At 75.4% G+C, this 57,671-nt stretch carries 44 protein-coding genes (1 of these 44 running past the window's edge); 26 read left to right on the top strand and 18 right to left on the bottom strand.

Going from position 1 to position 57,671, the window contains the following annotated elements:
• The 5 genes from V6U89_RS22185 to V6U89_RS22165 all read right to left on the bottom strand — a co-directional run.
• Positions 1–479: the start of a long-chain-fatty-acid--CoA ligase gene (locus V6U89_RS22185; protein ID WP_334573273.1), read on the bottom strand. It extends 1,204 nt beyond the left edge of the window; 479 of the gene's 1,683 nt are visible here — the first part of the coding sequence; the start codon lies at positions 477–479; its stop codon lies beyond the left edge, outside the window.
• A gap of 210 nt (positions 480–689) precedes the next feature.
• Complete coding sequence (locus tag V6U89_RS22180; protein WP_334573272.1) at positions 690–1,691, bottom strand: hypothetical protein; 1,002 nt, start codon at positions 1,689–1,691, stop codon at positions 690–692.
• A gap of 132 nt (positions 1,692–1,823) precedes the next feature.
• Positions 1,824–2,003 (bottom strand): hypothetical protein, encoded by a 180-nt coding sequence (locus V6U89_RS22175; RefSeq protein WP_334573271.1) that lies wholly within the window; start codon positions 2,001–2,003, stop codon positions 1,824–1,826.
• Between the two features lie 79 nt (positions 2,004–2,082).
• A complete protein-coding gene (locus V6U89_RS22170; protein ID WP_334573270.1) occupies positions 2,083–2,796 on the bottom strand; it encodes a spermidine synthase in 714 nt (237 codons plus the stop codon).
• A gap of 108 nt (positions 2,797–2,904) precedes the next feature.
• Positions 2,905–3,507: a class I SAM-dependent methyltransferase gene (locus V6U89_RS22165; RefSeq protein WP_334573269.1), complete on the bottom strand. Its 603-nt coding sequence runs from the start codon at positions 3,505–3,507 to the stop codon at positions 2,905–2,907.
• A 145-nt stretch (positions 3,508–3,652) separates the two neighbouring features.
• Here V6U89_RS22165 and eccB point away from each other — a divergent pair, with 145 nt between their 5' ends.
• Complete coding sequence (eccB, locus tag V6U89_RS22160) at positions 3,653–5,044, top strand: type VII secretion protein EccB (protein WP_334573268.1); 1,392 nt, start codon at positions 3,653–3,655, stop codon at positions 5,042–5,044.
• Positions 5,045–5,213: 169 nt separating this feature from the next.
• Here the strand turns inward: eccB and V6U89_RS22155 are convergent, their stop codons facing one another.
• From V6U89_RS22155 to V6U89_RS22135, 5 genes are all read right to left on the bottom strand, one after another.
• Positions 5,214–5,819 (bottom strand): class I SAM-dependent methyltransferase, encoded by a 606-nt coding sequence (locus V6U89_RS22155; RefSeq protein ID WP_334573267.1) that lies wholly within the window; start codon positions 5,817–5,819, stop codon positions 5,214–5,216.
• 40 nt (positions 5,820–5,859) lie between these two features.
• Positions 5,860–6,474, bottom strand: coding sequence for a methyltransferase domain-containing protein (locus tag V6U89_RS22150; protein WP_334573266.1), 615 nt, complete (start codon positions 6,472–6,474; stop codon positions 5,860–5,862).
• Between the two features lie 227 nt (positions 6,475–6,701).
• Positions 6,702–7,568: a carbohydrate ABC transporter permease gene (locus tag V6U89_RS22145; RefSeq protein ID WP_334573265.1), complete on the bottom strand. Its 867-nt coding sequence runs from the start codon at positions 7,566–7,568 to the stop codon at positions 6,702–6,704.
• Positions 7,568–8,527, bottom strand: coding sequence for a carbohydrate ABC transporter permease (locus tag V6U89_RS22140; protein ID WP_334573264.1), 960 nt, complete (start codon positions 8,525–8,527; stop codon positions 7,568–7,570). Before V6U89_RS22140 ends, V6U89_RS22145 begins: the two co-directional genes overlap by 1 nt.
• Positions 8,524–9,918, bottom strand: a complete 1,395-nt coding sequence (locus tag V6U89_RS22135; RefSeq protein ID WP_334573263.1) for an ABC transporter substrate-binding protein — start codon at positions 9,916–9,918, stop codon at positions 8,524–8,526. Before V6U89_RS22135 ends, V6U89_RS22140 begins: the two co-directional genes overlap by 4 nt.
• A gap of 116 nt (positions 9,919–10,034) precedes the next feature.
• Here V6U89_RS22135 and V6U89_RS22130 point away from each other — a divergent pair, with 116 nt between their 5' ends.
• The 3 genes from V6U89_RS22130 (at position 10,035) to V6U89_RS22120 (ending at position 13,290) form a co-directional block, all read left to right on the top strand.
• Positions 10,035–11,072, top strand: coding sequence for a zinc-dependent alcohol dehydrogenase (locus tag V6U89_RS22130; protein WP_334573262.1), 1,038 nt, complete (start codon positions 10,035–10,037; stop codon positions 11,070–11,072).
• Positions 11,072–11,890, top strand: coding sequence for a sugar phosphate isomerase/epimerase family protein (locus V6U89_RS22125; protein ID WP_334573261.1), 819 nt, complete (start codon positions 11,072–11,074; stop codon positions 11,888–11,890). Before V6U89_RS22130 ends, V6U89_RS22125 begins: the two co-directional genes overlap by 1 nt.
• Positions 11,891–12,000: 110 nt before the next feature.
• A complete protein-coding gene (locus V6U89_RS22120; protein ID WP_442933971.1) occupies positions 12,001–13,290 on the top strand; it encodes an MGH1-like glycoside hydrolase domain-containing protein in 1,290 nt (429 codons plus the stop codon).
• Between the two features lie 6 nt (positions 13,291–13,296).
• Here the strand turns inward: V6U89_RS22120 and V6U89_RS22115 are convergent, their stop codons facing one another.
• Entirely contained in the window at positions 13,297–13,686 is a 390-nt protein-coding gene (locus V6U89_RS22115) for a hypothetical protein (RefSeq protein WP_334573259.1), read from the bottom strand.
• 123 nt (positions 13,687–13,809) lie between these two features.
• On the opposite strand from V6U89_RS22115, the gene V6U89_RS22110 reads away from it, so the two are divergent.
• From V6U89_RS22110 to V6U89_RS22060, 11 genes are all read left to right on the top strand, one after another.
• Positions 13,810–14,208: an NUDIX hydrolase gene (locus tag V6U89_RS22110; RefSeq protein ID WP_334573258.1), complete on the top strand. Its 399-nt coding sequence runs from the start codon at positions 13,810–13,812 to the stop codon at positions 14,206–14,208.
• Positions 14,209–14,469: 261 nt separating this feature from the next.
• Complete coding sequence (locus tag V6U89_RS22105) at positions 14,470–14,880, top strand: DUF2267 domain-containing protein (protein ID WP_088962485.1); 411 nt, start codon at positions 14,470–14,472, stop codon at positions 14,878–14,880.
• Positions 14,881–15,223: 343 nt separating this feature from the next.
• Positions 15,224–18,706: an AMP-binding protein gene (locus V6U89_RS22100; RefSeq protein ID WP_334573257.1), complete on the top strand. Its 3,483-nt coding sequence runs from the start codon at positions 15,224–15,226 to the stop codon at positions 18,704–18,706.
• On the top strand, positions 18,703–21,846 hold the full coding sequence (locus tag V6U89_RS22095) for a thioesterase domain-containing protein (RefSeq protein ID WP_334573256.1): 3,144 nt from the start codon (positions 18,703–18,705) through the stop codon (positions 21,844–21,846). Before V6U89_RS22100 ends, V6U89_RS22095 begins: the two co-directional genes overlap by 4 nt.
• Positions 21,843–24,146, top strand: coding sequence for a lantibiotic dehydratase (locus V6U89_RS22090; RefSeq protein ID WP_334573255.1), 2,304 nt, complete (start codon positions 21,843–21,845; stop codon positions 24,144–24,146). The genes V6U89_RS22095 and V6U89_RS22090 overlap by 4 nt, the downstream gene beginning before the upstream one ends.
• Positions 24,143–27,658 (top strand): amino acid adenylation domain-containing protein, encoded by a 3,516-nt coding sequence (locus V6U89_RS22085; protein ID WP_334573254.1) that lies wholly within the window; start codon positions 24,143–24,145, stop codon positions 27,656–27,658. The genes V6U89_RS22090 and V6U89_RS22085 overlap by 4 nt, the downstream gene beginning before the upstream one ends.
• Before the next feature lie 11 nt (positions 27,659–27,669).
• The gene (locus V6U89_RS22080; protein WP_334573253.1) at positions 27,670–33,144 is read left to right on the top strand and encodes a type I polyketide synthase; all 5,475 of its coding nucleotides are present in this window, start codon (positions 27,670–27,672) and stop codon (positions 33,142–33,144) included.
• A gap of 27 nt (positions 33,145–33,171) precedes the next feature.
• Positions 33,172–34,125 (top strand): TauD/TfdA family dioxygenase, encoded by a 954-nt coding sequence (locus tag V6U89_RS22075; protein WP_334573252.1) that lies wholly within the window; start codon positions 33,172–33,174, stop codon positions 34,123–34,125.
• Positions 34,125–34,313: an MbtH family protein gene (locus tag V6U89_RS22070; RefSeq protein WP_334573251.1), complete on the top strand. Its 189-nt coding sequence runs from the start codon at positions 34,125–34,127 to the stop codon at positions 34,311–34,313. Before V6U89_RS22075 ends, V6U89_RS22070 begins: the two co-directional genes overlap by 1 nt.
• Positions 34,310–37,429: a non-ribosomal peptide synthetase gene (locus V6U89_RS22065; RefSeq protein ID WP_334573250.1), complete on the top strand. Its 3,120-nt coding sequence runs from the start codon at positions 34,310–34,312 to the stop codon at positions 37,427–37,429. Before V6U89_RS22070 ends, V6U89_RS22065 begins: the two co-directional genes overlap by 4 nt.
• Positions 37,426–43,038 (top strand): non-ribosomal peptide synthetase/MFS transporter, encoded by a 5,613-nt coding sequence (locus tag V6U89_RS22060; RefSeq protein WP_334573249.1) that lies wholly within the window; start codon positions 37,426–37,428, stop codon positions 43,036–43,038. The genes V6U89_RS22065 and V6U89_RS22060 overlap by 4 nt, the downstream gene beginning before the upstream one ends.
• A gap of 60 nt (positions 43,039–43,098) precedes the next feature.
• Here the strand turns inward: V6U89_RS22060 and V6U89_RS22055 are convergent, their stop codons facing one another.
• Together V6U89_RS22055 and V6U89_RS22050 are read right to left on the bottom strand one after the other, a co-directional pair.
• A complete protein-coding gene (locus V6U89_RS22055) occupies positions 43,099–44,331 on the bottom strand; it encodes a hypothetical protein (protein WP_334573248.1) in 1,233 nt (410 codons plus the stop codon).
• Positions 44,332–44,372: 41 nt separating this feature from the next.
• A complete protein-coding gene (locus V6U89_RS22050; RefSeq protein ID WP_334573247.1) occupies positions 44,373–44,888 on the bottom strand; it encodes an NUDIX hydrolase in 516 nt (171 codons plus the stop codon).
• 42 nt (positions 44,889–44,930) lie between these two features.
• Here V6U89_RS22050 and V6U89_RS22045 point away from each other — a divergent pair, with 42 nt between their 5' ends.
• Entirely contained in the window at positions 44,931–45,668 is a 738-nt protein-coding gene (locus V6U89_RS22045; protein ID WP_334573246.1) for a class I SAM-dependent methyltransferase, read from the top strand.
• A gap of 82 nt (positions 45,669–45,750) precedes the next feature.
• Here the strand turns inward: V6U89_RS22045 and V6U89_RS22040 are convergent, their stop codons facing one another.
• Positions 45,751–46,353, bottom strand: a complete 603-nt coding sequence (locus V6U89_RS22040; protein WP_334573245.1) for a DUF4291 domain-containing protein — start codon at positions 46,351–46,353, stop codon at positions 45,751–45,753.
• Positions 46,354–46,448: 95 nt separating this feature from the next.
• Here V6U89_RS22040 and V6U89_RS22035 point away from each other — a divergent pair, with 95 nt between their 5' ends.
• The 3 genes from V6U89_RS22035 to V6U89_RS22025 all read left to right on the top strand — a co-directional run bounded on the left by V6U89_RS22035 (position 46,449) and on the right by V6U89_RS22025 (position 47,850).
• Entirely contained in the window at positions 46,449–46,943 is a 495-nt protein-coding gene (locus V6U89_RS22035) for a type II toxin-antitoxin system PemK/MazF family toxin (RefSeq protein ID WP_334573244.1), read from the top strand.
• Positions 46,944–47,045: 102 nt separating this feature from the next.
• The gene (locus V6U89_RS22030) at positions 47,046–47,393 is read left to right on the top strand and encodes an ArsR/SmtB family transcription factor (RefSeq protein WP_179804495.1); all 348 of its coding nucleotides are present in this window, start codon (positions 47,046–47,048) and stop codon (positions 47,391–47,393) included.
• Positions 47,377–47,850, top strand: coding sequence for an SRPBCC family protein (locus V6U89_RS22025; protein WP_334573243.1), 474 nt, complete (start codon positions 47,377–47,379; stop codon positions 47,848–47,850). Before V6U89_RS22030 ends, V6U89_RS22025 begins: the two co-directional genes overlap by 17 nt.
• Before the next feature lie 27 nt (positions 47,851–47,877).
• Here V6U89_RS22025 and V6U89_RS22020 read toward each other — a convergent pair whose 3' ends face one another.
• A complete protein-coding gene (locus tag V6U89_RS22020; RefSeq protein WP_334573242.1) occupies positions 47,878–48,528 on the bottom strand; it encodes a GGDEF domain-containing protein in 651 nt (216 codons plus the stop codon).
• 270 nt (positions 48,529–48,798) lie between these two features.
• On the opposite strand from V6U89_RS22020, the gene V6U89_RS22015 reads away from it, so the two are divergent.
• The 6 genes from V6U89_RS22015 to V6U89_RS21990 all read left to right on the top strand — a co-directional run bounded on the left by V6U89_RS22015 (position 48,799) and on the right by V6U89_RS21990 (position 53,978).
• Entirely contained in the window at positions 48,799–49,041 is a 243-nt protein-coding gene (locus tag V6U89_RS22015; protein WP_334573241.1) for a DUF397 domain-containing protein, read from the top strand.
• Between the two features lie 129 nt (positions 49,042–49,170).
• Positions 49,171–50,058 carry a helix-turn-helix domain-containing protein gene (locus tag V6U89_RS22010; RefSeq protein WP_334573240.1) on the top strand — a complete coding sequence of 296 codons (888 nt, stop codon included), beginning with the start codon at positions 49,171–49,173 and terminating at the stop codon, positions 50,056–50,058.
• A gap of 110 nt (positions 50,059–50,168) precedes the next feature.
• Positions 50,169–51,017 (top strand): SAM-dependent methyltransferase, encoded by an 849-nt coding sequence (locus V6U89_RS22005; protein WP_334573239.1) that lies wholly within the window; start codon positions 50,169–50,171, stop codon positions 51,015–51,017.
• A 138-nt stretch (positions 51,018–51,155) separates the two neighbouring features.
• Positions 51,156–52,211: a LacI family DNA-binding transcriptional regulator gene (locus tag V6U89_RS22000; RefSeq protein ID WP_334573238.1), complete on the top strand. Its 1,056-nt coding sequence runs from the start codon at positions 51,156–51,158 to the stop codon at positions 52,209–52,211.
• A 2-nt stretch (positions 52,212–52,213) separates the two neighbouring features.
• Positions 52,214–52,417, top strand: coding sequence for a hypothetical protein (locus V6U89_RS21995; protein WP_154937752.1), 204 nt, complete (start codon positions 52,214–52,216; stop codon positions 52,415–52,417).
• A 121-nt stretch (positions 52,418–52,538) separates the two neighbouring features.
• Positions 52,539–53,978: a serine/threonine-protein kinase gene (locus V6U89_RS21990; RefSeq protein ID WP_334573237.1), complete on the top strand. Its 1,440-nt coding sequence runs from the start codon at positions 52,539–52,541 to the stop codon at positions 53,976–53,978.
• Positions 53,979–53,984: 6 nt separating this feature from the next.
• Here V6U89_RS21990 and V6U89_RS21985 read toward each other — a convergent pair whose 3' ends face one another.
• From V6U89_RS21985 to V6U89_RS21975, 3 genes are all read right to left on the bottom strand, one after another.
• A complete protein-coding gene (locus V6U89_RS21985; RefSeq protein WP_334573236.1) occupies positions 53,985–54,794 on the bottom strand; it encodes an MOSC domain-containing protein in 810 nt (269 codons plus the stop codon).
• Positions 54,791–55,435 carry a phosphotransferase gene (locus tag V6U89_RS21980; RefSeq protein WP_334573235.1) on the bottom strand — a complete coding sequence of 215 codons (645 nt, stop codon included), beginning with the start codon at positions 55,433–55,435 and terminating at the stop codon, positions 54,791–54,793. The genes V6U89_RS21985 and V6U89_RS21980 overlap by 4 nt, the downstream gene beginning before the upstream one ends.
• Before the next feature lie 102 nt (positions 55,436–55,537).
• Positions 55,538–56,242 (bottom strand): carbon-nitrogen hydrolase family protein, encoded by a 705-nt coding sequence (locus tag V6U89_RS21975; RefSeq protein ID WP_334573234.1) that lies wholly within the window; start codon positions 56,240–56,242, stop codon positions 55,538–55,540.
• Positions 56,243–56,322: 80 nt separating this feature from the next.
• Here V6U89_RS21975 and V6U89_RS21970 point away from each other — a divergent pair, with 80 nt between their 5' ends.
• Positions 56,323–57,114, top strand: a complete 792-nt coding sequence (locus tag V6U89_RS21970) for a DedA family protein (protein ID WP_334573233.1) — start codon at positions 56,323–56,325, stop codon at positions 57,112–57,114.
• Positions 57,115–57,671: the final 557 nt, after the last annotated feature.

The raw sequence follows: 57,671 nt of genomic DNA, 5'->3' as shown, positions 1-57,671 counted from the left end.
CGCTTCGCCCGGGGCAGCGCGCGGGTGAGGTCCACCGCGACCACCGTCTCCACCGCGCCCGCACCCCGCACCTGCGGCGCCGCCTTGTCCCAGACCACGGCGACCCGGGCGCCGTGGTCGGCGAGCTGGTGGGCCAGCTCCTGCGGGGTGTAGAGCGGGTTGTGCTCGACCACCACCGCGCCGAGGCGCAGCGCGGCGTAGAAGGCGATGACGTGCTGCGGACAGTTCGGCAGCACCAGGGCCACCCGGTCACCCGCGCCGACGCCGAGCCGGCGCAGCGCCTCCGCCGCCCGGGCCACCTGCGCGTCGAGCTCGGCGTAGGTGGTGGTGGACCCGAAGAAGTCCAGCGCGACCCGGGAACCGAACCGGCCGGCCGCCGCGCGCAGCAGGTCGACCAGGGACTCCTCCGACGGCGCGATGGTCGCCGGCACGTCGGGGGCGTAGCTGCGCAGCCAGGGCCGCTCGGTGGTCAGGTCCATCGGGTCTCCCCTCGCTGGGCACGACGGTCCGCCCGGTCGATCACGACGGGGCGCATCCGTGTTCAGCCTAACCTACCTACCAGTAACCTACGCCCCCGTAGGTATGGTTCCTCGGCGCTCGGCTCGGTTGCGGGTCCCGGTCGGGCCGCCGCCGACGGCGCGGGCGGGACACCCGCGCCGCCGACGGTCCGACCGGCGCCCGCCGGTCGGTCAGCAGCCGGTCCAGCGCACCGGCGTCACCCGGCCGTCGTTGCGGAAGCCGACCACCGTGCCGGTGTCCGAGATGGCCTGCGCGCCGACGCCGACCCCTGCTCCGCCCCCGGGCAGCAGGCGGGAGCCGCCGCCGCGGGCGATCCGGTCGCCGCCGACCACCGTCCCGCGCTTGTTGACGTCGGTCACCAACGGCAGCTCGTCGGCGAGTCGCGACCAGGAGCCGTCGCGCAGGTCCCAGCGCACCTTCACCTGGTTGCCGTCCCCGAGGTTGGCCCGACCGATCGCCCAGTGGCCCTGCGCCGCGTAGACGATGGTGGTGCGGGCCCCCGGCACGGTGAGGGTCCGGACGCGTCCGTCCGGGTATCGCACCCAGCCGGTCCACGCCGCGAAGTCGCCGGCGGTGCCGACGATGGTGCCGTCCTCGGTGATGCCCTGCGGCACGGCGTTGGCCGGAAGGTCGAGCACCTCGAACGTGCCGGGCCGGGCGGCCGGCCAGCGCAGCGGGAAGGGGTCGAAGGTGTCCGGGTCCACCCCCACACCGACGATGTCTCCCGTCCCGTTGATCGCCGTCGGCTCCGCGCCGCCGGGCGGCGACGGGAGGAGTGCGACGGCGCCGTCGCGCAGAATCCACGGCCGGATCTTGGCGTCGACCCAGCCGCTGCCGACCACCGTGCCGGCGGTGTTGACGTCCGCCACGTTCTCGGCGAGCGATGACTCGATGGTGGTGAGCCGCCCGCGGTCCCACACCAGCAGGAGGGCCTGGTTGCTCTCCTCGCCGACCCGCAGGGCGGTGCCGGCGATGAACCGGCCGGTCCGGTCGATGGCCCGCGCGTCGGCGCGGTAGACATCGGCGGGGTAGGGCAGGGTGGACAGCTTGCAGGCGCTGGCGCTGGCCGTCCGTGGCGCGGCGGCCGCCGGCGCGGTGGCGACGCCGATCGCGGCGGACAGCAGCCCGGCGGTGGCCGCCGCCAGCATCCTGCGTCGAGCGAGGTGGGTCATCGGTATCTCCCCGTGGTCGGTCCGGGTGCCCCGGACGATGTGACGGGGAAACCGTCGACGACCACATCGGGTTGCGATCTGTCCGATACCTGACAACCCGTTCGCGTTCCCGCCCGCGCCCGCGGCCGTCGCTTATCGGCGACCGGGGGAGTGCTGCCGCATCAGCTGCCGGCCCCGCACGAACGCCAGCACGATCACCACCACCAGCGCGATCGCCCCGATGATCACCAACCAGCGGACGGCCTCGAGGAGCAGCCCCAGCAGCACGAGCGCGCCGCCGACGATGCCGACGATCCAGAGCACGGTCCGCATCTTCGCCTCCCTGATCGACTGTCCGGACGCCTTCCCCCTGACCGGCCGGACATGCCGGAGCCGGATCCGGAAACGTCGGTCAGCGTCGGGCCACGTAGACGGTGTTGGCGCTCTCGCCGCCGGTGAGCGGGTTGGCGAAGCGGACGACGTGCGCCTGCGAGGTCGGGAACACCTCGGCCAGCACCCGGCCGAACTCCTCGTCCGGCGGGTCGTCCGACCAGAGGGCGAACACCCCGTCCGGGTGCAGCAGGTCCGCCAGCCGGTGCAGCCCGTCCGCCCGGTAGAAAGGGGCGTGGCTGGGGTGCAGGACGTGCCGCGGCGAGTGGTCCACGTCCAGCAGCACGGCGTGGAACCGGCGGTCCGGATCCGCCGGGTCGAGGCCGGTGCCGCCGGCGACGGCGGCGAAGAAGTCGGCCCGCACGAACCGGGTACGCGGGTCGGGCGCCAGCCCGGCGGCGAACGGGAACAGCTGCCGGCGGTGCCAGTCGATGACGTCCTCGATCGCCTCGACCACCACCAGCGAGCGCACCCGGGGGTCCTCCAACGCGGTCCGCGCGGTGTACCCGAGGCCGAGGCCGCCGACGACCACGTCCAGGGCGTCCCCGGTCAGCGGGGCCAGGCCCAACCGGGCCAGCTCGATCTCCGCCACCGGGAAGAGGCTGGACATCAGGAAGTCGTCGTCGAGCTTCACCTCGTACACGTCGACGTCGAGCGCCGGGTCACGACGCCGGCGCAGGCTGATCTCGCCGATCGGGGTCTCCCGCCAGGCCAGTTCCTCGAATCGCGCGCCCACCCGGCCTCCTCGCCGCCACCGTCCGTGCGGGATGCTACCGGTCGGGTCCGGCTCATCCCGCGACCCTGACCGGCCGGCGTGCTCTGCGGTGACCCCCCACCCCGGCGGTCACGCCGCCCGGGTCGCCACCACCACCGTGTCGAGCGCGTCCACGGTGTCGCCGTCGACGGTCACCGGACGGCGGGCCGTCTCCGCGCGCCGCACCCGCAGCCCGTCGAGATCGGCGGTCACCTCCTCGGGGGTGAGCAGGATCGCCGGGTCGCGCGGGCCGCCCACCCCGCCCTCCAGGTTGGCCCGGTCGTGCCCGACCACCACGACCGTGCCGCCGGGCCGCAGCGCGTCGCGCGCCCCGGCCAGCACCGTCGCCCGCGCGGCCGGGGGCAGGTGCAGGTAGGCGACCAGCACCAGGTCGTACCGGCCGGGCTCGGGCGCGTCGGCGGTGACGTCCGCGACCCGCCAGTCCACCGGTACGCCCCGGCGCGCGGCCAGCTCCCGGCCGCGCGCGACCGCCACCGGTGAGAAGTCGACCGCGGTCACCCGCCAGCCCCGCCCGGCCAGCCAGACCGCGTTGCGCCCCTCCCCGGCGGCGAGGTCGAGCGCGTCACCCGGGGGCAGGTCGGCGGTCGCCTCCACCACGAAACGGTTCGGCTCGGCGGTCCACACCAGCTCCGTCGAGGCGGCGTACCGCGCGTCCCATTCACTGCTGTCCACCGTCCGGTTATACGCGACGCGGCAAGCGGGGGTGCGACATCCGGGCTGGCCGGCACGGCGCCCCTGGAGCCGTGACGACGCAGGGTCGCCGGGACATCGACGCAGCGCATATCCTGTCCGCCGACGACTCGCCGGAAGGGACGCCATGCCGTCGCGGCAGGACCAGCTCCACTCGTACCAGTTCACCGTGCAGCGGGCGGTCGCCGCGCTGGTGATGCGGGAGACCGACCCGGCGCGGTCGCCGTTCCGGCGGCTCGCCGGCGCCGGTCTGGCGAGCGTGCTGGTGGCCGCGATCGGGCTCGGCGGCTTCGCCCTGTACGGCCTCTTCGCCGGCGGTGGCAGCAAGTGGCGCGACCCGGGCGCGGTGATCGTCGAGAAGGAGTCCGGCGCCCGGTTCGTCTACCGGGACGGCAAGCTGCACCCGGTGCTCAACTACGCCTCCGCGCTGCTGATCATCGGGGCCGAGCGGTCCAGCACGGTGCTGGTCTCCCGCCGGTCCATCGAGGGGGTGCCCCGGGGCCTGCCGCTGGGCATCGCCGACGCGCCGGACTCGCTGCCCGCCCCGGGGCGGCTCTCGACCGCCGCGTGGACGGTCTGCTCGGTCGTGCCGGCCGAGACCGGGCGTCCGACGCCCCGCTCGGCGCTGCTGATCGGTCGGGAGGCGACCGGCGGGCGGCCGACCGGCGAGGAGGGGGTGCTGGTCCGGCACCCGGACGGCACCCTGCATCTCGTCTGGCGGCAGCGACGCTTCCTGCTGCGCGACACCAGCCGGGTGCTGGCGGCCCTGGCCGCCACCCGGGAGCGGGCGGTGCCGGTGGCGCCCGCCCTGCTCAACACGCTGCCCGCGGGCGCCGACCTGGCCCCGCCGGCCCTGCCCGAGCTGGGCCGGCCCGCCGCCCGGGTCTCCGGCGCCGCGGTCGGCGACGTCTACCTGGTCCGCAACTCCGGCGGCGGCCGGCAGTACGCGGTCGCCGAGTCCGAGGGTCTCGCCGGCATCACCGAGTTGCAGGCGGCCCTGCTGATGGCCCGCACCGGTCAGGGCGACCCGAAGCCGATCACCCTCGGCCGGTTCGCCGCCCTGCCCAAGCTGCCGGACCTGGTGCCCAGCGGCCCCACCGCCCCGCCCGCGTCGCCGCCCCGCCTGGCCGGCGTGGACGGTGGCGGGCTCTGCGCGCGCGTCGGCGACGACGGTGAGGTCCGCGACGTCCGCGTCGGCGCCACCCTGCCCGACCTGACCGCCGTGGCCCGCACCGTCGCCGCCACCGGGCGGGGCGCGGTGCTCGCCGACCACGTGGTGGTCGAGCCCGGCCGGGGCGCGGTGGTGGAGTCCGTCGCCGCGCCCGGAGCGACCGGCGGGGCGGTCTCCGTCGTCACCGACCTGGGCCGGCGGTACGTGCTGGCCGGCACCGAGGTGCTGGGCATGCTCGGCTACCGCGACGTGCGGCCGATCCGGCTGCCGGCCGGCCTGGTCAGCCTGGTGCCCGCCGGCAGCCCGCTCGACCCGGCCGCCGCGCGGGCGGCGGCCGCCCCCGCCTGACCCGGGCCGCGCCGGCCGCGGCAGCGCGCCGCCCGCAAGGACACCGTCGACCGGGCCGACCCGCGGTCGCCCGCAGTGCCGGGTTGAGGTGTCACGGCGCAGGTCAGGCCGTGAGCGGGCGGCGGTCGCGGTGGCGGCGCCCGCACGGCGCGGGGTGGACGGCGGGCGGTCAGGGCGCGGGGCGGCGGAGCACGCTGACCGCGAAGTCGGCGTCGTCGCGCCACGGACGCAGGTCCCAGGTGGCGAAGCGGTGCTCGGGGCGCAGCCCGGCGGCGACCGCGTCGCCGTCGAAGTCCGCCAGCCGGTAGCCCCGGTCGGTGCCGAAGCCGACCAGCACCACGCCGTCGGGGCGCAGGTGCGCGGCGATCCGGGCCAGCACGTCCCGTTCGGTGCCCGGAGCGACGAAGGCCATCACGTTGCCCGCCACCACGGCCGCGTCGAAGGGCTCCGGCTCGCCGGCCGCGGCCAGGTCCAGTGCGGCCAGGTCGCCGACCAGCCAGCGCGGGCCGGGATGGTCGGCCCGGGCGGCGTCGACCAGCGCCGGGTCGGCGTCCACCCCGACCACCCGGTGACCGCGGGCGGCCAGCGCGGCGCCGACCCGGCCGGTGCCGCAGCCGGCGTCCAGGATCCGCGAGGCGGGCGCGACCATGGCGTCCACCAGGCGCGCCTCGCCGGCGAGGTCGGCGCCCTCGGCGGCGAGCTTGCGGAACCGGTCGATGTACCACTGCGAGTGTCCGGGGCCGGTCTCGGTCGCCCAGCGGGTCGGGTTGGTCATGCCGCCACGGTAACCGGCGCCCGGCGCGGCGGCCCGGCGGTCAGGGCAGCCGGGCGACGGTGACGAACTCGTTGTAGGTGAAGAGCCTGCCGAGCGCCCGGGGGAAGGGGAACGAGTACTGCCGCACCACGGTCATGCCGAGGTCGCGGGCGGCCTCGGCCGCCTCGGCGAACCCGACGAACCGGACGTGGCTGGCGTCGCTGGCGTACCCGCGTTCCTGTGGGGTGATGAAGACGGCGGTGCCGCCGGAGCGGACGAACGGCAGGTACGAGGAGACCACCTCCAGCGCCTGGCCGGCCGGGAGGTGCTCCAGCAGGTGGGCGGCGAGCAGCGAGTCGAAGGCGTCCGGGCGGGCGTGCTCGGAGCGGAAGAACTCCTCGACCGTGTACGCCTCGTGCCCGGCGGCCCGGGCGTGCGCGATCGACGTGGCGTTGTGGTCGACCCCGACCGCGCCGCCGCCGAGGTTGGCGAGGTTGCGGCCGAGCCCGCAGCCCACGTCGAGGGTGCGGCCCAGGCCGAGCCGCCGCAGGTTCCACCGGTACGGCGCCTGCACATCGAGCAGCTGCTTCCAGCGCGCGCCACCCAGGCGTTGCAACCGGCGGGTGTACTCCTCACCCTGGGTGCCCGTTGGAGCGTCCTGCCGTGCTCGACCCATCGCCGGCCCCTTTGCCTGTCGCGGATACGGATTGCGGTGCTCGCGCACCTGCCGGTGGCACGCGCAGGGCGTTCCACCGGCCTCCCCCGTACCCGCCGGGGCGGGCTTTCGAACGATGCTACGGATGACGTGGCCGGTCGGCACGACGATCTGGCAGGTGATTCGAGGCGTGATCGGGGGATCCACGGACGGTGACCGGAGGTCGGCCACCGTCCGTGGGCGGGCGCTCAGCCCTTCTCCGCGCCGGCGGTGAGACCCTCGGTGAGCAGCCGCTCACTGGCGAAGAAGAGGATCACGATGGGCAGGGTGAGGATCACCGACCCGGCCATCAGCACGGTCTTGGGCACCTCGACGCCGTCGGCGAGCAGGGAGAGCCCCAGCGACACCGTCCACCGGTCGGGCTTGTCCACCAGGAAGAGCAGGGCGAAGAGGAACTCGTTCCAGGCGATCATGAAGTCGTAGAGCGCGACCGCCATGATCGACGGGGCGGCCAGGGGCAGGCTGATCCGGCGGATGATGCCGAGCCGGCCGGCACCGTCGATCGCCGCGGACTCCTCCAAGCTGATCGGGATGGTCTCGAAGTAGTTCTTCAGCATGTAGACCGAGACCGGCAGGGTCTGCGAGATGTAGACCAGCACCAGGCCGAACAGGGACCCGCGCAGCCCGGCCCGGGTGAAGACCACGAAGAGCGGGATGGCGATGACGATCGACGGGAAGAGATAGACGGCCAGGAACAGGGCGTTGACCTGGCGGCGGCCGAAGAACCGCAGCCGGGAGACGGCGTACGCGCCGGGGATCGCCACGAGCAGCGTCAGCAGCGTCGCGGCCAGCGCGACCAGGCCGCTGTTGCGGATGAAGGTGAGGAAACCCTGGCCGCCGTCCTCGGCGGCCTTCAACACCTCGGTGTACGTGGCCACGGTGAGCTCGCCCAGCGGCACCCACAGCGAGCCGGGGTCGAGCAGCAGCCGTTCGATGGGGCGCACCGAGAGCACCAGCATGTACCAGAACGGCAGCACGGTGACCAGCAGGAACGCGGTGATCACCAGCCGGCGCAGCCAGCGCAGCGAGACGGTCTCGATCCGGTCGCGGTCCATCACGCCTCCCTGCGTCCGGCGAAGAAGCGCAGGTAGATCGCGACGAAGACGATCAGCACCACGGCCAGCACGACGGCCTGCGCCGCCGCCGCCCCGATGTCGGTCCGCGCGGTGAGGAACTGGTAGACCCGGACGCTGACCACCTCGGTGCCGGCGGAACCGCCGGTGAGCAGGTACACGTCGTCGAACTTGTTGAACGTCATGATGAACCGCAGCACCCCCAACAGGGCGATCACCGGCATCAGCTGGGGCAGCAGGATGTGCCGGAACCGTTGGGTCGGGGTGGCGCCGTCCACCCGGGCGGCCTCCTCCAGCTCGCCGGGGACGGCCTGGAGCCGGGCCAGCAGGAACAGGAACGCGAACGGGAAGTAGCGCCACGCCTCGAACGCGATCACCGTGGCCAGGGCGGTCGAGTCCTGGGACAGGAAGGGGATCGGGGCGTCCCAGCCGAGGAAGCGCTGCCCCCAGTCGTTGACGATGCCGAGCTGGGGGTCGAGCATCACCTGCCAGACGAAGGCCACCGCGACCACCGGCGCCACGTACGGCAGCAGCATCGAGGCCCGGACCAGCGTCCGGCCCCGGAACGGCCGGCGGACCACCAGCGCCGCCGCGAGACCGAGCGCGATCGACCCGAGGGTGCCGCCCAGGCTATAGACGACGGTGGTCCAGAGCGTGTCGGCGAACCCCGGCGTGTTCAGCACCCGGTCGAAGTTGCTCAGCGTCAGCTCACCGACGAGCCCGGTCTTGCGCAGGGTGGCCAGGCGTACCCGCTGAAAGGCCAGCACCACCGTCCAGACGATCGGAATGCCGATCACCGCGACCACGACGAGCAGGGTCGGCGCCACCAGTGCGAGCCCGGCGCGCGACTCCCGGCGACGCAGCGTGAGCGGGCGTCGGCGGCCGGGGCCGGGCCGCTCCCGGGCGGGGGAGCGGCCGGCCTCCGGCGGGGCGGTCGTCAATTGACGCCTGCCTTGATCGCCTCCACGTCCTTCTTCGCCCGGGCGGCCGCCGCACCGGCGTCGCTCTTGCCGCCGACGACGTCCGCGAGGGCCCTGGGTACGGGCAGTTCGCCCAGGATCGCGCCGACCAGCTTGCCCTGGCCCTGGGTCAGGCCCCAGCGCTGGAAGGTGTCCGGGCTGGTGCGCAGGCCGGTCAGCACCTCGTCGCCGTACACCTCGGAGAGTGGCTTCTTCGCGTCCACCCCGGCCTGGCTGGTGTTCCAGGCGGTGAGGAACTTCTCCTTGTCGTCGGCGGTGCCCTTGCGGACCGGGAAGCGCCCCTCGGGGGACATGCCGAACCAGCGCGGGTAGCCGTCGGAGAGCAGGTACTCCACGAAGGACTTCGCCGGTTCGGCGGCGGCCTCGTCCAGCACCGCCCAGGAGCTGATCTCGCCGTACTGGGCCGGCTCGGCGCCGTTCGGGCCCTTGATGGCGGTGACGAAGCCGCTGTTCTTCGCCAGCCAGCTCGGATCCTTCGCGCACTGGGGACAGGTCGGCTTGGCGTCGTTGCGCAGCCCGGCCAGCTCATCGAGGATGAACGGCGACCAGATCAGCATGGCGGCCTTGCCGGCGAAGTAGGTGGCCCGGGTGGTGTCCACGTCCTGCGCACCCTTGACCGAGTGGTTGCGCATCAGGTCGCCGTAGAAGCGGAACGCCTCGACGCATTCGGGGGAGTCCAGCTTGACCGCGCCGGAGTCGTCGGTGAGCTGGCAGTTGTTGGCCAGGGCCAGGTGCTCGAAGGTCTGCTGGGTGAAGACGTCGCCCGGGGCGGTGGCCGCGGTGATGCCGGCGACCCCGCCGGTGTTCAGCTTCGCCGCGGCGGCGGCGATCTTCTCGTACGTGTCGGGGGCGGGCAGCCCGGCGGCGTCGAAGAGGTCCTTGCGGTAGACCAGCAGCTGCCCCCATCCGTCGCTGGGTACCGAGAGCTGCTTCCCGTCGTCGGAGGTCAGTTCCAGGGCCCGTGGCGAGAAGGTGTCCCGCCCCAGCTTGTCGACGATCTCCTTGTTGGCGTCGGGATCCAGCAGCTCGTTGCCGGCGAGGGTGCGGATGCCGGCGAGCGACACCGACCCGACCACGTCGGGCAGCTCCCCGGCGGCGGCGCTGGAGGCGATGAGGGAGGGGAACTGGTCCTCGTTGACGGTGACCAGATTGACCTTCACGCCGGTCTTGGCGGTGTAGTCGGCGATGATCGCCTTGGTGGCGGTGACCCGGTCGGCCACGTCCTCAAGGCTCCAGACGGTTATTTCGGAACTGTCGCTTTTGGACTCGTCGTCGCTGCAGGCCAGCAGGCTCGCCCCGGTTACTGCGAGGATCAGGGTGGCGGCCAGCATCCGCATCGGAGGGGATGACATCTGTGGCACTCCTCTCGAAGGGTACATGAGGGATTCAACGTGCTGGATTGATCAATCACAAGACATATAACGATTTTTTGTTAAGATTGAGCCCGGTACGTCCCGGGAGTGGCACCATGGGCAACTGGGTTGTCTCGCTGGCCGGGCCGCGGCGCGTGAGCCTCGAGCCCTGCCCCACCGATCCGCTCGGCCCGGGCCAGGTCCGGGTCCGCACCTGCTATTCCGGCATCTCCGCCGGCACCGAGCTCACCCTGTTCCGGGGGAGCAACCCCCGGCTCAGCAAGGACTGGGACGACGCCAGCCGGATGTTCGTCCCCCGGCAGACCCCCGTGCCGTACCCGCTGGTCGGGTTCGGCTACGAAGAGGTCGGCGAGATCATCGAGGTCGCCGACGACGTGGCCGACCGACATCCGGGCCAGCTCGTCTGGGGCATCTGGGGACACCGGGCCGAGGCCGTCCTCCCCGCCGGCGCCGTCAACCCGCTCGCCCCCGGGCTGAATCCGCTCGCCGCCGTCTTCGCCCGCCCCGGCGCCATCGCGCTGACCGCCGTGCTCGCCGGGGACCTGCACCTCGGCGACTGGGTCGGGATCTTCGGGCAGGGCGTCATCGGGCTGCTCGCCACCCGGCTGGCCAGCCTCTCCGGGGCCCGGGTGGTCGCCGTCGACCGGGTTCCCGGCCGGTTGGAACGGGCCGCCCGCCTCGGGGCCCGGCGCACCGTCGACGCCGGTGTCGACTCCGCCGCCGCCGTGCTGCGCGAGGCCACCGGCGGCCGGGGCGCGGACGTCTGCCTGGAGCTGTCCGGGGCGTACCCGGCGCTGCACGAGGCGATCCGCGCCACCACCCACGCCGGCCGGGTCGTGGCCGGCGGCTTCTACCAGGGCCAGGCCGACGGGCTCGGCCTCGGCGAGGAGTTCCACCACAACCGGATCCAGCTGGTGGCGGCCCAGGTCTCCGGGCCCGCCCCGGCGCCCGGCCTGGCCGGCCGGTGGTCCGGTGACCGCATCGCCCACACCTTCATGGACCTGGTGGCCGAGGGCAGCGTCGACCCGCTGCCGCTGGTGAGCCACGTCGTGGACGCCCGCGCGGTGGCCGACGCGCTCGCGTTGCTCGACCGCGGTGCCGGTGACGTCCTACAAGTCGTGCTGGAGTTCTGATGTCCATCCCGATCGCCTGCCAGGAGCAACTGCTCCCGGGCACCAGCCTGCCCCAGAAGTTCGCCCTCGCCACCGCCCTCGGCTACCAGGGCATCGAGCTGCGCGGCCGGGGCGACCTCGCCCTCGCCCGCCGGTTGCCGGAGCTGCGCCGGGCCCGCGCCGAGGGGGTGGTCATGCCCACCGTCTGCGTGGAGATGGACCACTTCATCGGCGACTTCGACCCGGCGCGCTCCCGCGACGCGGTCGCCAACCTGCGCTCCCAGCTCACCGTGATCGCCGAACTCGGCGGGATCGGCGCGATGACCCCCGCCGCGTGGGGGATGTTCTCCCGCCGGCTGCCCCCGTTCGAGCCGCCCCGCCCGCCCGGCGGCGACCGGCAGGTCCTCCTCGACGCCCTGGGCGACCTCGGCGAGCACGCCCGCGCCGAGGGCGTCACCCTCTTCCTGGAACCGCTCAACCGGTACGAGGACCACATGGTCAACCGGCTCGACGAGGCGGTCGCGCTCTGCGCCGCCGTCGGCCTGCCCTCGGTGCGGGTGGTCGCCGACACCTTCCACATGAACATCGAGGAGGACGACGTGCACGCCGCCCTCCGAGCCGCCGCGCCGTACCTGGGGCACGTGCAGGTCAGCGACTCCAACCGGTTCCAGCCCGGCGCCGGGCACCTGGACTGGCCGGCGCTGCTGCGCACGCTGCGCGACATCGGCTACCCGGGCTGGCTGGCGCTGGAGTGCCGGCTGCGCGGCGACCCGGTCCGGGCGCTGCAACAGGCGGCGACCGTGCTCCGGCACGCCCAGCCTCGGCAGGCGGCGGCGTGAGCACCGGCGCCACCGGCCCGTCCGGCCTCGGCGCGCCTCCCGTCGACGACCCGGACGGCGGCCCCGCTCCGAGGGCCGGCGCGCCGGCGCCCGCCGGGCACCTCGCCGACCTGCGCCGGCTGGCCGTCGCCACCCTCGACGCCAACTGGGAGCACGACCACACGGTGCCCTCGCGCACCCTCTACCCGCACCAGTGGAGCTGGGACTCGGCGTTCATCGCGATCGGGCTGGCCCACGTCCGCCCGGACCGGGCCTGGCGGGAGCTGCGTACCCTGTTCGCCGCCCAGTGGGCCGACGGGCGGGTGCCGCACATCGTCTTCAACCCGGCGCTGCGGGTCGGCTCGTACTTCCCCGGGCCGGAGTTCTGGGGCTCCGCCGCCGCCGAGGGCGCCCCGGCCGCCGCCACCTCCGGCATCGTCCAGCCGCCGGTGCACGCCCAGGCGGCCTGGCTGGTGCACCGCCGCGCCCCCTCCGAGGCGTCGGCCCGGGCGCTGCGCTGGCTGTACCCGAGGCTGGTCGCCCAGCAGCGCTACCTCACCGGCCGGCGGGACGTCGGCGGGGCCGGGCTGGCGGCCATCGTGCACCCCTGGGAGTCCGGCCTGGACAACAGTCCGGCCTGGGACGCGCCGATGGCGGCGGTACCGGCCGACGCCGCCGTCATGCGGGCGTACCGTCGGCACGACACCGCGCACGCCGACGCCGCGCACCGCCCCACGGACCTGGACTACGCGCGGTACGTCGCGATCGTCGCCTCCTACCGCGGCCGTCGCTACACCGACCAGGCGTTGGCCGGGTGGCATCCGTTCCTGGTGGAGTGCCCGCTGTTCAACGCGGCGCTGGGCGCGGCGGAGCACGCCCTGGCCCGGATCGCCGCCGTGGTCGGGGCCGATCCCGGCCCGCACCGCGACCGCGCGGCCCGGATCACCGAGGCCCTGGTCCGCCGGCTCTACGACCCGGTCACCGGCACCTTCCACCCGCGCGACCTGCGCACCGACCGGCTGGTGCCGGCCCGTACCGTGCTCGGGCTGATGCCGCTGATCCTGCCCGAACTGCCGGGGCGCCAGGTGCGGGCGGTGCTGACCGAGGCGTGCTCGGCGCGGTTCGGCCTGGCCCCGCACATGCCGCGTCCGCTGCCCACCCACGACCGCACCGCGCCGGACTTCGAGCCGCTGCGCTACTGGCGCGGCCCCAGTTGGATGAACACCAACTGGCTGCTCTGGCGGGGACTGCGGGCGCACCACCGGCCGGACCTGGCCGCCGGGCTGCGCGAGTCGATGCTGGCGCTGGTCGCCGCGGGCGGCTGCCACGAGTACTTCCACCCGGACACCGCGGCGGGGCTCGGCTCGGCGGCGTTCAGCTGGACGGCGTCGCTGCTGCTCGACACCCTCGCCGAGGGGTGAGCGCCGTCAGTCCAGTCGCCGCCAGTCGGGGCCGGCCGGAGGTCCGTCCGAGGTGAGCGCCGCCAGCAGCACCGATTCGACCTGCTCGGGCGTGAGGTGCTCGCGGTGGTCCGCGCCGGGGACGTAGGCGGCCCAGGAGCGTCCCTCGGCGTCCGACATCACCACGGCCACCGGATCCCGGCGGTCGCTGACCGCGGCGACCGTCCCCCAGGGCCGGTGCACGAAGACCTGCTGCCCCAGGTCGGGATCGAGCTCGCGCAGCCACCGCCGGACGGTCTCCCGGTCGCCGAGCTCCACCTGTTCGCCGGCGACCCGGAACAGTCCCGTGCTGGTCAGGAGTTCCGCCACGTTCTCCGGCGGCTTCCGCTGCCGCCACCGGTCGCGCCACCAGCCCACTCGCGCCCCTCCTTCCGGGAGCACCCCGTGCGCTCCGATTGCCCCGCCGGGCCCCACCGCCAAACCCGGCGCGTCGGGGGACGCCGTCTACAGTGGGTGCCCGCCCGCACCGGAGGACCGCACATGGACCCCATCGACAAGATCGCCTGGATCCGGATCGCGCACGGCCGGATCCTCAGCACCCGCTCCCGGGGAAAGGACGTCTGGTACCTGCCCGGCGGCAAGCGCGAGCCCGGCGAGACCGACCGGGAGACGCTCACCCGCGAGATCGCCGAGGAACTGGGTGTGGTGATCGACCCGGAGACGGCCGTGCACGTCGGCACGTTCACCGCCCAGGCGCACGGCCACCCGGCGGGCACGCTGGTGCGGATGACCTGCTACATCGCCGAACACCACGGCGACCCCCGGCCGGACCACGAGATCGAGGAGGTGGCCTGGCTCGGGTACGCCGACCGGGACCGGGTCTCCCCGGTCGACCGGATCATCTTCGACGACCTGCGCCGGCGGGCCCTGCTGGCCTGAGTGACCTCGCGGGTGCCGCGCCACGAGATCGACGCCGAGGCGGGCGGTTTCCCACTCGTCCCGAGGGCGCGAGCCGCGCCGGAACGGGCGCGAGCCGCGCCGGAACCGGCCGGGTGAGGCGGCCGTTTGCGCCCCGCCGGGACGGGTAACCGCGGTCGGATTCCCGACTCGGTGGGACGGCCGCCGAGGGTCGGATTTCCGACGGACGACCCGCGACGCCGGTCGGAGGTGCGGCCGATCGGCGGAACGAGAGGAGGAACGGTGCGCTTTCCCCTCTTCGTCGACGCGGTCGCCCGGCGGGCGGAGTTGCCGCCGGAGCGGGCCGCCGCGATCGCCCGCGCCGTGCTGGTGACGGTGGCCGAACGGGTCCAGGCCGGCGAGGTCGACGACCTGAGCGCCCAGCTCCCGGACGAGCTCAGCGCATACCTGGCCGGGCCCCCGCCGGAGACCACGCCGGGCGCGGCGGAGACCTTCGGACCGGTCGAGTTCCTGCGCCGAGTGGCCGACCGGGCCGGCGTCGAGCCGGCCACCGCACAGGTCGGCGTCCGGGCGGTCTTCGCCACCCTCCGCGAGGCGGTCACGGTCGGCGAGTTCCAGGATCTGGTGGCGCAGTTGCCGAAAAGTTTCACCAGGGACGTCGATCCAGCGCCACCGCGGCCGTACGATGAGTGACGTCGCCGCCACTGCTCACCCCGCCTGAGCTGCCATAACGTGAGCCGTCGGGGCGAAAGATCCGCGGCCTGCGACCCCTCTCGCCGGAAATTTACTCGCTGAAATCCTCTTAGGCTGAAACTCCTCTCCGCGCTAGGGGGATGATCGGCCGAATTTCGACGCCCGATCACCGAGGCGTCGTGGCCCCTTCGGGCTGACTCCGATCAATGGCCTGTTCCAGCGGGCATCGAGGCCTATTCTGGCTCCATTGTGAAGTCCTGGGGGGGATCAATGATCACAATTGTCGATGCCTGCGCGCCTGTCCACAGTGGAGCCGAGCCGACTCGCTGAGATGGCGCAACCAATGATCATCCAGCGTTTCGTGGACGTCGCCGCCGCCCATCCCGCCCGGCCGGCGATCCTGGGCGAGACCCACGAGGTCGACTACGCCGAACTGGCCGGCAGCGCCGGTGGCCACGCCGCCGCGCTCGCCGCCGCGGGCCTGCGCACCGGTGACCGGGTCGCCCTGCTCACCGGGCACGGCGCGCCCACCGTCGCCGCCGTCCTCGGCGCCCTCGCCGCCGGCTGCGCGTACGTGCCGCTGGACCCGGGGTTCCCCGAGGCCCGGCTGCGGCACCTGCTCGCCGCCGCCGAGGTGCGCGCCGTCGCCTGCGCCGCCGCCCACCGGGAACTGGCCGAGCGGCTGTGCGCCGACCGGCCCGGCACGCCCGTGATCGTGCTCGACGGGGTCGGGGCCGCCCCGCTGCGTCCCGTGCCGGTCGACGCGGACGCGCCGGCGTACGTGCTGTTCACCTCGGGCTCCACCGGCACGCCCAAGGCCGTCGCGCAAACCCACCGCAACCTGGCGCACGTCGTGGACAACCAGATCCGCGACCTCGCCCTCGGCCCGGACGACCGGGTCAGCCTGCTCGCCTCGTTCAGCTTCGACGCCGCCATCCCCGACCTGTACCCGGCGCTGCTCACCGGCGCCGCCGTCGTCCCGGTGGACCTGCGCCGGCACGGCCTGGCCCACGCCGCCGACCAGCTGGTCCGGCGCCGGGTGACCGTCTACCACTCCACTCCGACCGTCTACCGGTTCCTGCTCGACACCCTCGGTGGGCGCCGGCTCGACTCCGTGCGGGTGGTGCTGCTCGGCGGCGAGCAGGCCACCCACGCCGACGCCGCGCGCGGCCGGGACCGGTTCGCCCCGGGCTGCGTCCTGGTCAACGGCTACGGCGCCACCGAGATGACCTTCGCCGCCCGGCACGCGCTGCCGTTCGCCGAGGCCGACCCGACCGCCACCGGGCCGCTGCCGATCGGCACCCCGCTGCCCGGGTACGAGCTGTCCCTGGACCGGGACACCGGCGAGATCGTGGTGCGCAGCCGGTATGTCGCCCCGGGCTACCTGGGGCAGGACAGCGACCGGTTCAGCCTCGAGGACGACGGCGTCACCCGGGCGTACCGCACCGGGGACCTCGGGGCGCGGCTGCCCGGCGGCGAGCTGGTCTGCCTCGGCCGGCTCGACCGGCAGGTGAAGGTGCGCGGCTTCCGGGTCGAGCTGACCGAGATCGAGGCGGTCCTCGCCGCCCAGCCCGGCGTCGCCACCGTACGGGCCATCGCCCGCGACGGCGAGCTGCTGGCGTACGCGACGCCCGCCGGCGGGCCCCTCGACCCGGCGGCCCTGCGCGCCGCCCTCGCCCGGCGGCTGCCGGAGTACGCCCTGCCCCGCGCGGTGGTCGCGCTCGACGCCTTCCCGCTCACCGTCACCGGCAAGGTCGACGAGCGGGCGCTGCCCGACCCGCCCCGGGACGTCCCGGCCGGGCAGGGCCCGAGCACCGAGACCGAGCGGGCGGTGCACGACATCTGGTGTGCGGTGCTCGGCCGCGACGCGGTCGGCCGGCAGGAGAGCTTCTTCGACGCGGGCGGCCAGTCCCTGCTCCTCGGCCAGGTGCAGCAGCGCCTCGCCGAGCGGTTCGGGGTGGCGCTGCCGATGGTGCGGCTCTTCGCGCACCCCACCGTGGCGGCGCAGGCCCGGCTGCTCGACGCGGCGGCCATCGACGACCAGCCGGCCGCCGCCCCCGCGCCGAGCCTGCCCGCCCCGGCCGCGCCGACCGCCGCCGCCCGCGAGTACACCGGCGACGAGATCGCCGTGGTCGGGCTCGCCGGGCGGTTCCCGGGCGCCCCCGACCTGGCCACCTTCTGGTGGAACCTCTGCGCCGGGGTCGACTCGATCCACGATCACAGCGACGCCGAGCTGGCCGCCCTGGGCATCGGGCCCGGCCTGCGGGCCGACCCCCGGCACGTCCGGGCCGCCGGCCGGCTCGACGGCATCGCCGACTTCGACGCCGAGTTCTTCGCCATGGGCGAGCAGGAGGCCGCCCGCACCGACCCGCAGCACCGGCTCTTCCTGGAGACCGCGTGGGAGGCGCTGGAGGACGCCGGGCACGACCCGACGAGGTTCCCCGGGCTGGTCGGGGTCTACTCGGCCACCTCGGCCAACCGGTACTTCCTGTTCCACCTGCTGGACAACCCCGCGGTGGTGGGCGACGTGGACCCGGACGACTGGGAGGCCCGGCTGATCGGGCGGCAGTTCACCGACCACCTGCCCGGCCAGGTGGCGTACCGGCTGGGGCTGACCGGGCCGGCGGTCGCCGTGCAGAGCGCCTGCTCCAGCTCGCTGGTCGCGGTCTGCCTCGCCGCGCAGAGCCTCGGCGACTACCAGTGCGACCTCGCCCTCGCCGGCGGGGTCAACGTCACCTGGCCCCGCTACCGGCACACCCCCGGCGGGCTGGCCTCGCCGGACGGCCGCTGCCGGGCCTTCGACGAGGCCGCCGACGGGGCGGGCTTCGGCTCCGGGGTCGGGGTCGTCGCGCTGCGCCGCCTCGCCGACGCCCGGGCCGACGGCGACCGGATCTACGCGGTGCTGCCCGGCTGGGCGGTCACCAACGACGGGCCCGACCGGGCCGGCTTCGCCGTGCCCGGCCCCGCCGGGCAGGCCGCCGCCGTCGCGAACGCCCTCGCCGCCGCCGAGGTCGCCCCCGGCGAGGTCCGCTTCATCGAGGCCCACGGCAGCGGTACGCCGCTCGGCGACGCCATCGAGGTCGCCGCGCTGCGCGAGGTGTACGGCGGCGCCGCGCCCGCCGAGTCCTGCGCGCTCGGCTCGGTCAAGACCAACATCGGCCACCTCGACGCCGGCGCCGGCGTGGCCGGGCTGATCAAGACCGTGCTCGCCGTGCAGCACGGGGTGATCCCGCCGAACCTGCACTTCACCCGGCCGCACCCGGAGACAGACCTGGCCGGCGGCCCCTTCTACGTGCCGACCAAGGCGCGCGACTGGCCGCCGGGCCCGCGCCGGGTCGCCGGGGTCAGCTCGTTCGGCCTCGGTGGCACCAACGCGCACGTGGTGGTCGAGCAGCCCCCGCCGGTCGAGCCGGTCGAGGCGCCCGAGCGGGCCGCGCACCTGCTGCCGGTCTCGGCGCGTACCCCCGGGGCGTTGCGCGCGGCGCTCACCCGGCTGCGGGCCCACCTGGCCGGCGCGGCGCCGGCGCTGCCCGAGGTGGCCGCCACCCTGGCGCTGGGCCGGCGGGCCTTCGACTGCCGGGCGGCGGTGGTCGCCACCGACCCGGCCGGCGCGATCGCCGCGCTGGACGAGCTGCTGCACGCCGACACCCGGCTCGCCGGCCCGGCCGGCCGGCTGCGGGACCTCGCCGCCGACTGGGTCGCCGGCCGCGACGTCGACTGGGCCGCGCTGCACCCCGCCGAGGGCGTCCGCCGCACCGGACTGCCCGGCTACCCGTTCCAGCGCCGGCGGTACTGGATCGACCCTGTTCAGAAAGGCGCGCGGTGAACTGGTTCGTCTCGCCCGGAAGCCGACCCCAGGCGCCGGTGCAACTGTTCTGCCTGCCCTACGCCGGGGCCGGCGCGAGCGCCTTCCGACGCTGGCCGGAGGCGATCGGCCCGGACGTCGAGGTGCTCGCGGTGCAGCTGCCCGGCCGGGAGAACCGGATCAGCGAGGACCCCCGGTTCACCGTGCCCGACGTCGCCGCCGCCATCGCCGGTCGGGCCGACCGCCCGTACGCGATCTACGGCCACTCGATGGGCGGCCGGGTCGGCTTCGAGGTGGTCCGCGAGCTGCGCCGTACCGGCCGCCCGCTGCCGCTGCGGCTCTACGTGGGTGGCGCGCGGGCGCCGCACGTCACCGCCCCGAGCCTCTTCGACGGGCTGTCCCGGGTGGACGACGACGAGCTGCTGCGCCGCCTCGGCGCCGGCGGCGGGCTCCCCGCCGAGCTGCTGGAACACCCCGAGCTGGTGCAGCTGCTGCTGCCGCTGCTGCGCGCCGACTTCGGCCGGGTGGACAGCTACCGGTACGTCCCCGGCGAGCCGCTGCCGGTGCCGCTCGTCGCGTTCAGCGGCCGGCACGACCGGGCGGTCAGCCGGGAGCAGAGCGCCGCGTGGGCCGCGCACACCGCCGCCGGGTTCACCCTGCACGAGATCGACGGCGGGCACTTCTTCCTCACCGACCGGCTGCCCGAGCTGCTCGCCGCGATCCGCGCCGACCTGGCCGACGCCGTCCGCCCTCACGCCGCCACCGCCGCGTCTGCCGATGCCGACTCCGGCGGCGTCGGGTCCGGCGCGGTCACGTCCGACCCGGCCGGGTCGACCGGCGCGTCCCCCGCGCACCGGGTGCCGCTGGGGGACACCGGCTGGTCGGTGTGGCGGGACGCCGTGCTGCGCAGCACGGGCTTCCCGGCCGACGGGCTGACCCTCCTCGCCTCGCCGCACGCCGCCGCGGCCGCCGACGAGCTGCTGGCCACCGGCGCCGGCGCCGACCGGTTCGACAAGGAGTTCGACGAGGCCGTCCGGGCGTCGGCGCACCGGATCAGCGAGCTGGCCGGCCAGCCGCTGCTGCGCGAGGCGGTCACCTGGCAGAACCGCGGCGCGCTCTTCGCCCTGGACGGCCTGGCCCGCGGCGGCGGTGACGCGGCCCGCAACGTGCGTCGCCGCGACCGCGAGCGGGCCCTGCTCAAGTACTGGCAGCGCTACGCGGGCAAGAACGAGACGGTCGGCTTCTTCGGGCCGAGCTGCTGGGTCACGCTCGACCCGGAGCAGTCGGAGGTGGCCCGGATCAGCCCGGGGCCGGGGCTGACCCGCCGCCGCTGGGTCTGGTTCGAGTCCTGGGCGCTGTCCGCGTACGCCGACCGGATCGGCACGGACCTGGCGGTGCGCCGCTGGTGGCCGCCGATGCTCTGCCCGCACCTGAGCGTGCGCGAGCGCAGCGTGCTGCGCCCCGGCCGACCGCCGGTGCCGCTGTCCCCGGTGGAGGCGGCGGTGCTCGGCGCCGTCGACGGCCGCCGGCCGGCGTGCCACCTGGTGGCCGACCCGGCGCTCGGGCTGCGCCGGCCGGAGGACGGCTACGCCCTGCTGGACCGGCTGGTGGCCCGGGAGCTGATCACCTGGGACGCCGCCCTGCCGGTCAGCCCGGACGCCGAGCAGGTGCTCACCGCCCGCATCGACGGGATCGGCGACGAGTCGGCTCGGGCCACGGCGCGGGCCGGCTGGGACCGCCTGCGCGCGGCACGCGACGAGGTCGCCGCCGCGGCCGGCGACCCGGACCGGCTCCGGGTCGCCCTCGACGACCTCGACGCCACCTTCACCGCGCTGACCGGGGCCGCGTCCCGGCGACGGGACGGCCAGATGTACGCCGGGCGGACCATCTGCTACGAGGACACCAGCCGCGACCTCGACGTCGTCTTCGGCGCGCCGCTGCTGGCCGACCTCGCCGCCCCGCTCGACGTGCTGCTGCGCGCCGCCCGCTGGATGGTCAACGCCCTGACCGAGGCGTACGGGGCGGTGTTCCGGGGGCTCTACGAGGAGCTGAGCGCCGAGGCGGGGGACTCCCCGGTCGCCCTCTCCGACCTCTGGTTCCTGGTCCAGGGCCTGTTCTGGGGCGGGGGCGAGCGCCCGGTCGACACCGTGGCCGCCGAGTTCGCGGCGCGCTGGGCCGGGCTGTTCGCGCTGGACACACTGCCCGCCGGCACCAACGAGGTCCGGCTGCGGGTCGCCGACCTCGCCGGGCGAATCGACGAGGTCTTCCCCGGCTCCCGGCCGTCCTGGTCCAACGGCGTCGTCCACAGCCCCGACCTGCAGATCTGCGCCTCCGACGCCGATGCGCTGCGCCGGGGCGAGTTCACCGTCGTGCTCGGCGAGCTGCACGCGGCCTGGTCGTCGTTCGACTGCGCCGTGTTCACCCCGTCGCACCCGGACGTGGAGCGGCTGCGCGCGGCGCTCGCCGAGGACCTGGGCGAGCGGCGGATCCGGCTGCTGTTCCCGAGCGAGTGGCCCCGGCGGACCAGCCGTACCGCGGAGTCGCTGACCGGTCCGACCGACCGGCACCTGGCGTTCCAGCCGGCCCCGGGCGCGGACCCGGCCCGGGTGCTGCCCACGGTGGACCTCACGGTGACCGACGAGAACGGCCGGCTGGTCGCCACCGCCCGCGACGGCCAGCGGTGGCCGCTCACCGAGGTCTTCGCCGAGCTGCTCAGCGCGCATGCCGTGGACGGGTTCAAGCTGGTCGCCGCCGCGCCCTACACCCCCCGGATCACCCTGGACAACATGGTGGTGGCCCGGCAGACCTGGCGGACCACGGTCGGGGAGAGCGGGCTCGCCGCGGTGACCGGAGAGCGCGACCGCTACCTCGCGGCACGGGCCTGGCGACGGCGGCTCGGCCTGCCGGAGCAGGTCTACGTCAAGCTCGGGACCGAGGTCAAGCCCTGCTTCGTGGACCTGAGCAGCCCCGCCTTCGTGACCATGTTCTGCGCCATGGTCCGGGCCGCCCGCATGGACGGTGGCGACGGGGTTTCCCTGCTGGTCAGCGAGATGCTGCCGACCCCCGACCAGGCGTGGGTGCCGGACGGCACCGGCCGCCGGTGCTTCAGCGAGCTGCGGCTGCAGATCGTGGACGCCCCCGAGAGCGAGGACCGCCGATGAGCCATCTGCTGCCGCTGGGCGACACCGGCTGGTCGGTGTGGCGGGACGTGGTCCTGCGCAGCGCCGGTTTCCCCGCCGGCGGGTTGGACCGGTTCGGCGCTCCGGAGGCGGCGGCCGCCGCCGACGCCCTGCTGGCCGGCGAGGGCGCGACGGACGTCGTCGACAAGGCGCTGCGCGAGGCGTTCGCCGACTCCTCGGCGGTGGCCGGCGAACTGGCCGCCGACCCGCTGCTGCGCGAGGCGGTCACCTGGCAGAACCCGGACATGCTGATCGCGCTCGACGGACTGCTGCGCACCGATCCGGCGGTACGCAACGTGCGCCGCCGCAAGCGTGAGCTGAGCCTGCTGCGCTACTGGCAGCGCTACTGCGGCAAGGCCGAGACGATCGGCTTCTTCGGCCCGGTCTGCTGGGGCACCTTCGACCCGGCCGACCCGCGTACCCGACTGGCGCCCGGACCCGGGCTGGTCACCCGCCGGCACGTCGGGTTCGAGGCCTGGGCCCTGATCGCATACGCCGACCGGCTCGCCGACGATTTGGCGGTACGCCGCTGGTGGGCCCCGGCGCTGCAACCGCACCTGACCGTCGAGGACCGGCAGCTGCGCTGGCCGCTGCACCCGCCGATCCCGCTGTCGGCCGTGGAGGCCCGGCTGCTGGCGTCCTGCGACGGGCGCACCGCCGCCGTGGAACTGGCCGAGCGGGCCCGCGCCGCCGGCGACGTCCGCGCCGCCGACGATGTGTACCTGATGCTGGACCGGTTCGTCGAACGCGGCCAGCTGACCTGGGACGCGAACCTGCCGAACAGCCCGGACGCGGAACGGGTGCTGGCGGAGCGGATCGCGGCGATCGGCGAGGAGGCCGTGCGGGCGGCGGTGGCCGCCGACTTCGACCGGCTCCGCGCCGCCCGGGACGCGGTCGCGGCCGCCGCCGGCGACCCGGACCGGCTCGGCGCCGCGCTGGCCGCGCTCAACACCCGGTTCACCGAGGTCACCGGCCGCCCCGCCACCCGGCAGAGCGGTCAGATGTACGCCGGGCGCACCGTCTGCTACGAGGAGACCGCCCGCGACCTCGACGTCACCGTCGGCGCCACGGTGCTGGACGCGTTGGCCGCCCCGCTGGCCGTGGTCCTGCAGGCGGCCCGCTGGCTCACCGCCGAGATCGGCGCCGGCTGCCAGGAGATCCTCGCCGACCTGCACGACGAACTCGCCGCCGACGGTCCGGTCCGGCTGGCCGACATCTGGTCGCTGGCCCAGGGGATGCTGGTCGCCCCGGACGGACCCGTCGCCCGCGCCGGGGCGGACTTCACCGAGCGGTGGGCCGAGCTGTTCGGGCTGCGGCACCTGCCCGCCGGCACCGTCGAGCTGCGGCTGCGCGCCGAGGACCTGGCCGGCCCGGTCCGCGCGCTCTTCGCCGCCGAGCGGCCCGGCTGGCCGTCCGCCCGGATCCACAACCCCGATCTCCAGGTCAGCGCCGCCTCGGCCGAGGCGATCGACCGGGGCGAGTTCCTGCTCGTCCTCGGCGAGCTGCACCCGGCCACGGTCGCCTACGACAGCGCGGTGCTCACCCCGTTCCACCCCGACCCGTCGGCACTGCGGGCGGCGCTCGACGCCGACCTCGGGCCGGCCCGGATCCGGGTGCTCTACCCGGAGAGCTGGCCCCGGCTGACCACCCGCACCACGTACGCCCTCACCGGCCCGGCGGACCGCCAGCTCGGCATCGACACCGCGCGCGGCGGCGATGTCGACCGGCTGGTCCCGGCCACCGCCGTCACCGTGGTCCGCGACGGCGACGGGCTGATCGCGGTCTTCCCGGACGGATCCCGCTGGCCGGTGATGGAGATCTTCGCCCACCTGCTCGGCTCGCTGCTGTTGGACGCCTTCAAGCTGCTGGACCCGGCCCCGCACACGCCCAGGATCACCATCGACCGGCTGGTGGTGGCCCGGCGTACCTGGCGGACCACCGTGGCCGGCAGCGGGCTGGCCGGGCACGGCGACGAGACCGCGCGCTACCTCGCGGCGCGCCGCTTCCGGGCGGCCCTCGACCTGCCCGAGCGGGTGTTCGTCAAGGTCGGCACCGAGGTCAAGCCCTGCTACGTCGACCTGACCGGCCCGCTGTACGCCCAGTCGCTGTGCGCCATGGCCGACGCCGCCGCGAAGACCGGCCCCGACGTGGCGGTGGTGGTCACCGAGCTGCTGCCCACGCCGGCGGACGCCTGGGTGCCCGACGCCGCCGGGCGCGGACACGTCAGCGAGCTGCGCCTGCAGATCACCGATCCCGCCACCTATGGGGGAGAGCACGGGTGACCGACATCCTGTCCATCAGCGCCGCCGCCGGGCCGCAGCTGCCCTGGCCGGACGGGACGCTGGCCGACCTGATCGCCGCCCGGGCCGCGCGCTGCCCCGACGCGGTCGCGGTCCGCCAGTGGGACGACCGGCTCACCTACCGGGAACTGGTCGGCCGGGCGGCCGGGGTGGCCGCCGCGTTGCGGGCCCACGGCGTGGGCCGGCAGACCCGGGTCGGGGTCTGCGGCCGGCGCCGGCCCCGGCTGGTCGTGGACGTGCTCGGGGTGCTCCTCGCCGGCGGCTGCTACGTGCCGCTGGAGCCGGACGGCCCCCGCGAGCGGCAGCGCGAGATCGTCGCCGACGCCGGGGTGTCGCTGCTGGTGGGCGACGCGGCGGCCGAGCTGGCCGACCTGCCGGGCGTCGAGGTGGTCGAGTCGGCCGGCCCGGCCCCGCTGGCGCCCTGCCCGGCCCGGCCCGGCGACCCGGCGTACGTGCTGTTCACCTCCGGCTCCACCGGCCGCCCCAAGGGGGTGCTGACCACCCACCGCAACGTGGTCGAGTTCGTCACCGGGTGCGCCGCGGTCAGCGGCGCCGACGCCGGGGTGCGCAGCCTCGGCATCGCCTCGCTCGGCTTCGACGCGGCCACCATGGACCTCTTCCTGCCGCTGCTGCTCGGCGGCGCGGTGCAGCTGCTCGGCGCCGACGACCGGGCCGACCCAGCCCGGCTCGCCCGGTTCATCGCCGCGCACGAGGTGAACTGGGGCTTCATCACCCCGACCGTGCTGTCCATGCTGGACCCGGCCGACGTGCCGGGCTGGCGTACCGTGCTCTGCGGCGGCGAGGCCGTCCCCGCCGAGCTGGCCGCCCGCTGGGCGCCGGGGCGGCGCTTCCTCAACGGTTACGGCCCCACCGAGACCACCGTGCTCGCGGTCACCGCCGAGCTGACCGGCGCCGAGGCCGACCCGGTGCCGATCGGCTCGCCGCTGCCCAACCACCGGGCGTACGTCGTCGACGCCGAGCTGCGGGCGCTGCCGCCGGGGGAGACCGGCGAGCTGCTGATCGGTGGCCCCGGACTGGCCGACGGCTACCTGGACCGCCCGGGGCTGACCGCCGACCGGTTCGTCCCCGACCCGTTCTCCGGGCTGCCCGGCGAGCGGCTGTACCGCACCGGCGACCTGGTCCGCCAGGCGGCCGACGGGCGGATCGTCTACCTCGGACGCACCGACCGGCAGGTGAAGATCCGGGGCCAGCGCATCGAGCTGGGCGAGGTCGAGGCGGTGCTGGCCGGCGCCCCCGGCATCGACCGGGTCGCCGTCGAGGCGGTGCCCGGGCCGGCCGGCACCGAGCTGGTCGCGGTCCTCACCCCGGCCGGCGCGCCCGACGACGAGACGATCCGGGCGTACGCCCGGGCACGGCTTACCGCCGCGATGCTCCCGGCCCGGCTGCTGCGCCGCGACGACCTGCCGGTCAGCCCGGTCACCGGCAAGCTGGACCGGCCGGCGTTGCGCGCCCTGGCCGTGGCCGCGCTGACCGCCGGAGCCACCGCCGAGGAGCCGGCCGGTGCGGCCGACCCGGTGACGGCGACGGTGACCCGGATCTGGGCCCGACTGCTCGGCGCGACCCCCGGCCCGGACACCGACTTCCTCGCCGCCGGCGGCAACTCCATCGCCGCGATGCGCCTGGTCGCCGCGCTCCGCGCCGAGCTGGGCCGACTCGTCGAGATCTCCGACGTGCTCGCCGGGCGTACCCTCGGCGGCCTGGTCGCCCGGCTGCGCGCCGCCGCCCCGGCCGACGCCGAGCCGCTGACCACCGGCAACCCGCCCACCCTCTCCCCACCGCAGCGCCGGCTCTGGTTCGTCGACCAGCTCGCCCCCTCCAGCGCCCCGTACAACATCGCCGTCGCGCACCGGCTGCGCGGCCCGCTGGACACCGCCGCCCTCGGCGCGGCGCTGCGGGCCGTCGCCGAGCGGCACGACGTGCTGCGCTGGCGGATCCCGCAGACCGCCGGGGTGCCGTACGCGGTCTGCGCGGAACCCACCGACGTGGCGGTGCCGGTGGTCGACCTGACCGGCAGCGCCGATGCCGAGGCGGAGCTGGCCGTGATGCTCGCCGCCGGCGCGGCGCACGCCTTCGACCTGGCCACCGGGCCGCCCTGGCAGGTGACCGTCTACCGGCTCGGCGCCGACGCGCACGTGCTGGCGATGACCATGCACCACGCGGTCTTCGACGGCTGGTCCGAGGCGGTCCTCTACGACGACCTCGCCGCCGCGTACGGCCAGGCCGTCACCGGGGCCACCCCGGCGTTGCCGCCGCTGGCCGCCACCTACGCCGACTACGCGGTCTGGCGGGCCGGGCGCGACGCCCGCCGGGGCGCGGCGGACCTCACCTGGTGGGCCGAGCACCTGCGCGGCGTGCCCACCGTGCTGGAGCTGCCCCGCGACCGGCCCCGCCCGGCGGTGCAGACCTACGCCGGCGCCGAGGCCGCGGTGCGCCTTCCGGAGCCCGCCGACCGCGCGGTCCGCGCCCTGGCCGCCCGGCGCGGCACCACGGTCGCCGCGGTGCTGCTCGCCGGCTTCGGCGAGCTGCTGCGCCGGCTCACCGGCGGCGACGACCACGTGGTCGGGGCGATCGTCGCCGACCGTCGGCTGGCCGCCTTCGACGACGTGGTGGGCTTCTTCATCGACACCGTGCCGGTGCGGCTGCGCACCGGCGAGGCCACCTTCGCCGAGCTGGTCGACCGGTGCGCCGCCGAGCTGCACGAGGTCACCGCCCACCCGGGCGCGCCGCTGGAACGCGTCGTCGAGGCCCTCGGCGTCGGCCGGGACACCGCCCGCGCGCCGCTGGTGCAGGTGCTGTTCAACGTGCTCAACTTCGCCCCGCCCCGGCTGGCGCTGACCGGGCTGAGCGCCGTGCCGGTCCGGGTGCCCAAGCCCGGCTCGCCCTTCGACATCACCGTCTACGTGGTGGAGTCAGACGGCCGCGTCGGCGTCGAGGTGGTCCACAACCCGGACCTGTTCGACGCCGACCGGATCGACGCGCTCCTGGCCGACCTGGCCGAGCTGGTCGGCGCGCTCGCCGCCGACCCGGACGCGCCGGCCGACGCGGTGGCCGCCGCGCTGCCCCGGCCCACCGTGCGCACGCCGCAGCTCGGCGCGATGACGGTGGCGGCCGCCGAGGCGCCCCGCACCTCGCTGCCGGCCGGTCCGGGCGGGCTGACCGACACCGAGGAGCTGATCGCCGGCATCTGGCGGGAGGTGCTCGACACCGACCGGGTCGGGGTGACCGACAACTTCTTCGACATCGGCGGGCACTCCCTCGCCCTGGCCGCGGTGCACGCCCGGCTCACCGCCGCCACCGGCCGCTCGATCACCATGCTCGACCTGTTCCGCCACCCCACCGTCCGGGCGCTCGCCGCCAGCCTCGACGGTGCCGCCGACCGGCCGGAACTCGCCCGCGCCGCGCTGCGGGCCGCCGCCCGCCGCAGCCGCACCCGCCGCAACCCACCCCGCCGCCCCGGCGGCACCGCGCAATGAAGGACACGCAGATGGACAACCCGATGGCACCCGACCTCCCCGCCGACGACGGCATCGAGCCGATCGCGATCGTCGGGCTCGCCGCCCGGCTGCCCGGCGCGGCCGACGTCCGCCAGTTCTGGCGCAACCTGGTCGACGGCGTCGAGTCGGTCACCGAGCTGAGCCGGGAGGAGCAGCTGGCGCGCGGCGCCACCGCGGAGGAGGTCGACGACCCGGGGTGGGTCAACCGGGCGCCGCTGGTCGACGGGTACGACGAGTTCGACGCCGGGCTGTTCGGGATGACCGCCCGGGAGGCGGAGATCACCGACCCGCAGCACCGGCTGTTCCTGGAGAGCTGCTACACCGCGTTGCAGGACGCCGGATACGACCCGGCCCGCTACGACGGCGCGGTCGGCGTGTACGCCGGCACCGGCGGCAACACCTACCTGCACCGGTACGTCACCCGCAACAAGCGCGTCGGTGGCAACCCGCACGGGGCGGTCTCCATCGCCACCGGCAACTCGCCGAACTACGTGGCCACCAACGTGTCGTACCGGCTGGACCTGCGCGGGCCGAGCCTGACCGTGCACACCGCCTGCTCCACCTCGCTGGTCGCGTTCCACCTGGCCTGCGAGGCGCTGCGCAACGGCGAGTGCGACATGGCGCTCGCCGGCGGGGTCAACATCGAGCTGCCGCACGTCGGCTACCTGGGCATGGAGGGCTTCACCTCGCCGGACGGGCGGTGCCGGCCGTTCGACGCCGCCGCCAACGGCACGGTCTGGGGCAGCGGCGTCGGCGTCACCCTGCTCAAGCGCCTCTCCGACGCGATCGCCGACGGCGACGCGATCCGGGCGGTGGTGCTCGGCAACGCCATCAACAACGACGGCGCCGGCAAGGTCGGCTTCACCGCCCCCAGCATCGACGGGCAGATGGAGGCGATCGCCCAGGCCGTCGGGATGGCCGGGATCGACCCGCGCAGCATCAGCTACGTCGAGGCGCACGGCACCGGCACCGCGATGGGCGACCCGATCGAGGTCGCCGCCCTCTCCGCCGTCTACACCCGGGACACCGACGAGCGGGGCTGGTGCGGCATCGGCTCGGTGAAGTCCAACATCGGCCACCTCAGCCAGCCCTCCGGCATCGTCAGCGTGATCAAGACGGTGCTCGCGATGGAGCACGGCCTGATCCCGCCGAGCATCAACTTCGAGCAGCCGAACCCGGCGATCGACTTCGCCGACACCCCGTTCTACGTGGCGAACACGCTGACCAAGTGGGACACCGACGGCGGGCCGCGCCGGGCCGGGGTCAGCTCGTTCGGCATCGGCGGCACCAACGCCCATGTGGTGCTCCAGGAGGCGCCGGCGGCGTACCGGGCCGACCGCACGGTCCGCCCGGCGCAACTGCTGCACGTGTCGGCGAAGACCGCCACCGCCCTGGACACCGCCGTGCTGCGCCTCGCCGAGCATCTGGCGGGCACCACCGACGGCGGGCCGCAGCTGCTCGCGGACGTGGCGCACACCCTGCGGGTGGGCCGGCAGGAGTACCCGCACCGGGTCGCCGTGGTCGCCGCCGACCTGCCGGACGCGGTGACCGCGCTGCGCACCGCGCGCCGCCGCCAGTCCGGCGTCGTCGACGGCCCCGCGCCGCGCGTGGGCCTGCTCTTTTCTGGGCAGGGCTCCCAGTACGCCGGGATGGGCGCGCAGCTCTACGCCGAGGAGCCGACCTTCGCCGCCACCGTGGACGAGTGCGCCGAGCTGCTCCGCCCCGAGCTGGGACTGGACGTCCGTGACCTGATCCTCGGCCGCGACCCGGAGGCGGGGGAGCGGCTCACCGAGACCCGCTACACCCAGCCGGCCCTCTTCGTCGTCGAGTACGCCCTCGCCACCCTCTGGCTGCGGGCCGGGGTGCAGCCGGCCGCGATGATCGGTCACTCGATCGGCGAGTACGTCGCCGCCACCGTCGCCGGGGTGCTGAGCCTGCCGGACGCGCTGCGGGTGGTCGCCGCGCGGGGCCGGCTGATGCAGTCCCTGCCGGCCGGCTCGATGCTCGCCGTGGCGCTCGACGAGTCGGTGGTCGCGCAGCGCCTGCCCGAGGGGCTGGCCATCGCCACCGTGAACGGCCCGGGCACCTGCGTGGTGGCCGGCGAGAGCGACAAGGTCGCCGCGTTCGCCGAGACGATCAAGGGCAAGAGCAAGGCGCTGCGCACCTCCCACGCCTTCCACTCACCGATGATGGAACCGATCCTGGCCGAGTTCACCGCCCTGCTGGCGGGGGTGCCGCTGCGCCCGCCGGCGATCCCGTTCCTGTCCAACGTCACCGGCACCTGGATCACCGCCGAGCAGGCCACCGACCCGGCGTACTGGGCCGCGCACCTGCGCCGGCCGGTGCGCTTCGGCGACTGTGTGGCCGCGCTGCTCGCCGAGGGCACCTGGGCGTTGCTGGAGTGCGGGCCCGGCCGGCAGCTGGCCAACCTGGCCCGGATGCAGGTCGCCAAGGCCGGCCCGGTCCAGCGGGCGCTGACCCCGCTGGGCAGCCTGCCCGGCCCCGGTGAGCGCACCGGTGACCTGGCCACCCTGCTCACCAGCGCCGGCGCGCTCTGGTGCGCCGGCGTCGGGGTGCGGCTCGACGCCGATCCGGCCGCCCGCCGGGTGCCGCTGCCCACGTACCCGTTCGAACGCCGCCGCTACTGGGTGGACCCGGACCCGGTGGACCAGGCGCCCGCCGCGCCGGCGCAGCGCGCGCCGCGTCCGCTGCCGGAGTGGTTCGCCGTGCCGGTCTGGCGGCAGGCCGCCGCCGAGCCGCGGACCGCACCGCTGGGCCGCTGCCTGGTCCTGGCCGACGGTCCGCGCGGCGACGCGCTGGTCGCGGCGCTGCGGGCCGCGGGCGCCACGCCCACCGTGGTACGCGCCGGCGAGCGCTTCGCGGCGGTCGACGGCGGGTACCGGCTGCGGCCCGGCGTCCGCGAGGACCACGACGCCCTGGTGGCGGCGCTCGCCGCCGACCCGCCGGAGCGGCTGGTGCACGCCTTCGCCCTCGACGGCGACCCGGCCGGCACCGACGTCGCCGCCGCCTGGGCCGCCCAGGACCGGGGCTTCTTCAGCGCGCTGCACCTGGTGCAGGCGCTCGCCGGGGCCGGGCTGACCGCCGACGAGCGCGCCCGCACCCTCGACCTGGTCACCGCCGGCATCGGGGACGTGACCGGCGCCGACCTCGTCCGCCCCGAGCACGCCACCCTGGCCGGGCTGGCCCGGGTGCTCCCGGCCGAGCTGCCCGGGCTGGCGGTCCGACTGCTGGACGCCGACCCGGCCTCGTCCGACGTGGACACCCTCGTCGCCGAGCTGCGCCGGCCGGTCGACCCGGCCCGCGCCGAGCTGGCGCTGCGCGGCCCGCGCCGCTGGGTGACCGGCTACGAGCAGGTCACCATCGACGCCGAGGGCGAGCCGGGCGCGCTGCGCGCGGGCGGCCGGTACGTGATCACCGGCGGCCTGGGCGGCATCGGCGTCACCCTGGCCGAGGACTTCGCCCGGCGGGCCCGGGCGAAGCTGGTGCTGCTGACCCGTTCCGGCCTGCCGCCGCGCGAGCGGTGGGACGACCACCTGGCCGTGCACGGCGGCGCCGACCGGGCGGGCCGGGCGATCGTGGCGATCCGCCGGATGGAGGCGGCCGGCGCGTCGGTGCTGGTGCTCGCCGCCGACGTCACCGACCCGGCCGACCTGCGCCGGGTCCGGGCGGCCGCCGAGGCCGAGTTCGGCGGGATCGACGGCATCGTGCACGCCGCCGGCCTGCCCGGCGGCGGCATGGCCGAGGTCAAGGAGCGGGCCGAGGCGGAGCGGGTGCTCGCGCCGAAGCTCGCCGGCACGCTCGCCCTCGCCGAGGTCTTCGGCGACCTGCCGCTGGACTTCGTGGTGCTCTGCTCGTCGATCACCGCGGTCATCGGTGGCTTCGGCCAGGTCGACTACTGCGCGGCGAACAGCTTCCTCGACGCGTACGCCCGGGCCGGCGCGGGTTTCCGGGCGCCGGTGCTGTCGCAGAACTGGGGCGGCTGGGCCGAGGTGGGCATGGCCGTGGAGACCGACGCGCCGGCCGGCTTCCGGGCCGCCGGGCGGGACACCGTCACCCATCCGGTGGACCACCCGGTGCTCACCACGGCGGTGACCGGCCCGGACGGTGTGGTGCTGCACGGCCTGGTCTCCGCCGACACGCACTGGCTGCTGGACGAGCACCGCATCGGTGGCGTGCCGGTGGTGCCCGGCACCGCCCACCTGGAGTCGGTCCGGGCGGCGGTGGCCGCCGGGCTGCCCGCCCCGACCGGGGACGCGGCGGTGGAACTGCGCGACGTGGTCTTCCTGGAGCCGTTCTCGGTGCCCGACGGCACGGTCGCGCAGTACCGGATCGAGTTGACCCCTGCCGAGGACGGCGTGGACTTCGCGGTACGCAGCCTCGCCGCCGGGCAGCTGCGCACCCACGTACGCGGCGCGGCCGGCTGGACCGAAGAGCCGGCCCCGCCGGCCCGGGTGCCGGCGGTGATCGGCCGGCGGGTGGACGACGACGCCTCGTTCGGCCGGGGGCGCACCAGCATGCTGACCTTCGGGCCGCGCTGGGCCGCGCTGGCCGAGCACCACCTGGGCGCGGGGGAGGAGTTGGCCCGGATCGCCGCGCCCGCCGCGGCGGTCGGCGACCTGCCCTCGTGGGGGCTGCACCCGGCGCTGCTGGACGTGGCCACCGCGTTCGGCCGGGGCCAGGGCAACGGCACCTACCTGCCGCTGTCGTACGGGCGGATCGTGGTGCGCGGCAGCCTGCCGGCGGAGTTCCACAGCCATCTGCGGCACCGCGACAGCGCCACCGACGAGGTCGTCGCCGCCGACGTGTCCCTCCGGGACGCCGAGGGCCGGGAGCTGGTGGCGATCAGCGACTTCGTGCTGCGCCGGGTCGACCAGGGGGCGGTGACCGGCGGGCTGACCACAGCGGACGCACCGGCGCAGCCGGCCGCCCCGGAGCCGGGTGTGCCGACCGAGGACATCCGGCCGGTCGACGGGGCCGAGGCGTTCCGCCGCAGCCTCACCGCCGGCCTCGGCGCGCAGGTGGTGATCGCGACCCGGACCGTCGAGGACATCCGCGGCCGCGCCGCCCGGGTCACCACCGGGAGCCTGGAGACCGCCGACGAGCCGGCCCTCGCCGTCCCGGCCGGCGGCGTCGGTGGTTCCGCCGCGCCGCGTACCGAGCTGGAGCTCACCATCGCCCAGGTCTGGCGCGACGGGCTGGGGGTGGCCGAGGTGGGCGTGGACGACGACTTCTTCGCCCTCGGCGGCAACTCCCTGGTCGCGGTCCAGCTGATCGCCGCGATGCGCAAGGCGACGGGGGTACGGCTGCCGATGCGCAGCCTCTTCGAGACCCCGACCGTCGCCGGCCTGGCGGCCCGGATCGAGGAGCTGCGCGCCACCGCCGCGCCCGCCGACGAGCCCGCCCCGGCCACCATCCCCGCCATCCCGCGGCTGCCCCGCGACTGAGCGTCGAGAAACAGGAGTGACAGAGCAATGAGCGACACGATCGCCACGCTGCCGGTGGTCGTCGAGAACGACGGCACACCACTGACCGAGCTCGTCGACCGGCGGCGGACGGAGCTGCGCGCCGCGCTCGCCGCCCACGGCGGGCTGCTGTTCCGCGGCTTCGACGTCGGCGGGGTGGACGGCTTCGACCGGGTGGTCCGGGCGTTCTCCGGCGAGCCGCTGACCTACACCGAGCGGTCCTCACCCCGGCACGCCATCAAGGGCCGGGTCTACACCTCGACCGACTACCCGCCGGACGAGGAGATCTTCCTGCACAACGAGAACTCGTACCAGGCGCGCTGGCCGTTGACGCTGTTCTTCTACTGCATCAGCCCGCCGGACACCCTCGGCGCCACCCCGCTCGCCGACGTCCGCCGGGTGTACGCCGAGATCGACCCGGCGGTCCGCGAGGAGTTCGTCCGGCGGCGCTGGATGCTGGTGCGCAACTTCCACGCCGACTTCGGCACCCGCTGGCAGGACGTGTTCGGCACCGACGACCGGGCCGAGGTCGAGGCGTACGCGGCGGCGAACCGGATCCGGCTGGAGTGGGTCGGCGCGGACGGGCTGCGCACCCGGGCGGTACGCGACGTGGCGCACCACCGGCCCGGCTCGGACACCCCGCGCTGGTTCAACCACGCCACCTTCTTCCACGTGAGCACCCTCCCGAAGGACTACCAGGAGGGGCTGCTGGACATGTTCGGCGCCGACGGGCTGCCGGCGAACACCTACTACGGCGACGGCGGCGAGATCCCCGCCGACGTCATGGACCACCTGCGGGCCGCGTACCGGGCCGCCAGCGTCCGCTTCGACTACCGGCGCGACGACGTGCTGGTGGTCGACAACATGACCGCCGCGCACGGCCGGGAGCCCTTCACCGGGGCCCGCCGGATCGCCGTGGCGATGGCCGAACCGCACACCCCCGAGAGCGCTGGAGAGCACTGATGGCCGACTCCCGATTCCTGGTCGTCCGCAACGACGAGGAGCAGTACTCGATCTGGCCGGACGACCGGGAGCTGCCCGCCGGTTGGCACGACGCCGGCTTCGCCGGCACCCGCGAGGAGTGCCTGTCCCACGTGGACACCGTCTGGACCGACATGCGTCCCCGCTCCGTGCGGGAGGTGCCGTCATGACGCGGGAGTGGACGTTCCCGGCCTCCTTCGCCCAGGAGCGGGTGTGGATGGCCAACCAGCTGGACACCGCCTCGCCGGTCTACAACGTCTCCACCCCGTGGCGGTTCCCGGCCGGCATCGACGCCGACACCGCGAGCGAGGTCGTCGGCCGGGTCGTCGCCCGGCACGAGGCGCTCCGCACCCACCTGCGAATGGACGACGGCGCCCTGGTGCAGGTGGTACGCGAGCACGAGCCGGTCCGGCTGCCCGCCGACGACCTGCGCGACCTGCCCGAGGCCGAGCGGGCCGCCCGGCTCGCCGCCCTGTGCACCGAGCTGGCCCGTACCCCGATCCCACTGGACGCCCCGCCGCTGTGGCGGGCCCGGCTGGTCCGCCTCGACGACGCCTGGACGCTGCTGTTCGTGGTGCACCACGCCGTCTTCGACAGCCACTCGGCGGTGCTGCTGGTGGCCGAACTCGCCGCGTTCAGCGAGGCCGCGCTGACCGGCGCGCCCGCCGTCGTGCCCGAGCTGCCCATCCAGTACGCCGACTTCGCGGTCTGGCAGCGCGACCAGCTCACCGGCGCCGAGCTGGACCGCCAGCTCGCCTTCTGGACCGGCCAGCTCGCCGGGGCGCCGGCGGTCACCGGCCTGCCGCTGGACCGCCCTCGCCCGGCCCAGCTCGGCTTCGCCGGCGACGAGGTGCGCTTCGCCCTTCCCGACGGGCTGCTCGACCGGGTCGGCCGGCTCGCCGCGCAGTCGGCGGCCACCCCGTACATGGTGCTGCTCGCCGGGTTCGCCGCCCTGCTGTCGCGGATCTCCGGCGACACCGACGTGGTGGTCGGCGTCTCCACCGCCGGCCGGGACACCGCCGAGCTGACCCCGCTGATCGGCATGTTCGTCAACCCGGTGGCGCTGCGCTGCGACGTCGGCGGCGACCCGAGCTTCACCGAGCTGCTCGGCCGGGTCCGCGCCGGCCTGGTGGACGCGATGGAGCACGGCCAGACCCCGTTCCAGCGCATCGTCGAGGCGGTCGCCCCGCAGCGTGACCCCTCCGTGCAGCCGATCTTCCAGACCGCGCTGAACTTCATCCCCGACTCCGGGCTGGACCCGGCGGAGCTGGGCACCACCAAGGACGACCTCGCCTTCGACGTCACCACCGGCGAGAGTCGCCTGGTCTACCGCACCGACCTGTTCGACCGGGGCACCGCCGAGGCCGTGGTCGCCCGCTACCTGCGGCTGCTCACCGCCGCCGTCGCCGACCCGGAGCAGCCGGTCTCCGCCCTGCCGCTGCTCGACGAGGCCGAGCGGGACCTCGTCCTGCGGGCCTGGAACGGCGAGGACGCCGCCCCGGCGTTCCGCTCGGTCGTCGAGCGGGTGCAGCGGCAGGCCGCCGCCACCCCGGACGCGGTCGCCCTGGTCTGCGAGGGCGTCTCGCTCACCTACGCCGAGCTGAACGCCGCCGCCAACCGGCTCGCCCGGGTGCTGGTGGCCCGGGGAGCCGCCCCGGAGGCCCGGGTGGCGCTCGCCCTGCCCCGCTCGCCCGAGCTGCTGGTCGCCGTCCTCGCCGTGCTCAAGTCCGGCGCCGCGTACGTCCCGGTGGACACCGACTACCCGGCCGGCCGGATCGCGTACCTGCTCTCGGACGCGGAGCCGGCGCTGGTGCTGGCCCTGCCGGAGACCGCCGCGCTGGTGCCCGCCGGCGCGGTGGTGCTGGACGGGGAGGTCGGCGCCGACCAGGCCGACGGCGACCTGACCGACGCCGACCGCGCCGCCCCGCTGCGTCCCGACCACCCGGCGTACGTGCTCTACACCTCCGGCTCCACCGGCCGCCCGAAGGGCGTGGTGGTGGAGCACCGGGCCGTGGCCGCGTACCTGGCCTGGGCCCGGGACGCCTACCCGGGGCTGGCCGGTACCGCGCTGCTGCCCTCGCCGGTCTCGTTCGACCTCACCGTGACCGGCCTGCTCGGCCCGCTGACCGCCGGCGGCACCGTCCGGCTGGCCGCGATCGACTCGCCGCACGCCCGAGCCGGTGGCCGGCCGAGCTTCCTCAAGGTCACCCCGAGCCACCTGCCGCTGCTCGACACCGCGCTGTCGCCGACCACCGACCTGGTGATCGGCGGCGAGGCGCTCACCGGCGAGCAGGTGGCGGGCTGGCGGGCCGCGCACCCGGACGTGGCGGTCGTCAACGAGTACGGCCCGACCGAGGCGACCGTCGGCTGCGTCGCCGCCCGCGTCGCGCCCGGCCGGTCGTTGGGTGCCGGACCGGTGCCGATCGGTCGGCCCACCGCCGGGGCCCGGGTCTACCTGCTGGACGCCGCGCTCCAGCCGGTGCCGCCGGGGGTGGTCGGCGAGCTGTACGTCGCCGGGGAGCAGCTGGCCCGGGGCTACCTGCGCCGGCCCGGTTTCACCGCCGAGCGCTTCCTGCCCTGCCCGTACGGCCCGCCCGGCCGGCGGATGTACCGCACCGGCGACCTGGCCCGCTGGCGTACCGACGGCACGCTGGACTACCTGGGCCGTCGCGACGACCAGGTCAAGGTGCGCGGCATGCGGATCGAGCTGGGCGAGATCGAGTCGGCGATGCTGGCCCACCCGCAGGTCCGCGCGGCCGCGGTGGCGGTGCGCACCGACTCGGGGGAGCCGGCGCTGATCGGCTATCTGGTCGGCACCGCCGACGAGGCCGCCCTCGCCGCCGAGCTGGCCCGCGAGCTGCCGGCCCACCTGGTGCCGGCCGCGTTCGTCCGGCTGGACGCGCTGCCGCTGACCCCGAACGGCAAGCTGGACCGGGCCGCGCTGCCTCCGCCGCCGGCCACCGTGGGGCCCGACGGCTACGTCCCGCCGCGCACCGACGCCGAGACCCTGGTGGCCGAGGTGTACGCCGAGATCCTCCAGGTGGAGAAGGTCGGCGCGCTGGACGACTTCTTCGTCCTCGGCGGCAACTCGCTGCGCGGCATGCGGGCGATGGCCCGGATCCGCGCCGAGGTGGACGTCGACCTGCCGATGCGGGCGCTGTTCAGCAGCCCCGTGGTCGCCGACCTGGCCGCGCAGATCGAGCAGCGGATCGCCGCCGAGCTGGACGAGCTCTCCGAGATCGAGGTCGCCGCGTTGCTGGCGGCGGAGAAGGACAACCCCGCATGACGGACCTGAAGGATCCCGCCCGGGAGGCCGCCCGGGCGGCGCTGATCGCCCAGCGGCTGCGCCGGCGGCAGTCCTCGCCCACCGCCCGGATCACGCCGCGCCCGGAGGGCGCCGAGGTGCCGCTGTCGTACGCCCAGGAGCGGGTCTGGTTCATGGACCAGCTCGCTCCGGGCGAGGCGGCGTACCACATCGCGGTGCCGCTGCGGGTGCGCGGCCCGTTGGACGTCACGGCGCTGCGCGCCGCCCTGGCCGGGCTGACCGCCCGGCACGAGTCGCTGCGGACCCGCTTCCCGGCCGACGCCGACGGTCGCCCCACGGTCGTCGTCGCCGACTCCGTCGAGGTGCCGCTGACCATCGTGGACGCCCCCGACGAGCGGGCCGCGCAGGCGCTGGTGGACGCCGCTGCGGCCGAGCCGTTCGACCTGGCGGCCGGGCCGCTGCTGCGCGCCTTGCTGATCCGGCTCGCTGACGACCATGATCCCGCCTCCGGGCCGCAGGACGGCACTCCGGACCGGATGAACGCCGCCGACGACCACGTGCTCTTCCTCGGCCAGCACCACATCGTCGGTGACGGCTGGTCGGTGGACGTGCTGCTGCGCGACCTGATCACCCTGTACCGGGGTGGCGAGCCGCCCGCCCTGCCGGTGCAGTACGGCGACTTCGCCCACTGGGAGGCCCGGGAGCTGGACGGGCCGCAGGCCCGCGGGCACCTGGACTGGTGGCAGCGGCGGCTGGCCGGCATCACCCCGCTGGAACTGCCGCTGGACCGGCCCCGCCCGGCCACCCAGACCTACCGGGGCGACTTCGTCGAGTTCCAGGTCGACCGGGCGGTCACCGACGGGCTCGCCGCGCTCAGCCGCGCGTCGGGCGGGACCCTGTTCATGACCCTGCTCGCGGCGTACCAGGTGCTGCTGTCCCGGCACGCCGGGCAGGACGACTTCGCCGTCGGCGCCTCGGTCGCCGGCCGGTCCGCCCCCGAGCTGGAGGACGTCGTCGGCATGTTCATCAACATGCTGCCGATGCGCGCCGAGCTGTCCGGCGACCCGACCTTCACCGAGCTGCTGGAGCGCACCCGGCGGGCCGTGCTGGACGGCTTCGAGCACGCCGAGGTGCCGTTCGCGAAGGTGGTGCACGAGCTGGGGTTGCCCCGCGACGTCAGCCGGTCGCCGGTGTTCCAGGCGATGTTCGTCCTGCAGAACTACGAGATGGGCCGCTTCTCCGGCGTCTCCGACGCCGACGAGGTGAGCTTCCGCTGGACCCCGATGGAGCTGCGGGCCACCCGGTTCGACTTCGAGCTGCACGCCGTCGAGGTGCCCGACGGGATCTGGGGCAAGCTGGTCTTCAACACCGACCTGTTCACCCGCGACACCGTGGAGCGGATGGCGCGGCGGTGGACCACCCTGCTGGCCGCGATCGTCGCCGCGCCGGACACCCCGGTCTCGGCCCTGGACCTGCTCCCGCCCGCCGAGCGGGCGCTGCTGGCGACCTGGAACGACACCGCCGCCGACTTCCCGGCCACCCAGACGCTGCACGGGCCGATCGAGGAACGCGCCGCCCGCACCCCCGACGCCGTGGCGGTCACCATCGACGGCCGGTCGACCACGTACGCCGAGCTGAACGCCGCGGCCAACCGGGTCGCGCACCGGCTGCGCGCCGTCGGCGTGGGCCCGGAGACCCTGGTCGGCGTCTGCGCGGAGCGGTCGGTGGAGCTGGTCACCGGCCTGCTCGGGGTGCTCAAGGCCGGCGGCGCGTACCTGCCGCTGGACCCGGAGTACCCGGCGGACCGGTTGGCCTTCATGGTCGACGACGCCGCCGCGCCGGTGGTGCTGGTGCAGGAGCACCTGCGCGACGCGCTGCCGACCACCGGCGCCACCGTGCTGGCCCTGGACGATCCCGGGACCTGGGCCGACCAGCCCACCGACGACCCGACGCCGGCGGCGGCCCCGGAGCACCTGGCGTACGTCATCTACACCTCCGGCTCGACCGGCCGGCCCAAGGGCGTGCCGAACACCCACCGGGGCATCGTCAACCGGCTGGACTGGATGCAGCGGACCTACCGGCTCGGCCCTGACGACGCGGTGCTGCAGAAGACCCCGGCCAGCTTCGACGTCTCGGTCTGGGAGTTCTTCTGGCCGCTGCGCGAGGGCGCCCGGCTGGTGCTGGCCAAGCCCGGCGGGCACAAGGACGCCGGCTACCTGCGGGACCTGCTGGTCGCCGAGCGGGTCAGCACCGCCCACTTCGTCCCGTCGATGCTCACCGTCTTCCTCGCCGAGTCCGGCGTCGAGGCGGCGACGGCGCTGCGCCGGGTGATCTGCTCGGGCGAGGAGCTGCCGCCGGCCACGGCGGTCGACTTCACCGTCCGACTGCCGGGGTGCGAGCTGCACAACCTGTACGGCCCGACCGAGGCGGCCATCGACGTCAGCGCCTGGCGGTGCGACCCGGCGCTGCTGCCAGGCCTGACCACCGTCCCGATCGGCGCCCCGATCGCCAACCTGCGGCTGCACGTGCTCGACCCGGGCGGCAACCCCTGCCCGGTCGGGGTGGCCGGCGAGCTGCACATCGGCGGGGTGGGGCTGGCCCGCGGCTACCACCGCCGGCCCGCGCTCACCGCCGAGCGGTTCGTGCCGGACCCGTTCTCCGGCGAGCCGGGCGCCCGGCTCTACCGCACCGGCGACCTGGCCCGCTGGGTGACCGCCCCCGTCGCCGTTCCCGCCGAGCCGCCCGCCTCCGCGGCCGGCCCGGCAGCCGCCGCCGGCCGGCCCGGCGGGGTGATCGAATTCCTGGGCCGGATCGACCACCAGGTGAAGCTGCGCGGCCTGCGGATCGAGCTGGGCGAGATCGAGAGCGCGCTGCGCGAGCAGCCGGCGGTGACGGAGGCGGTGGTGATCGTCCGCGAGGACGCCCCCGGCGACAAGCGGCTCACCGCCTACCTGGTCGGCGCGGCCGAGCCCGCCGCGCTGAAGGCGGCGCTGAAGGAGACCCTGCCGGAGTACATGGTGCCGGCCGCGTTCGTCACCCTGGACGGCCTGCCGCTGACCCCCAACGGCAAGCTGGACCGCCGGGCGCTGCCCGCCCCGGTGGTCACCCGGGAGGCGTCGGTCGCCCTGGTCGAGCCGCGCGACGACACCGAGCGCCTGCTCGCCGGCATCTGGTCGGAGGTGCTGGGCGTGGCCACGCTCGGCATCGACGACGACTTCTTCGACCTGGGCGGGCACTCCATGCTCGCCACCCAGGTGGTGGCGAAGATCCGCAAGGCCGCGCACGGCGGGCGCGCCGTCGGGGTGATGGACCTGTTCCAGCAGCGGACGATCCGCGAGCTGGCCCGGTTCATGTCCGGCGGCGACGACGGCGGCGGCGGGCCGCGCCGGCTGCTCTACGAGCTGACCAGGCCGATCCCTGCGGCGCAGCGGGTGCTCAGCTACGTCTGCGTCCCGTACGGCGGGGGCAGCGCCATCGTCTACCAGCCCCTCGCGGACGCGCTGCCCGCCGGCCATGCCCTGTGGTCGCTGGCCATCCCCGGCCACGACGTCGGGCTCAGCGAGGACGGCCTGCCGTTCGAGGAGCTGACCAGTCGGGTCGCCGAGGAGATCCTGGAACGCGTCGAGGGCCCGATCGCCCTCTACGGCCACTGCGGCGTGGGCAGCGCGATCGTCGCCGAGGTGGCCCGCAAGGTGGAGGCCGCCGGCCGGGACCTGGAAGCGGTCTACATCGGCGCGATGTTCCCGTTCGCCCGCCCCCGGGGCGCCTTCGCCGCCCTGCGCAACCGGCTCGAACGGCTGCGCAGCAACCGGCACTACGCCAGCTGGCTCAAGTCGATGGGGGTGGACACCGACGAGCTGGACCCGGAGCAGGCCGACCGGATCATCAGCAACATGCGGGCCGACTCGCGGGCCTCCGAGGAGTACTTCACCGGCCTGCTCGACCGGGGCGCGACGAAGCTGCGCGCGCCGATCATCTCCGTGGTCGGCTCCGAGGACCCGGTGACCGACTACCACGCCGAGCGGTACGCCGAGTGGCAGTTCCTCAGCGACACCCTCGCCCTGGTGGTGCTCGACCAGGCCGGGCACTTCTTCCTCAAGTACCGCGCCGAGGAGCTGGCGGAGATCGTCACCCGGGTCCACCCGGCGGTGGCCGCCGGCGACGTCGCCGCCCTCACCCCGCCGGCCCGGGGCGCAGACGCCGGCTGGGCGGTCGCCGCCCACCAGCGCGCGGGCCGGTCCGGCCGGCCCGAGCAGACCGTGGTGAAACCCAGCATGGCCCGGTTCGTCGCGGTCACCGCCGGGCAGCTGGTCTCCACCACCGGCTCCGCGCTGACCGCGTTCGCGCTGCCCATCTGGCTGTTCACCCGGACCGGGTCGGTGGCCGACCTGGGCCTGCTCTGGGCGCTGGCGCTGATCTGCGGCGTGCTGATGCTGCCGGTGGCCGGCGCGGTCACCGACCGGGTCAGCCGCCGCCGGATCATGATGGTCGCCAGCTGCACCGCCGGGTCGATCCAGCTGGTGCTCGCCGCGCTGCTCTGGACCGACAACCTGGTCCTCTGGCATATCTACGCCCTGGTCGCGTTGAGCCAGGTCGCGGGCTCGTTCCAGCGGATCGCGTTCCAGTCGGCGGTGCCGCAGCTGGTGCCGAAGCGCTACCTCGGGCACGCGATGGGCATCACCCAGCTCTCCAGCGGCTTCGCGATGCTGCTGATGCCCGTCTTCGCCGCCGGCCTGCTCGCCGCCATCGAACTCAAGGGCATCCTGCTCATCGACGTGGCGAGCTACCTGGTGGCGGTGCTGACCCTGGCCGTGGTGCGCTTCCCGGACCTGCTCGGCTGGCGGCCCCGGGAGCGGCTGCTGGTGGCGATCGCCAACGGGCTGCGCTACTCCTGGCAGCACCGCGGCTTCCGGCTGATGCTGGGCTACTTCGCCCTGGGCAACATCTTCCTGGCCCCGGCGCTGGTGCTCACCACGCCGCTGGTGCTCTCGTTCGGCACCGCCACGCAGGTGGCGCAGGTGGCTCTGGCCGAGGCCTGCGGCGCGGTGGCCGGCGGCGTACTGATGTCACTGTGGGGCGGGCCCCGGCGCCGGCGGATGGTCGGCGTGCTGATCGGCAACCTCGGCACCGCCGTCGGCTGCGTGCTGGTCGGGCTGGACGCCTCGGTGACGATGGTCTGCGTCGGCATCTTCTGGCTGGCCATGGCGATGACCACCGCGCAGTCGATCTACGCCACGATCGTGCAGGTCAAGGTGCCGCAGCGCTTCCACGGCCGGGTGTTCAGCCTCAACCAGACCATCTCCTGGTCGACGCTGCCGATCGGCTTCGCGCTGCTCGCCCCGGCGGCGACCAGCCTCTTCGAGCCGATGCTCGCTCCGGGCGGGTCGCTGGCCGGGTCGGTGGGCGCGGTGATCGGCACCGGACCGGGCCGGGGGATCGGTTTCGCGTACGTCTGCTTCGGGCTGGCTCTGGTCCTGATCACCCTGGGCGGGTTCGCGATCCGGATGCTGCGCCGCTTCGACGTCGAGGTGCCGGACTCGCTGCCCGACGACCTGATCGGCGCGCAGGAGCGGCAGCGGCGGCTCGCGGAGCGGGCGGCGGCGCAGGAACGGGAGCCCGTGGCGGCGTGACCCGGCGTGGGGCCCTCCCTACCGGAGGGCTCCACCCCGGGCGGGCGCGTCCCGGCCGGGTCAGAACTCCTCGGGCGGATCCGCCAGGTCCGTCGTCGCCGGCTCCTCCGGCTCGGCCACCCAGGCGGAGAAGACCGGCACCCCGTGCCACGGCCCGCCATTGCGGTCGGTGGCCACGGCGACGACCGCGTACGGGTGGCCGAAGCGCAGCTCCGCGGTGCGGGCGACGCCCTCCGGGGCGAGGCTGGCCAGCGCGAAGGCGGCGGTCACGGCGGCCGCCTCGAAGCCGTACCGGCCGTAGCGGGCCATCGCCGCCTGCCGCGCCTCGAGTCGCGGGGCGGGCTCGCCGAGCAACCCGCCCAGCGTGCGGACCACCGCGGGGAAGCCCAGCGCCGGGGCGGTCAGGTCGTGCTCGTCCCGGGCCGACCAGCAGGGCAGCACTGCCGTGTGCCGCTCCTCCCGGCCGTCCGGGGCGTGGGTGTGCACCCGCTTCTCCCGCACCGTCCACGCCGGACCGTCGCCGAGCGGGAGCGCGAACAGCGAGCGGCGGCCGGCCGGCGCCTCGTCGACCGCCGTGGCGGCCACCTCGTACGCGGCGGCGAGCACGTCGGCGGCGGGCGTCGAGGGGTCGGCGGCGACCGACACCACCACCAGCGCCGCTCCGTCGCGCTCGACGGCCGGCGCGGCGTGCACGGCGGCGTCGCCGGCCGGTCCGGTCGCGGCGATCCAGGTCCGGTGGCCGCGGGCGGGGCTGCGGAGCACCCGGTCGAGCCGCCCCGCCCAGGCGCTGGCGCGGCCGAGCTGCCCGGCCGGGGCGAGGTCGAACGGGTCGGCCCAGGAGATCCGGGTGGCCAGGGCGCTGGCCAGCGCCAGCAGCACCTCCGGCGACCGGGTCAGCGGGAACCGGTCGATCAGTCCCAGGGTGTGCTCGCGGGCCCAGGCGTCCAACCCCGGCTGGTCGGGCAGCGGACCGGTCGCGGTGGTACGCGGCAGCGTGGCCCGCCACTCGGCCAGCCGCGCGGTGTCGTGGCCGGCCTGCTGCCAGACGGCGGTGGCGGACGGCACCAGCGGGTGCGGCCGGTCCAGCAGGGCCCCGGCCAGCTCCGCCGCGGCGGGCGCGCCGACGCCCAGGACGTCCTCCAGCTCGTCCCGGTCCGCGCCGGTCGCGGCCGGCGCGGCCAGCGCCAGCAGCAGCCAGGCGCCGAGCGGCGAGGCGACGTGGTGCCGGTCGCCGGCGGCGGCGTGCAGCCGGGCGGCGTAGCGGGCCAGCGGGGTGTGCAGGGTCCTCGTCATGCCCCTACTGTGCCCATCCCCGGCCCGGTCGGCACCCCCGCTCAGGACCACAGCTCGAACGGCTCGTCGATCTCCTGGCCGGCGAGGAACCGGGGGAGCAGCGCGGGCAGCCGGCCCGGGTAGAAGCGTTCCGCGCTGCCGACCACCTCGTCGACCGTCCACCAGCGGAAGCCGAAGTAGTCCTCCACCTCGTAGTCCAGCCGCTCGGCGCCGTCGACGTCCGGCCCGGCGGCGTCGAGCCGTACCGTCATCACCACCTCGTCCTGCAGGTGCCGGCGCTGCCGGTGGATGAAGCTGGCCCGCCGCCGCCAGGTCGGCGGGCCGAGCCGGGCGGCGGTGACCACGAAGCCGGTCTCCTCCCGCAGCTCCCGCACCGCGGTCTCGGCGTACGTCTCGCCGGGATCCATTCCGCCGCCCGGCAGCTCCCACCAGGTGCCGAGGCGGGGATGGTCCGGATCGCGGGTGTGGAAGAGCAGGATCCGGTCCTGCGCGTCGCGCACCACCAGCCGGACGGCGGTGCGTTCGACGACCGGCAGGTCTCCCGGCAGTTCGATCATGTCTCTCCTTCGGACGGGTCGACCGGTGGCAGGATGGCGGTCGTGGCGGAGCTCTTCGGCGAGGTGGCGGGCGACTACGACGACGCGCGGCCGGACTACCCGCCCGCGCTCGCCGAGGCCATCCTCGCCTACCACGGGCGGGTGCCGCCCCGACTGGTCGAGCTCGGCGCGGGCACCGGCCTGGCCACCGGGCTGCTGGCCCGGCTGGGCGCGCCGCTGACCTGCGTCGAGCCGGACCGGCGGATGGCCGCGGTGCTGGCGGCCCGCCACCCGGGGGTCGAGGTGGTGGTGGCCCCGTTCGAGGAGTGGACGCCGCCGCCCGGCGGGGTGCCCCTGCTGGCCTGCGCGATGGCCTGGCACTGGCTGGACCCGGCGACCCGGTGCCGGCGGGCGCACGACGCGCTCGCCCCGGGCGGCACCCTGGCCCTCTTCGCCCACCGCTACGACTACGTCGACCCGGCCCGGGCGGCCGCGCTGCGGGCGGCGTTCGAGTCGGTGGACCCGGACCGGCAGTACGACCGCCCGGAGGGCTGGTTCGGCGCGGAGGTCGCCGCCAGTGGGCTCTTCGTCGAGGTCCGCACCGAGCGGTTCCGCCGTCCGGTGCCGCTGACCACGGCCGCCTACCAGGGCCTGGTCCGCACCTTCTCGCCGCAGCTGCGCCGCCCGCCGGAGCTGCGGGAGCGGGTGCTGGCGGCGGTCGGCGCGGCGGTGGACGGCTTCGGCGGCACGGTGACGCTGGACCTGCGGACCACCCTGGTGCTGGCCCGCCGTCCGCACTGACCCGTCCGGGTCGGCGCCGCACCGGCGCTGCCGCCACCGCGGTCACCGCCGTGGCCGGTGCGGTCATCGCCTGACCGGCTGCTCAGCTCGGCGTCGCGCCGATCGTGGCGGCCAGCCCGGCCGGCAGGGGATAGGGACGCTCGTCGGGCAGCAGCGCCGCCGCGGCCCGGTCGTCGCCGGCGTCGAGCAGCGCCCGGATCTCCCGTGCCGTCGCGGTGACGTCGGTCAGCCCGACCACCCACTCGTCGACGTACCGGTCCGCGGCGGCGCGGGCGAGCCCGAGCTGGAGCGACCGGTACGACAGCGGGGCCAGCCGCAGCGACCGCTCGGGATCCCACTGCACCCGCACGTCGCTGCGCTTCAGCTCCCGGGCCCAGGCGGCCCGGTCGGCGTGCCGGGCCGGGTCGGGGGAGCTGGGGCAGGCCCGCTCGAGCGCCCACTCGAAGCCGGCGCGGGTCAGCTCGACCGCCAGCACCCGTTCCTGGCCCGGCTTGGTGGCCCAGCCGCAGCGGTACATCATCCACCGGAACGAGGGCTTGATCCAGGTCATCCGGCCGCGCCGGAACGGGGGGCAGAACCGGCCGGCGGCCAGCGCCGCCGCCGCGATCTCCGGCGGGTACGCCTGGTAGACGGTCAGCGTCGTGTCGGTGAAGCGGGCCCGGATCTGCCGCTGGGGAACCTGCACGCCCCGATCCTCGCCACCCGGCCCGCCACCGGTCGAGCGGATTACCCGGCGGGCGGGCCGGGCGCCGCGGCGGCGGTGGGGCTAGGCTGCCGCCCGTGGCAGGTCTGTTGAGGAACGTCGTCGCCCGGCTCGGTCGGGTGACCGGGGGTGCGGCCGCGCCGGCCGGTACCGCCGGCCGGATTCCGGCCCAGGTGGCCCGTCGCCGCCAGGTCGGCGCGTTGCAGCGCCGGGAGCTGACGTACGCCCCGGAGCGGGACGGCCGGGCCGACCCCGGTGAGATCGTCTGGACCTGGGTTCCGTACGAGGACGACCCCCGGCAGGGCAAGGACCGCCCGGTGCTGGTGGTCGGCCGGCACAGCCGCACGCTGTTCGGGTTGATGCTCTCCAGCCAGAGCGAGCGCGACGGTCAGCGGCACTGGCTGGCGCTCGGCCCGGGGGAGTGGGACCGCGACCAGCGCCCGAGCTGGATCCGCCTCGACCGGGTGCTGACCATGCGCGAGGACAGCATCCGGCGCGAGGGCGCGGTGCTGGACCGGGGTCGCTTCGACCGGATCGGCCAGGCCCTGCGCGCCGGCTACGGCTGGCGCTGACGAGGTCGCTCGGCCGAGCTGAATTCGCGCGTTTGTCCTTGACATGGCACCCCCGACGAGTACATTCAACTTATCGGTTTATAACCCAGGTGGTTGATTACAGTGACCTCACCAGATCAGGTCGGCGCCGTCTTCGCCGCCCTCGCGGATCCGACCCGCCGGGCCATCCTGGCCCGCCTGGCCGCCGGCGAGGCGACGGTCAACGAGGTTGCCGCGCCGTTCCCGATCTCGATGCAGGCGATCTCCAAGCACCTGAACGTGCTGGAGGCGGCGGGGCTGATCGTGCGCACCCGTGAGGCGCAGTGGCGGCGGTGCCGGATCGAGCCGGCGGCGTTGCGGGTCCTCGCCGAGTGGGTCGACCAGTACCGCCGGCTCTGGGACGACCGGTACGACACGTTGGACGGTTACCTGCGAGAGCTGAAGGAGAACAACCATGAACCCGACCGGTGACCTGACCGTCGCGCTGCCCACCGACCGCGAGGTGGTGCTCACCCGGGTCCTCGACGCGCCCCGCGACATGGTCTGGGCGGCGCACACCGACCCCGCGCACCTGGCCCGGTGGTGGGGTCGCGGCAACCCGCTCGACGTCGAGATCGACTTCCGGGTGGGCGGCCGGTACCGGTTCGTCGAGCACGCCCCGGACGGCAACTCCTACGCCTTCCGCGGCGAGTTCCGCGAGATCGCGGCGCCCGAGCGGATCGTGCAGACCTTCGAGTTCGAGGGCGCGCCCGGTCACGTGGCGGTGGAGACACTCGTCTTCACCGAGCAGGACGGCCGCACGATGGTCACCGGCACCACCCGCTTCGACACCGCAGCCGAGCGGGACGCGATGGTGGGCTCGGGTATGGAGGAGGGCGCGCGGCAGTCGTACCGGGCGCTGGAGGAGTACCTCGCCACGCTGGTCTGAGCGGCCCGACGACGCCCGGCCGGGTGCTCAGCACTCGGCCAGGCGCGGGGTGTCCAGGAGCTGTCGGGGGGACCGGCGGGCCGTCACGCCCTTCGCCCGGTACATCGCGGCGTCGGCGGCGCAGAGCGCCTCGGTGAGCTGGGTCGGGCCGCTGACCGGCGCCAGGCCGACCGACGCGGTGACCCGTACGCTGCGCCCGCCCACCGGGATCGGCGCGGCCATCGCCGCACAGAGCTGGCGGGTGGCGTGGTCGATCCAGCGCCGGTCGACCGACGGGCTGCTCAGCAGGCCGGCGAACTCGTCACCGCCGAGCCGGGCGACCAGGTTGTCCCCGGCGAAGGCGGTGAGCCGTTGCGCGACGCTGACCAGCACCTGGTCCCCGGCGGCGTGCCCGTAGCGGTCGTTGACCTGCTTGAAGTCGTTGAGGTCGAGCACCACGGCGATCAGCGGCCGCCCGCCGGCGTCGGTGAGCAGCGCGGCGGCGATCCGGTAGAAGGCGCGCCGGTTGGGCAGGCCGGTCAGCGGGTCGTGGCTGGCGGCGTGCCGCTCGGCGGCCAGCTCCGCCTGCAGGTACTCGATCTCCGCCTCCGCCCGCAGCGCCCGGCGGCGCAGCTGCCACAGCGAGACGAGCGCACCCGCCGCGGAGATGCCGGACGCGACGCTCAGCGGATCCGGCACGAAACCTCCTCGCGGCGTCGGCGGACGACCCGGGACGCCGGCCGGCGCGCGGTGCCCGGCCGTCGTTCTCCCAGGAGGCTGCCCGGGTTTGGGGTAACTGACAGTGAACGGTCGGGTACCGCACACGTGGGTTATCATGCTCGCTGTCCATTGCAGATGCAATAGCAGATGCACGTGCAGCACGGCCTGATCCGGCGTCGCCGTCCTACCCGCCGCGACACCCTCCATGTGCGACACCGGACGGCTCATCACCGCACAGAAAGACCCCTCATGCAGCAGCCCCAGAACGGCGTTCCCGTCACCCACCTCCCCGAGCTGCGGTGGCAGAAGAGTCGGCGGAGCAACCCCAGCGGCAACTGCGTCGAGCTGGCCGAACTCCCCGGCAGGACGGGCATCGCGGTCCGCAACTCCCGCCATCCCGAGGGTCCCGCGCTGATCTACACAGTGGACGAGATCGCCGCGTTCGTCCTCGGCGCCCGCGACGGGGACTTCGACAACCTGATCGATCGGTAGTCGGTCCCGCCGGCGGGACCATCTCGGCCGCGCGGAGGAGTTCGCATCACCCACCGTCCATGGCATGCTTACACGTCGGTCGGGGGTGGGGCGCTCGGCCGGCGCACGGCCGAGCAGGTGGAGGGCGACGTGGCGATGGCGACCGCGGAGGGGGGACCGGCAACCGGGCCCACCGTGCTGCGCATGCTGCTCGGCGCCCAGCTGCGCCGCCTGCGCGAGGCCAGTGGCGTCACCCGCGAGGGCGCCGGCTGGGAGATCCGGGCCTCCGAATCCAAGATCAGCCGGATGGAGTTGGGCCGGGTCGGCTTCAAGGAACGCGACGTCGCCGACCTGCTCACCCTCTACGGGGTCAGCGCCGCCGACGAGCGGGAGGCGCTGCTCAAACTCGCCCGCGACGCCAACAGTCCGGGCTGGTGGCACCGGTACGGCGACGTGCTGCCCAGCTGGTTCCAGGCGTACCTCGGCCTGGAGGCCGCCGCCTCGCTGATCCGCACGTACGAGGTGCAGTTCATTCCCGGCCTGTTGCAGACCGCCGCGTACGCCCGCGCCGTCGTCCTGCTCGGCCACCGGCACGCCCCGGCCACGGAGGTCGACCGGCGGGTGGAGCTGCGGCTGCGCCGACAGGAGCTGCTGCGCCGCGCCGTCCCGCCACAGGTGTGGGCGGTGGTCGACGAGGCCGCCCTGCGCCGGCCGATCGGCGGGCCGGCGGTGATGCGCGGCCAACTGGACGCCCTGATCGAGGCCACCCGGTCGCCGCACGTGCGGCTGCAGGTCATCCCGTTCGCCGCGGGTGGGCACGCCGCCGCCGGCGGGGCGTTCACCATCCTGCGGTTCGGCGACGACGACCTGCCCGACATCGTCTACATCGAGCAGCTCACCAGCGCCATCTACCTCGACAAGCGCGACGACCTCGACTACTACGCGGTGGCGATGGAGCGGCTCTGCGTCGAGGCGGCGCCGCCGGAGCGGACGCCGGAGATCCTGGCCCGGCTCCGCGACGAGCTCTACCCGGCGTGACCGCCGCCCGGGGCGGCAGGGCGTGCGGGGATGCCTCTACCATGGGCCGCGACCGGTGACAGTGGACGGACGTCATCACGCGCGATGGCGCAGAGTCATGGAGGCGACACGTGACCACCGAAGCCCCGGGTGCCACCACGGCCGCCGCCCACCCGAGCGACCGGATCGACACCTCGGTGGCGCACCCCGCCCGGCGCTACAACTACTGGCTCGGCGGCAAGGACAACTTCCAGGCCGACCGGGAATCCGGTGATGCCATCTCGGCCCGCTTCCCGACCATCCGTACCAGCGCCCTGGAGAACCGGCGCTTCCTCCAGCGGGCGGTCCGCCACCTCACCCGCGAGGCCGGGATCCGGCAGTTCCTCGACATCGGCACCGGCATCCCGACCGCCGACAACACCCACGAGGTCGCCCAGCGGCTCGCGCCGGAGTCCCGGGTGGTCTACGTCGACAACGACCCGATCGTGCTGGCCCACGCCCGGGCGCTGCTGAGCAGCTCGCCCGAGGGCGCCACCGCCTACATCGACGCCGACCTGCGCGACCCGGAGAAGATCCTGCGCCACCCGGACCTGCTGCGCACCATCGACCTGTCCCAGCCGGTGGGGTTGATGCTGGTGGCGATCCTGCACTTCGTCCCGGACGCCGACGACCCGTACGCGGTGGTGCGCCGCCTGCTGGCGGCGCTGCCGTCCGGCAGCTACCTCGCCGCGTCGCACGCCACCCACGAATACCTCCCGCCGGCCGTCGCCGCGGAGGCCAGGGCGGCGGCGCGGGGCGGCGGCCCGCACGGGCTGATCAACCTGCGCACCCTCGACGAGTTCACCGGCTTCTTCGCGGGGCTGGAGCTGGTCGAGCCCGGCCTCTGCTCGGTCGCGGAGTGGCGGGCCGAGGCCGAGCCGCAACCGCGTCCCTCGGTGGCGGAGGTCAGCATGTACGGCGGGGTCGCCCGCAAGCCCTGAGCCCGGTTTCCCGAGGAACGGCGTCGGCTGCGGCCGGCACCGTTCGTCATGTGGCGTCCGTTTCTCCTTGACCGCCCCGAGCCGGTCCGGCTAGTCTCTGAATCGATCCAGACTGAATCGATCCAGAAGGGGGTCCGGGTGCGACCGACACTCCAGGACGTGGCCACGGCGGTCGGTGTGTCCCGCAGCACCGTCTCCAACGCGTACTGCCGCCCCGACCAGCTCTCGGCGGCGCTGCGCACCCGGATCCTCGACACCGCCCGGCAGCTCGGCTACCCGGGCCCGAACCCGACGGCCCGCTCGCTGCGGCGGGGCTTCGCCGGCGCGATCGGCGTCCTGTTCACCTCGCAGTTGTCGTACGCCTTCACCGACCCGTTCGCCGTCCGGTTCCTGGCCGGTGTCGCCGCCGCGGCCGAACGGCACGGCACCAGCCTGCTGCTCGTGCCGCTGCCCACCGGGGCGACGCAGGCCAGGGCGGCCGTGGAGAACGCGGCGGTCGACGGGTTCTGCGTCTACTGCGCCGCCGACGAGGACTGGGCACTGGACGTGATCCGCGGTCGCGGGCTGCCCTTCGTCACCACCGCGCCCCCCGCCGACGACGACGCCGGCGCCGAGCGGTACGTCGGCATCGACGAGCGGGCCGCCGCCCGGTCCGTCGCCGACCACCTCGTCAGCCTGGGGCATCGCCGGGTGGCGCTGCTCGCCGACACGGTGCTGCCCGACGCGCCACCGGGGCCGGTGCGGCTCGCCGGTGCCGACGCCGCGCGGCACCCGACCACCCGAGGTCGCCTGGCCGGTTTCGCCGACGCCCTGGCCGCGGTCGGCGTCGACTGGCCCGACCTCACGCTGCTCAACGCCACCGGCAACAGCCGCGCCGCCGGGGCCGAGGCGGTGGCCGGCTTCTTCGCCGGCGACGATCCGCCGACGGCCGTGCTGGCCGCCTCCGACGTGCTCGCGCTCGGTGCCCTGGACGCCCTCGGGGAGCGGGCCGCCACGGTCTCGGTCACCGGCTTCGACGACGTCGCCGAGGCGGCCGCGGCCGGCCTCACCACCGTCCGGCAACCGGCCGAGGAGAAGGGCCGGATCGCCGCCGAACTGCTGCTCGACCCGCCGGTGGACGCCGCCGCCGGGCAGATCCTGCTCCCCACCGAGCTGGTCGTCCGCACCTCCACCCGTCCCGTACCGAGGAGTTGACCATGGAACAGCCGACCGGCTTCACCCTCGCCATCGACGCGGTCACCCGCCACGTCAACTCGGCCCGCCCGGACGCGCCGGTACGCCCCGAGCGGGCCCGTCGCCACCGCCTCGCGCCCGTCCGGCTCGCGGCCGCGCACGCACTGCGCCGGCTCGCCGACCTCACCGAGCCGGCGCCCGCGCCCGCCCCGACCTGCCGCCCCTGACCGCCGGGGTGGCCGAGGCCACTCCGGTAAGCACCCGGTAGGGTGCTTTTCCGGCCAGACGACACTCAACCGGGCACGACGGTTGGTGGCCGACCGGGCGGGCCGGGCAGACTGGAGCATCATGTCGTCGCTCACGCCCGCCGCGCGCCTGCACGATCGGTACGTCCTGCGCGCGCCCATCGGCCTCGGCGGAATGTCCGAGGTATGGCGCGCCGACGACGAGGTGCTGCACCGCCCCGTCGCGGTGAAGGCCCTCGTCGCGCAGCTCGCCGCCGATCCGCAGCTGCGGGCCACCATCCAGCGCGAGGCGCGGGCCGCCGCCCGGCTCACCCACCCGCACGTCACGCAGGTCTACGACTACGGCGAGGCGACCCTGCCCGACGGCGTGGTCGTGCCGTACCTGGTGATGGAGCTGGTCGAGGGGCGCAGCCTCGCCGACCGGCTGACCGCCGGCCCGCTGGCCTGGCCGGACGCGGTCCGCGTCGCCGGTCAGGTGGCGGCCGCGCTCGCCGCCGCGCACCGGATCGGCGTGGTGCACCGCGACGTCAAGCCGGCCAACGTCATGCTCACCGAGACCGGTGCCAAGGTCCTCGACTTCGGCATCGCCGCCCTCGCCGGTCCCCGGCACCCGCTGGCCGGCCAGACCGGCGAGCTGATGATGGGCACCCCCGCCTACTTCGCGCCGGAGCGGCTGACGCCCGGCCCACCGGACCCGGCCAGCGACGTGTACGCCCTCGGCGCGCTGCTCTACCGCACCCTCACCGGCCGGGCCCCGCTGCCGGTACAGACCTGGGAGGACGCCCTGGAGGTGCACGCGCGGCGCACCTCGGTGCCACCGCTGCGGATCCCCGGGCTGCCCGCGGACATCGCCGAGCTCACCATGGCCTGCCTGGCCGTCGACCCGGCCCGCCGGCCCACCGCCGCGCAGCTCGCCGCCCGGCTCGGCGCCGGCCGACCGGCCGAGCCGCCCACCGCGCTGCTCCCGACGGTGCCGGCGCCCCCGCAACCCACCCTCGTCGACCGGGCCGTCGGGGCGCCCCGGCCGCCCGCCGGCCGTCCCGCGCCCCCGGTCGCCGCTCGGCCGCGCCGCCCGAACCGGGCGCTGGGCGTCCTCGTCACGGCCGGCGTCGCGCTGCTGCTCGGCCTGGTCGGCGTGCTCGTCCTCGACGACGGGCCGGACCACCGCACCCCGGCCGCGCCGATCACCGCCGTGCAGGACGAGCCCAGCGTCGAGCCGACCCCGTCGGCGGAGCCGTCCACCGCCCCGCCGTCGCGGGACGAACGGCCGGCGCCACGCACGGTGGGGCAGCTCGCCGACGAGTTCGCGGTCCTGCTCGACCAGGCGGAGGCGGCCGGCGACATCGACCCGAAGACCGCCGACGAGCTGCGCGACAAGCTCACGGAGTTGGAGGAGGGCAAGCCCAAGGACCGGCTCAAGCGGCTGCGGGAGCTGGCCGGCCGGCTCGCCGAGGCGGTCGAGAACGACCGCATCGACGACGGCACCGCCGCCGAGCTGCGCGACCTGCTGGCCGGCTGGCCGCGCTCGCGGGGCAACGACTGACCCGGCTCAGACGGCCTCGACCGGGTCGCCGACCTCGACCCGACCCGCCCGCACCACCACCGCGTACGCGCCGACGCACGGCTGCGGCCCGAGCGCCGGCAGCGGCACCACCCGGTTGAGTCGGGCGGCCGCGCGCAACGCCTCCGGGTCGGGCGGCAGCGGTCCGTGCGCCAGGGTGAGCACCGCGCAGCGCGGGGTGGGCGCCACCACCCGCAGCACCAGTTCGGCGCCGACGCGCAGCTCCCGACCCACCCAGCCGTTCTCCACGAAGGCGGGGCCGGCGTTGACGACCAGGTTCGGCCGGTACCGCACCGGGTCGACCGACCCGAGCGCGGCCAGGGTGGCCGTGGCGACCAGGTGCACCGGCGCGAAGTCGACCAGGCTGCCCGGTGGGGCCGCCCCGCCCAGCCGGCTCTGCGTCGTCGGCGTCACCGCCGCCACGCCGGCCGACAGCACCGCGTCCGGGTCGGCCCGTTCCAGCACGGCGTCGTCCGGCACCGTCGCGGTGAGCCGCACCGCCCGACCGAGCAGCCCGGAGAGGGCGTCGTCCGCCCAGTCGTCCACCGTGGTCAGCACCGTGCCGTCGGGGAGGGTGAGGCGTACCGGATCGGGGGCGCCGCCGGCCGCGCGGACGGTGAGCAGGCGCCGCCACAGCCGCGGCTGCTTGGCGCTGGCCACCCGCCCGGTGGCGCGGTCCACGAGGGCGAGGCGGCGGTCCCCGGCCACCCCCCGCTCGTCGACCGTCGCGGCGGTCAGCGGCTCACCGAGCATCGACTTCACCGGGTAGCGCCAGAGCTCCCCGAGGCCGCCGGTCATTCGTGGGCCGTCCACACCCGGGCCGCGGCCTGCGCCAGCCGCCGCGCGTCGAGCGGCCCCGTCCGCGCGCGCAGGCCCACCGCCCCGTCCAACAGCCGGACCGGCCCGGCCTCCGCCAGGAACGCCGTCAGCAGGTCGCCGGCCAGCGCGGCGTACGGCGAGGCTGGGTCGGTGGCCACTTCCGCGACGATCAGCGCGGTCATCGCCACGTCCAGCTCCGGCGGGCCCTCGCCGGCGTTGCCCCAGTCGACGACCACCGGCCCGTCGGCGGTGACCAGGACGTTCTCCGGGTGCAGATCCAGGTGCAGGACCCGGGCGGTCGGATCGGGAGAGGCCCGCGTGGGCAGGGCGTGCAGCCGGTCGTGCAGGGTGGCCAGGATCCGGGCGCCGGACCGGATGTCGACGACGCCGGTGACGAGCGCCTCGGCCAGCGTCGGCCCGGCCAGCCGGGTCATCTCCAGGTCGGGTCCGTCGGCCCGGAACACCTCCGGCACCGGGTAGCCCTGCGCGCGCAGGTACGCCATAAGGTCCGCCTCGGCACGGACGTCGCCGCCGTCGCGACAGCGGCGGATCACCCGGTCCGCACCGAGGGCGTACACGTCAGCGACCCGGCCGGAGGCGAGCGGCGTGACGGCGAGCATCGGCTCACGGTAACCCGCGGCCCCGCCTCGCGTGGCCTCCGCCCGCGCGGCCCCGCCGGTCCGGCCGGCCGCCGCCGGGGCGAGGTCGACGGCCGACCGTGGTCAGTGGAGGGTGGCGCGGACGACCTCGCCGGGCGCGGCGCCGGCGCGGACCACCGGCGTGCCGTCGGGCCGCCACACCCCGGAGCCGCCGGCGCTTCGCGGGTAGTGGCTGCCGGACGGCCCGGCGAAGCTGGCGGTCGCCACCCACACGCCGTGCTCGGCGGCGACCCGCCGGGCCCGGGCGTCCGGCACCGCGGCGTCCGCGGGCGCCTCCAGCACCCCGGCCAGGTACGCGTCCACCCCGAGCGCCACGGTCCGCGCCGCGTGCTCCACCACCCCGGTGTCCTTGCAGACGGCCAGGCCCAACCGCCAGCCGTCCACCTCGACCACCGCCGGCTCCCGGCCCGCCACGAACCGCGCGGCCTCCGCCCCACCCAGGAACATCTTCCGGTACGCCACCCGCGCGCCGCCGTCGTCCACGGCCAGCACACCGATGTACGCCGCACCCGCGTCGTCGGCGACCGGTGCCCCGGCCAGCGCCAGCGTGCCCGTCGCCAGGCACGCCGCGACCAGCGGCGCCAGCCGGGGGTCCGCCGGGTCGAGCGGGGGAGCGTCCAGCTCGTACCCGGTCAGGGAGAGCTCGGGAAAGAGCACCACCCGGGCGTCGGCGGCGCGGACCAGCGCGGCGTGCGCCGCCACGTTGGCGGCGACGTCGTACGGAACGCAGCGGGGTTGGGCCACCGCGAGGGTGAACGGCGTACGCACGACTCGGCTCCCTTGCTGGATCTCCCTCGGCGCGGGCACCGAACGTGGTCGAGGCGCGCGCCGGCTCGTAACTTTGGTCCATGATCCCTGGCTCGCTGGCGCTCCACCCCCGCGCGGTCGTGTCCACCTCCGAACCGTCCGCGGAAGGTCCGGTCGGCTACGTCACCGGACTGGTGGAGCGGCTCGGCGGCCCGGGCGCCGGGCTGGCCGTGGCGCTGGAGAACCTCTTCCCGCCGATCCCGAGCGAGGTCATCCTTCCGCTGGCCGGTTTCGCCGCCGCGCAGGGAAAGATGAGCCTCGTCGGGGCGATCCTGTGGACCACGCTCGGCTCGGTGGTCGGCGCGTGGGTGCTGTACCTGATCGGTGCCGCCCTGGGCCGCGACCGGATGCGCGCCATCGCCGCCCGGCTGCCGCTGGTCAAGCTCAGCGACGTCGACCGGACCGAGGCGTGGTTCCTCAAGCACGGCGTCAAGGCGGTGTTCTTCGGGCGGATGATCCCCATCTTCCGCAGCCTCATCTCTGTGCCGGCCGGGGTGGAACGGATGCCGGCGCGCACCTTCCTGCTGTACACGACGCTGGGCAGTCTGATCTGGAACACGACCTTCGTGCTGGCCGGCTACCTGCTGGGCGAGAACTGGCACGTGGTCGAGTCCTACGTCGGTTCGTTCCAGAAACTGGTCATCGCCGCCTGCGTGGCCGCCGCGGCCTGGTTCGTCGTCACCCGCGTGCGCCGTGCCCGCCGGGCCCGCGCCTCCGCCGTCGCGTCCCCCGACCCGTTCGACCCGGCGCCGGCCGGGCCGATGCAGGTCGGCGAGGTGAGCGGTCACCGCGGCACCGTCTACCGCGCCTCCTCCTGGCGCCGCGACACCTGACCCCCGGTACGTCCTGCGTTCGGGCCTCAAGGTCCGTCCGTGCACGATTGTCCGGTTCGGTGGGGCCGCGCCCGACCTGGCTGGCCGGCCAGGTGCTCACGCACGGACTGTCCGATTCCGGGGCGCTTGGGTGCCGACGATGTCCGGGTCTGGGCGAGCCGGTCCGGGTCGTCCCGTGACTGGCGGCACCCGGGCGGCGGAATGGTGGCCGGGCCGGGGTCGTTACATCACCTGGACGATCGCAGCAGCACCCGCTGGCCTGGCCCCATCGAGTGGCCGGCCCGGGATGCCGGGCCCCCGGAATGATGGTGGGCCGCCGGTCGTTACACATGGACCCGGCGCCGAGCCCCCCGCTCGTGAAGCCTGCCGGGCGAAGACTTTCCCCCTTGAATTCTTTGAGCGCCGTCGTGGTGCTTGCACCCGCTCGACCCCCATCGAGCCTGGGTGCCAACCCCCGAATGGAGCCACTTCTGATGAACACCACCATTCTGCGTAAGAGCGTGCTGGGTATCGCTGGTCTGGCCTTCGCCGGTGGCGTCTTCGCCGGCCCCGTCACC

The sequence above is a fragment of the Micromonospora sp. CPCC 206171 genome, assembly GCF_036906755.1.
Lineage (GTDB): Bacteria > Actinomycetota > Actinomycetes > Mycobacteriales > Micromonosporaceae > Micromonospora > Micromonospora purpureochromogenes.
This window is presented reverse-complemented; position numbering and strand designations above follow the sequence as displayed.

Coding starts and splice junctions, on each gene's coding strand:
- V6U89_RS22145 (WP_334573265.1), bottom strand. CDS start 7,568: ATGGACCGCGACCGGATCGAGACCGTCTCGCTGCGCTGGCTGCGCCGG.
- V6U89_RS22135 (WP_334573263.1), bottom strand. CDS start 9,918: ATGTCATCCCCTCCGATGCGGATGCTGGCCGCCACCCTGATCCTCGCA.
- V6U89_RS22055 (WP_334573248.1), bottom strand. CDS start 44,331: ATGACGAGGACCCTGCACACCCCGCTGGCCCGCTACGCCGCCCGGCTG.
- V6U89_RS22125 (WP_334573261.1), top strand. CDS start 11,072: ATGTCCATCCCGATCGCCTGCCAGGAGCAACTGCTCCCGGGCACCAGC.
- V6U89_RS21980 (WP_334573235.1), bottom strand. CDS start 55,435: ATGCTCGCCGTCACGCCGCTCGCCTCCGGCCGGGTCGCTGACGTGTAC.
- V6U89_RS22080 (WP_334573253.1), top strand. CDS start 27,670: ATGGACAACCCGATGGCACCCGACCTCCCCGCCGACGACGGCATCGAG.
- V6U89_RS22065 (WP_334573250.1), top strand. CDS start 34,310: ATGACGCGGGAGTGGACGTTCCCGGCCTCCTTCGCCCAGGAGCGGGTG.
- V6U89_RS22175 (WP_334573271.1), bottom strand. CDS start 2,003: ATGCGGACCGTGCTCTGGATCGTCGGCATCGTCGGCGGCGCGCTCGTG.
- V6U89_RS22110 (WP_334573258.1), top strand. CDS start 13,810: ATGGACCCCATCGACAAGATCGCCTGGATCCGGATCGCGCACGGCCGG.
- V6U89_RS22075 (WP_334573252.1), top strand. CDS start 33,172: ATGAGCGACACGATCGCCACGCTGCCGGTGGTCGTCGAGAACGACGGC.
- V6U89_RS22025 (WP_334573243.1), top strand. CDS start 47,377: ATGAACCCGACCGGTGACCTGACCGTCGCGCTGCCCACCGACCGCGAG.
- V6U89_RS22155 (WP_334573267.1), bottom strand. CDS start 5,819: ATGACCAACCCGACCCGCTGGGCGACCGAGACCGGCCCCGGACACTCG.
- V6U89_RS22150 (WP_334573266.1), bottom strand. CDS start 6,474: ATGGGTCGAGCACGGCAGGACGCTCCAACGGGCACCCAGGGTGAGGAG.
- V6U89_RS22100 (WP_334573257.1), top strand. CDS start 15,224: ATGATCATCCAGCGTTTCGTGGACGTCGCCGCCGCCCATCCCGCCCGG.
- V6U89_RS22060 (WP_334573249.1), top strand. CDS start 37,426: ATGACGGACCTGAAGGATCCCGCCCGGGAGGCCGCCCGGGCGGCGCTG.
- V6U89_RS21995 (WP_154937752.1), top strand. CDS start 52,214: ATGGAACAGCCGACCGGCTTCACCCTCGCCATCGACGCGGTCACCCGC.
- V6U89_RS22070 (WP_334573251.1), top strand. CDS start 34,125: ATGGCCGACTCCCGATTCCTGGTCGTCCGCAACGACGAGGAGCAGTAC.
- V6U89_RS22090 (WP_334573255.1), top strand. CDS start 21,843: ATGAGCCATCTGCTGCCGCTGGGCGACACCGGCTGGTCGGTGTGGCGG.
- V6U89_RS21970 (WP_334573233.1), top strand. CDS start 56,323: ATGATCCCTGGCTCGCTGGCGCTCCACCCCCGCGCGGTCGTGTCCACC.
- eccB (WP_334573268.1), top strand. CDS start 3,653: ATGCCGTCGCGGCAGGACCAGCTCCACTCGTACCAGTTCACCGTGCAG.
- V6U89_RS22015 (WP_334573241.1), top strand. CDS start 48,799: ATGCAGCAGCCCCAGAACGGCGTTCCCGTCACCCACCTCCCCGAGCTG.
- V6U89_RS22180 (WP_334573272.1), bottom strand. CDS start 1,691: ATGACCCACCTCGCTCGACGCAGGATGCTGGCGGCGGCCACCGCCGGG.
- V6U89_RS21985 (WP_334573236.1), bottom strand. CDS start 54,794: ATGACCGGCGGCCTCGGGGAGCTCTGGCGCTACCCGGTGAAGTCGATG.
- V6U89_RS21990 (WP_334573237.1), top strand. CDS start 52,539: ATGTCGTCGCTCACGCCCGCCGCGCGCCTGCACGATCGGTACGTCCTG.
- V6U89_RS22130 (WP_334573262.1), top strand. CDS start 10,035: ATGGGCAACTGGGTTGTCTCGCTGGCCGGGCCGCGGCGCGTGAGCCTC.
- V6U89_RS22050 (WP_334573247.1), bottom strand. CDS start 44,888: ATGATCGAACTGCCGGGAGACCTGCCGGTCGTCGAACGCACCGCCGTC.